Origin of the sequence: Pontibacter coccineus (assembly GCF_030546575.1) — a bacterium.
Lineage (GTDB): Bacteria > Bacteroidota > Bacteroidia > Cytophagales > Hymenobacteraceae > Pontibacter > Pontibacter coccineus.
Window position 1 is genome coordinate 227,954 of the sequence record NZ_JAUOTN010000002.1, and the last position, 56,405, is coordinate 284,358.

Annotated in this window: 57 protein-coding genes and 1 riboswitch (2 of these 58 running past the window's edge); of the genes, 22 read left to right on the forward strand and 35 right to left on the reverse strand. The window is 51.5% G+C overall.

Annotated features, from left to right (window positions below):
• From Q4E40_RS04930 to Q4E40_RS04940, 3 genes are all read left to right on the forward strand, one after another.
• A protein-coding gene (locus tag Q4E40_RS04930; protein WP_303410408.1) for a MutS-related protein crosses the window boundary here: on the forward strand, positions 1-148 show its final stretch. The gene continues 1,673 nt to the left of window position 1, outside the view; 148 of the gene's 1,821 nt are visible here — the last part of the coding sequence; the start codon falls outside the window, past its left edge; the stop codon is at positions 146-148.
• 64 nt (positions 149-212) lie between these two features.
• A complete protein-coding gene (locus Q4E40_RS04935) occupies positions 213-455 on the forward strand; it encodes a hypothetical protein (protein WP_188501587.1) in 243 nt (80 codons plus the stop codon).
• Positions 456-568: 113 nt separating this feature from the next.
• Entirely contained in the window at positions 569-886 is a 318-nt protein-coding gene (locus Q4E40_RS04940; RefSeq protein ID WP_303410410.1) for a hypothetical protein, read from the forward strand.
• A 94-nt stretch (positions 887-980) separates the two neighbouring features.
• On the opposite strand, the gene tsf is transcribed toward Q4E40_RS04940, so the two are convergent.
• The 6 genes from tsf to Q4E40_RS04970 all read right to left on the reverse strand — a co-directional run bounded on the left by tsf (position 981) and on the right by Q4E40_RS04970 (position 6,449).
• Positions 981-1,814, reverse strand: coding sequence for a translation elongation factor Ts (tsf, locus tag Q4E40_RS04945; protein WP_303410411.1), 834 nt, complete (start codon positions 1,812-1,814; stop codon positions 981-983).
• A gap of 222 nt (positions 1,815-2,036) precedes the next feature.
• Positions 2,037-2,804, reverse strand: a complete 768-nt coding sequence (gene rpsB, locus Q4E40_RS04950) for a 30S ribosomal protein S2 (protein WP_116541527.1) — start codon at positions 2,802-2,804, stop codon at positions 2,037-2,039.
• A gap of 21 nt (positions 2,805-2,825) precedes the next feature.
• Positions 2,826-3,212 carry a 30S ribosomal protein S9 gene (gene rpsI, locus Q4E40_RS04955; protein ID WP_116541526.1) on the reverse strand — a complete coding sequence of 129 codons (387 nt, stop codon included), beginning with the start codon at positions 3,210-3,212 and terminating at the stop codon, positions 2,826-2,828.
• 6 nt (positions 3,213-3,218) lie between these two features.
• Positions 3,219-3,668 (reverse strand): 50S ribosomal protein L13, encoded by a 450-nt coding sequence (gene rplM / locus Q4E40_RS04960; RefSeq protein WP_303410412.1) that lies wholly within the window; start codon positions 3,666-3,668, stop codon positions 3,219-3,221.
• A gap of 200 nt (positions 3,669-3,868) precedes the next feature.
• Entirely contained in the window at positions 3,869-6,082 is a 2,214-nt protein-coding gene (locus Q4E40_RS04965; protein ID WP_303410414.1) for a M56 family metallopeptidase, read from the reverse strand.
• A 1-nt stretch (position 6,083) separates the two neighbouring features.
• Positions 6,084-6,449, reverse strand: coding sequence for a BlaI/MecI/CopY family transcriptional regulator (locus tag Q4E40_RS04970; RefSeq protein ID WP_303410415.1), 366 nt, complete (start codon positions 6,447-6,449; stop codon positions 6,084-6,086).
• Between the two features lie 200 nt (positions 6,450-6,649).
• Between Q4E40_RS04970 and Q4E40_RS04975 the strand changes: the two genes are divergently transcribed.
• Complete coding sequence (locus Q4E40_RS04975; RefSeq protein ID WP_303410416.1) at positions 6,650-7,630, forward strand: NAD(P)H-quinone oxidoreductase; 981 nt, start codon at positions 6,650-6,652, stop codon at positions 7,628-7,630.
• Positions 7,631-7,830: 200 nt separating this feature from the next.
• Here Q4E40_RS04975 and Q4E40_RS04980 read toward each other — a convergent pair whose 3' ends face one another.
• The 5 genes from Q4E40_RS04980 to recA form a co-directional block, all read right to left on the reverse strand.
• Positions 7,831-8,544, reverse strand: a complete 714-nt coding sequence (locus tag Q4E40_RS04980; protein ID WP_303410417.1) for an RluA family pseudouridine synthase — start codon at positions 8,542-8,544, stop codon at positions 7,831-7,833.
• A 251-nt stretch (positions 8,545-8,795) separates the two neighbouring features.
• A complete protein-coding gene (locus Q4E40_RS04985; RefSeq protein WP_303410418.1) occupies positions 8,796-9,839 on the reverse strand; it encodes a sensor histidine kinase in 1,044 nt (347 codons plus the stop codon).
• A 3-nt stretch (positions 9,840-9,842) separates the two neighbouring features.
• Positions 9,843-10,538 carry a response regulator transcription factor gene (locus Q4E40_RS04990; RefSeq protein WP_303411067.1) on the reverse strand — a complete coding sequence of 232 codons (696 nt, stop codon included), beginning with the start codon at positions 10,536-10,538 and terminating at the stop codon, positions 9,843-9,845.
• 196 nt (positions 10,539-10,734) lie between these two features.
• Positions 10,735-11,547, reverse strand: a complete 813-nt coding sequence (locus tag Q4E40_RS04995; protein WP_303410419.1) for a DUF3108 domain-containing protein — start codon at positions 11,545-11,547, stop codon at positions 10,735-10,737.
• A 175-nt stretch (positions 11,548-11,722) separates the two neighbouring features.
• Complete coding sequence (gene recA / locus Q4E40_RS05000; RefSeq protein WP_116541516.1) at positions 11,723-12,766, reverse strand: recombinase RecA; 1,044 nt, start codon at positions 12,764-12,766, stop codon at positions 11,723-11,725.
• Between the two features lie 196 nt (positions 12,767-12,962).
• Here recA and Q4E40_RS05005 point away from each other — a divergent pair, with 196 nt between their 5' ends.
• Positions 12,963-14,075 (forward strand): hypothetical protein, encoded by a 1,113-nt coding sequence (locus Q4E40_RS05005; protein WP_303410421.1) that lies wholly within the window; start codon positions 12,963-12,965, stop codon positions 14,073-14,075.
• A 5-nt stretch (positions 14,076-14,080) separates the two neighbouring features.
• On the opposite strand, the gene Q4E40_RS05010 is transcribed toward Q4E40_RS05005, so the two are convergent.
• A complete protein-coding gene (locus Q4E40_RS05010; RefSeq protein ID WP_303410422.1) occupies positions 14,081-14,710 on the reverse strand; it encodes a GNAT family N-acetyltransferase in 630 nt (209 codons plus the stop codon).
• A gap of 181 nt (positions 14,711-14,891) precedes the next feature.
• On the opposite strand from Q4E40_RS05010, the gene Q4E40_RS05015 reads away from it, so the two are divergent.
• Complete coding sequence (locus tag Q4E40_RS05015) at positions 14,892-15,758, forward strand: SDR family NAD(P)-dependent oxidoreductase (protein ID WP_303410423.1); 867 nt, start codon at positions 14,892-14,894, stop codon at positions 15,756-15,758.
• 79 nt (positions 15,759-15,837) lie between these two features.
• Here Q4E40_RS05015 and Q4E40_RS05020 read toward each other — a convergent pair whose 3' ends face one another.
• The 9 genes from Q4E40_RS05020 to Q4E40_RS05060 form a co-directional block, all read right to left on the reverse strand.
• On the reverse strand, positions 15,838-16,269 hold the full coding sequence (locus tag Q4E40_RS05020; RefSeq protein ID WP_303410424.1) for a hypothetical protein: 432 nt from the start codon (positions 16,267-16,269) through the stop codon (positions 15,838-15,840).
• A gap of 327 nt (positions 16,270-16,596) precedes the next feature.
• Complete coding sequence (locus tag Q4E40_RS05025; RefSeq protein WP_303410425.1) at positions 16,597-17,562, reverse strand: AAA family ATPase; 966 nt, start codon at positions 17,560-17,562, stop codon at positions 16,597-16,599.
• An 8-nt stretch (positions 17,563-17,570) separates the two neighbouring features.
• On the reverse strand, positions 17,571-18,947 hold the full coding sequence (locus Q4E40_RS05030) for a peptidylprolyl isomerase (RefSeq protein WP_303410426.1): 1,377 nt from the start codon (positions 18,945-18,947) through the stop codon (positions 17,571-17,573).
• 36 nt (positions 18,948-18,983) lie between these two features.
• A complete protein-coding gene (locus tag Q4E40_RS05035; RefSeq protein ID WP_303410427.1) occupies positions 18,984-21,293 on the reverse strand; it encodes a peptidylprolyl isomerase in 2,310 nt (769 codons plus the stop codon).
• Between the two features lie 164 nt (positions 21,294-21,457).
• A complete protein-coding gene (locus Q4E40_RS05040) occupies positions 21,458-21,868 on the reverse strand; it encodes an ATP-binding protein (protein WP_303410428.1) in 411 nt (136 codons plus the stop codon).
• Positions 21,861-22,199 carry an STAS domain-containing protein gene (locus Q4E40_RS05045; protein WP_040574303.1) on the reverse strand — a complete coding sequence of 113 codons (339 nt, stop codon included), beginning with the start codon at positions 22,197-22,199 and terminating at the stop codon, positions 21,861-21,863. Before Q4E40_RS05045 ends, Q4E40_RS05040 begins: the two co-directional genes overlap by 8 nt.
• 19 nt (positions 22,200-22,218) lie before the next feature.
• Complete coding sequence (locus Q4E40_RS05050) at positions 22,219-24,294, reverse strand: SpoIIE family protein phosphatase (RefSeq protein WP_303410429.1); 2,076 nt, start codon at positions 24,292-24,294, stop codon at positions 22,219-22,221.
• A gap of 203 nt (positions 24,295-24,497) precedes the next feature.
• Positions 24,498-25,967, reverse strand: a complete 1,470-nt coding sequence (gene guaB / locus Q4E40_RS05055; protein WP_303410430.1) for an IMP dehydrogenase — start codon at positions 25,965-25,967, stop codon at positions 24,498-24,500.
• A gap of 215 nt (positions 25,968-26,182) precedes the next feature.
• Positions 26,183-26,500 (reverse strand): rhodanese-like domain-containing protein, encoded by a 318-nt coding sequence (locus Q4E40_RS05060; protein WP_303410431.1) that lies wholly within the window; start codon positions 26,498-26,500, stop codon positions 26,183-26,185.
• 106 nt (positions 26,501-26,606) lie between these two features.
• Between Q4E40_RS05060 and pnuC the strand changes: the two genes are divergently transcribed.
• The 4 genes from pnuC (at position 26,607) to Q4E40_RS05080 (ending at position 29,400) form a co-directional block, all read left to right on the forward strand.
• A complete protein-coding gene (pnuC, locus tag Q4E40_RS05065) occupies positions 26,607-27,230 on the forward strand; it encodes a nicotinamide riboside transporter PnuC (protein WP_303410432.1) in 624 nt (207 codons plus the stop codon).
• 146 nt (positions 27,231-27,376) lie between these two features.
• A complete protein-coding gene (locus Q4E40_RS05070; RefSeq protein ID WP_303410434.1) occupies positions 27,377-27,553 on the forward strand; it encodes a hypothetical protein in 177 nt (58 codons plus the stop codon).
• Positions 27,554-27,988: 435 nt separating this feature from the next.
• Positions 27,989-28,510, forward strand: a complete 522-nt coding sequence (locus Q4E40_RS05075; protein ID WP_303410436.1) for an AAA family ATPase — start codon at positions 27,989-27,991, stop codon at positions 28,508-28,510.
• Between the two features lie 14 nt (positions 28,511-28,524).
• Positions 28,525-29,400: an aldose 1-epimerase family protein gene (locus Q4E40_RS05080; protein WP_303410438.1), complete on the forward strand. Its 876-nt coding sequence runs from the start codon at positions 28,525-28,527 to the stop codon at positions 29,398-29,400.
• Between the two features lie 79 nt (positions 29,401-29,479).
• On the opposite strand, the gene Q4E40_RS05085 is transcribed toward Q4E40_RS05080, so the two are convergent.
• Positions 29,480-29,728: a hypothetical protein gene (locus tag Q4E40_RS05085; protein ID WP_076669363.1), complete on the reverse strand. Its 249-nt coding sequence runs from the start codon at positions 29,726-29,728 to the stop codon at positions 29,480-29,482.
• Positions 29,729-29,761: 33 nt separating this feature from the next.
• Entirely contained in the window at positions 29,762-29,929 is a 168-nt protein-coding gene (locus tag Q4E40_RS05090) for a hypothetical protein (protein ID WP_303410440.1), read from the reverse strand.
• Positions 29,930-29,965: 36 nt separating this feature from the next.
• A riboswitch (TPP riboswitch) is annotated at positions 29,966-30,063 on the forward strand.
• 65 nt (positions 30,064-30,128) lie between these two features.
• Here Q4E40_RS05090 and Q4E40_RS05095 point away from each other — a divergent pair.
• Both Q4E40_RS05095 and Q4E40_RS05100 read left to right on the forward strand, forming a co-directional pair.
• Positions 30,129-32,606, forward strand: a complete 2,478-nt coding sequence (locus tag Q4E40_RS05095; RefSeq protein WP_303410442.1) for a TonB-dependent receptor — start codon at positions 30,129-30,131, stop codon at positions 32,604-32,606.
• An 894-nt stretch (positions 32,607-33,500) separates the two neighbouring features.
• Positions 33,501-34,679, forward strand: a complete 1,179-nt coding sequence (locus Q4E40_RS05100) for an acyl-CoA dehydrogenase family protein (RefSeq protein WP_303410443.1) — start codon at positions 33,501-33,503, stop codon at positions 34,677-34,679.
• Positions 34,680-34,787: 108 nt separating this feature from the next.
• On the opposite strand, the gene Q4E40_RS05105 is transcribed toward Q4E40_RS05100, so the two are convergent.
• Together Q4E40_RS05105 and Q4E40_RS05110 are read right to left on the reverse strand one after the other, a co-directional pair.
• On the reverse strand, positions 34,788-35,159 hold the full coding sequence (locus Q4E40_RS05105; protein WP_303410445.1) for an endonuclease domain-containing protein: 372 nt from the start codon (positions 35,157-35,159) through the stop codon (positions 34,788-34,790).
• Between the two features lie 125 nt (positions 35,160-35,284).
• A complete protein-coding gene (locus tag Q4E40_RS05110; RefSeq protein ID WP_303410446.1) occupies positions 35,285-35,788 on the reverse strand; it encodes a phospholipase D-like domain-containing protein in 504 nt (167 codons plus the stop codon).
• Positions 35,789-35,998: 210 nt separating this feature from the next.
• On the opposite strand from Q4E40_RS05110, the gene ruvB reads away from it, so the two are divergent.
• Positions 35,999-37,042 carry a Holliday junction branch migration DNA helicase RuvB gene (gene ruvB / locus Q4E40_RS05115; RefSeq protein WP_303410448.1) on the forward strand — a complete coding sequence of 348 codons (1,044 nt, stop codon included), beginning with the start codon at positions 35,999-36,001 and terminating at the stop codon, positions 37,040-37,042.
• Between the two features lie 92 nt (positions 37,043-37,134).
• Here ruvB and Q4E40_RS05120 read toward each other — a convergent pair whose 3' ends face one another.
• Complete coding sequence (locus Q4E40_RS05120; RefSeq protein WP_303410450.1) at positions 37,135-38,055, reverse strand: BRCT domain-containing protein; 921 nt, start codon at positions 38,053-38,055, stop codon at positions 37,135-37,137.
• Positions 38,056-38,333: 278 nt separating this feature from the next.
• Here Q4E40_RS05120 and queG point away from each other — a divergent pair, with 278 nt between their 5' ends.
• Entirely contained in the window at positions 38,334-39,281 is a 948-nt protein-coding gene (gene queG, locus Q4E40_RS05125) for a tRNA epoxyqueuosine(34) reductase QueG (RefSeq protein ID WP_425475170.1), read from the forward strand.
• On the opposite strand, the gene Q4E40_RS05130 is transcribed toward queG, so the two are convergent.
• Positions 39,272-39,463 (reverse strand): hypothetical protein, encoded by a 192-nt coding sequence (locus Q4E40_RS05130; RefSeq protein WP_076669372.1) that lies wholly within the window; start codon positions 39,461-39,463, stop codon positions 39,272-39,274. The genes queG and Q4E40_RS05130 overlap by 10 nt on opposite strands.
• Before the next feature lie 291 nt (positions 39,464-39,754).
• On the opposite strand from Q4E40_RS05130, the gene Q4E40_RS05135 reads away from it, so the two are divergent.
• The 4 genes from Q4E40_RS05135 (at position 39,755) to Q4E40_RS05150 (ending at position 43,702) form a co-directional block, all read left to right on the forward strand.
• Positions 39,755-41,194, forward strand: coding sequence for a BatD family protein (locus Q4E40_RS05135; RefSeq protein WP_303410452.1), 1,440 nt, complete (start codon positions 39,755-39,757; stop codon positions 41,192-41,194).
• Positions 41,191-42,276: a chorismate synthase gene (aroC, locus tag Q4E40_RS05140; RefSeq protein ID WP_303410453.1), complete on the forward strand. Its 1,086-nt coding sequence runs from the start codon at positions 41,191-41,193 to the stop codon at positions 42,274-42,276. The genes Q4E40_RS05135 and aroC overlap by 4 nt, the downstream gene beginning before the upstream one ends.
• A 35-nt stretch (positions 42,277-42,311) precedes the next feature.
• Positions 42,312-42,701: a hypothetical protein gene (locus Q4E40_RS05145; RefSeq protein WP_303410454.1), complete on the forward strand. Its 390-nt coding sequence runs from the start codon at positions 42,312-42,314 to the stop codon at positions 42,699-42,701.
• A 263-nt stretch (positions 42,702-42,964) separates the two neighbouring features.
• Positions 42,965-43,702, forward strand: a complete 738-nt coding sequence (locus tag Q4E40_RS05150) for a hypothetical protein (RefSeq protein WP_303410455.1) — start codon at positions 42,965-42,967, stop codon at positions 43,700-43,702.
• Between the two features lie 26 nt (positions 43,703-43,728).
• Here Q4E40_RS05150 and Q4E40_RS05155 read toward each other — a convergent pair whose 3' ends face one another.
• Together Q4E40_RS05155 and Q4E40_RS05160 are read right to left on the reverse strand one after the other, a co-directional pair.
• Complete coding sequence (locus Q4E40_RS05155) at positions 43,729-45,231, reverse strand: potassium/proton antiporter (RefSeq protein ID WP_303410456.1); 1,503 nt, start codon at positions 45,229-45,231, stop codon at positions 43,729-43,731.
• Between the two features lie 244 nt (positions 45,232-45,475).
• On the reverse strand, positions 45,476-46,867 hold the full coding sequence (locus Q4E40_RS05160) for a sodium:proton antiporter (RefSeq protein WP_303410458.1): 1,392 nt from the start codon (positions 46,865-46,867) through the stop codon (positions 45,476-45,478).
• Positions 46,868-47,130: 263 nt separating this feature from the next.
• Here Q4E40_RS05160 and Q4E40_RS05165 point away from each other — a divergent pair, with 263 nt between their 5' ends.
• Positions 47,131-47,745 carry a NifU family protein gene (locus Q4E40_RS05165; RefSeq protein WP_303410459.1) on the forward strand — a complete coding sequence of 205 codons (615 nt, stop codon included), beginning with the start codon at positions 47,131-47,133 and terminating at the stop codon, positions 47,743-47,745.
• 121 nt (positions 47,746-47,866) lie between these two features.
• Here Q4E40_RS05165 and secDF read toward each other — a convergent pair whose 3' ends face one another.
• The 6 genes from secDF to Q4E40_RS05195 all read right to left on the reverse strand — a co-directional run bounded on the left by secDF (position 47,867) and on the right by Q4E40_RS05195 (position 53,998).
• Positions 47,867-50,911 carry a protein translocase subunit SecDF gene (gene secDF, locus Q4E40_RS05170; protein WP_303410461.1) on the reverse strand — a complete coding sequence of 1,015 codons (3,045 nt, stop codon included), beginning with the start codon at positions 50,909-50,911 and terminating at the stop codon, positions 47,867-47,869.
• A gap of 171 nt (positions 50,912-51,082) precedes the next feature.
• A complete protein-coding gene (locus Q4E40_RS05175; RefSeq protein ID WP_303410463.1) occupies positions 51,083-51,454 on the reverse strand; it encodes an RNA methyltransferase in 372 nt (123 codons plus the stop codon).
• 43 nt (positions 51,455-51,497) lie between these two features.
• Positions 51,498-52,190 carry a potassium channel family protein gene (locus tag Q4E40_RS05180; protein WP_188501631.1) on the reverse strand — a complete coding sequence of 231 codons (693 nt, stop codon included), beginning with the start codon at positions 52,188-52,190 and terminating at the stop codon, positions 51,498-51,500.
• 2 nt (positions 52,191-52,192) lie between these two features.
• The gene (udk, locus tag Q4E40_RS05185) at positions 52,193-52,807 is read right to left on the reverse strand and encodes a uridine kinase (protein ID WP_303410466.1); all 615 of its coding nucleotides are present in this window, start codon (positions 52,805-52,807) and stop codon (positions 52,193-52,195) included.
• Positions 52,808-52,892: 85 nt separating this feature from the next.
• Entirely contained in the window at positions 52,893-53,471 is a 579-nt protein-coding gene (locus tag Q4E40_RS05190) for a non-canonical purine NTP diphosphatase (protein ID WP_303410467.1), read from the reverse strand.
• 17 nt (positions 53,472-53,488) lie between these two features.
• Positions 53,489-53,998 carry a phosphoribosyltransferase family protein gene (locus tag Q4E40_RS05195; RefSeq protein WP_303410469.1) on the reverse strand — a complete coding sequence of 170 codons (510 nt, stop codon included), beginning with the start codon at positions 53,996-53,998 and terminating at the stop codon, positions 53,489-53,491.
• 176 nt (positions 53,999-54,174) lie between these two features.
• On the opposite strand from Q4E40_RS05195, the gene Q4E40_RS05200 reads away from it, so the two are divergent.
• The 3 genes from Q4E40_RS05200 to Q4E40_RS05210 form a co-directional block, all read left to right on the forward strand.
• The gene (locus tag Q4E40_RS05200; protein WP_076420761.1) at positions 54,175-54,420 is read left to right on the forward strand and encodes a type B 50S ribosomal protein L31; all 246 of its coding nucleotides are present in this window, start codon (positions 54,175-54,177) and stop codon (positions 54,418-54,420) included.
• A gap of 174 nt (positions 54,421-54,594) precedes the next feature.
• Positions 54,595-55,800 (forward strand): GlmU family protein, encoded by a 1,206-nt coding sequence (locus Q4E40_RS05205; RefSeq protein ID WP_303410472.1) that lies wholly within the window; start codon positions 54,595-54,597, stop codon positions 55,798-55,800.
• A gap of 108 nt (positions 55,801-55,908) precedes the next feature.
• On the forward strand, positions 55,909-56,405 hold the start of the coding sequence (locus Q4E40_RS05210) for a DNA polymerase III subunit (protein ID WP_303410474.1). It continues 631 nt past the right edge of the window; 497 of the gene's 1,128 nt are visible here — the first part of the coding sequence; the start codon lies at positions 55,909-55,911; its stop codon lies off the right edge, out of view.

The window sequence follows — 56,405 nt, forward strand, 5'->3', positions numbered from 1 at the left end:
GGAGAACTTCAGCTTCAACAGCACCATCGAGGGCGACAAGATCCTCTTCGACTATACCTTGCACCGGGGTATCTGCCGCAGTTTTAATGCCAGCAAGCTGATGCAGCTGATGGGTATAGAGATGGAGCGGACCGACGCGGCAGGGTAGCGGTGTGTACCTGCCGCCTGATTTTACGTTAGCATACCAACACATTTAACCAGCACATAAACCTATGAGAGTAGTAGCCGACATTCCCAACCCGCACGTGAAGATCACGCTGCATTCCTATAACAACAAGTACATCCTGAAACTGGAGAAAGCCAACCTGGAGCAGATTTATAAGATAGAAGAAACCGAAGTAGCGGGAGACGAAGGCGCTATGGCCTTACTGGACGAGGATTTTATCGAGGCCGTTGTCAATCGTTTTCAGGACATGCGTGACGCCTTTGTGAGCACGGTCAGGCGGAATAGCTAAGATTATGGAGGATGATCAGCCTTCTAAAGGTTTGGACTTGAATCATTTAGATGTATATTTACTTCTGTCTATTCTTTGGCGAGAGCATTCTAATCTGATAATCCAGACAAGCGATGAAGAAACTGATACTGCAAAACACCTTAGTAACCCAACTGCTGATCTATGGCGGTTTAGCCCTGATGATGTGGCCCAATATGCTACGCTCACTGGGCATAGTGAATTATGAAGCCACTTCTAATTCCATCTTTCTATATGCAGGCCTGACAGTTGCACTTGCGGGTGTTGTCTTGCGCCTGTACCAGCAGCAGCAAATGGGGCAGCCAGCGCTTAGGAGCTATCTGCTCCGCTTTGCTTTTGGGATAGCCATTGTCGTGATCATGATGTTGACAGGTTTGGTCCGAACACCAGCTTTCATGCAGCATCTGTTTTAAGGCTGAGTAGCATTTCTTTGGATTCTACAGGTATAGACAAATAAAAAAGGCTCTGATTTCTCAGAGCCTTTTTTAATATAGTTGCTAAAGCAGATTAACCGATCGCTACACGCTTGAACTCAGTTACAGTCAAACCTTTGCTTGTTTTCTCAAGCAACTGAGAGATAGTAAGTGAAGAGTCTTTTACGAACTCCTGGTTCAACAGAGTGCTCTCCTTGTAGAACTTGTTCAGTTTACCTTGAGCGATCTTCTCCAGCATCTGCTCTGGCTTGCCTTCCTGACGCGCCTGCTCTTTGCCGATCTCGATCTCACGCTCGATAGTAGCAGCGTCAACGCCGTCTTTGTCCAGCGCAATTGGCTTCATGGCAGCGATCTGCATCGCGATGTCCTTGCCAACTTCAGTCACGTCTGTACCGCTGGTGTTGTTCATACCTACCAATACACCCAACTTACCGTTAGAGTGGTTATAAGCTACCACTTTCTCAGCCTTCACAGTCTCGTAAGAAACCACGTCGATCTTCTCACCGATTTTACCCATCAGATCCGTGATGTGGTCCTGCAGCGAACGACCGTCAGCCTGAGGAGCAGCTAGCAATTCTTCTTTAGAAGTAGCGTTAGTAGAAACAGCAGCCTCCAGAACAGTGTTAGCCAGGTTCTTGAAGTCTTCAACCTTAGATACCGGCTCAGTTTCGCAAGCCAATGCCACTACGCGACCAGTAGAACCGTCTGCGCTTACGTTTGTCAACACGATACCTTCAGAAGTAGCATTGTCAGCACGCTTGCTGGCAATCTTCTGGCCTTGCTTGCGCAGAATATCTTTAGCAGCTTCGAAGTCACCGTTGGCTTCCGTAAGTGCTTTTTTGCAATCCATCATACCTGCACCAGTTTCCTGGCGAAGTCTGTTAACGTCTTGTGCTGTAATAGCCATCTTTTTATAATTAAGAATTAAGAATTATAAATGTTGTATTCAGTTTGGGAGGAGCCTTGTAGGAAGGTATAGAACGGCAACGTAGAGTTCCCGTCTTTGTCTTTTGTCAGAATTGCTTGTGTCAAAAAGCCTGTTTCCTTCCGATTTGCCCTAAAACAAACTGAACATTGAAGCTTTTGAGCCCAATGTTCAGTTTGTTGACTATGCTATATGCATGCGAGATTATTGCTCGTCAGCTTCCTGCTTGGCTTTGATGCCTTCTTCTTCAGAACGCTTACGCTCAGTCTCTTCTTTGTCTACTTTACGCTCAGACAGACCTTCTTCGATAGCCTTACCGATGATAGACACGATAAGAGCGATAGACTTGGAAGCATCGTCGTTTGCTGGAATTGGGAAGTCAACCGTCTCTGGGTTAGAGTTTGTATCGCAAACTGCGAATACAGGCAGGTTCAACTTCTGTGCTTCCTTCACGGCAATGTGCTCACGCTTCACGTCCACGATAAACAGAGCAGCTGGCAGGCGAGACAGGTCGGCAATACCACCCAGTACACGCTCCAGTTTCTCACGCTCACGAGAAAGCATCAGACGCTCACGCTTTGCAATTGCTGCATAAGCGGTGTTGTCTTTCACCATCTTGTCGATGGTAGACATTTTCTTAAGCGACTTGCGCACAGTGGCGAAGTTCGTCAGCATACCACCCAACCAACGGTCAGTTACATAAGGCATTTTCAGACGACGTGCTTCTTCCGCAACGATGTCCTGGGCCTGCTTTTTAGTAGCTACGAAAAGGATTTTGCGACCAGACTTGGCGATGTTCTTGATAGCTGAAGTAGCTTCGTCAAGGGCAACCAGCGTCTTGTTCAGGTCAATGATGTGGATTCCGTTCTTCTCCATGAAGATGTACGGAGCCATTTTCGGATCCCACTTGCGGGTAAGGTGACCGAAGTGAACACCTGCCTCAAGTAATTCTTTATAATTAGTACTTGCCATGTTGTTGATACACCTTTAATATTAACGTTTACTGAACTGGAACGAACGACGCGCTTTGCGCTTACCGAACTTCTTACGCTCCACCATGCGAGGATCTCTGGTTACGAATCCTTCTTTGCGGAGTGCAGATTTAGTCTCGGCGTTTTCTACTACCAGTGCTTTAGATATAGCAAGTCTAAGTGCTTCAGCCTGGCCGCTTACACCACCACCTTTTAAGTTGGCAGTAACATCGTACTTGCCAATTAGTTCTAAGGTTTGAAACGGCTGATTCACAATAGTTTGCAGTACTTCGTCAGGGAAGTACGCCTTGATATCTTTACCGTTAATAGTGATATTCCCTTGCCCGGCCGTCATGTAGATACGAGCCACCGAGGTTTTTCTTCTACCAGATGTATTGATAACTTCCATTAATTATTAGATGTTGAGGGTTAATTCTTTAGGCTGCTGAGCTCCGAAAGGATGCTCACTTCCTGCAAAAACATGAAGATTTCTGAATAGCTCGCTGCCTAGAGGGCCTTTAGGCAACATGCCACGAACTGCACGCTCTACTAGCAAAGTAGAGGATTTAGCTTTTAATTCACGTGGAGTAGTCTTGCGCTGACCACCTGGGTAACCAGTGTGCGACAGGTAATACTTCTGATCCCACTTGCGTCCTGTGAAACGCGTATCATCAGCATTGATGATGATTACGTTGTCACCGCAGTCAGCGTTTGGCGTGAATGAAGGCTTGTTCTTGCCTCTGAGGATCTTGGCAACTTCCGATGCCACGCGACCCAAGCTTCCTTGCCCTGCATCAATAATCACCCAGCCTTTGTTGGCTGTCTTCTTATTGACAGTAAGGGTCTTATAACTTAAATGATCCATTTTTGGTGGTTGTAAGCGATTTATTTAACAATTAATTTTCTCTCGAGGGTTCTTGAAAAATGGTCACAAAGATAGGAACTCTTTATTTGATATGCAATACTTGGTGTAGAAATATGCTGGAATACAGGGGGATACTAAAAAAGATGGCGGTGGCACAGAGCTGCGCCACCGCCTGTAAGCTAATCTATTATTTATAACCCTTATCTCGGTGCAAGTGTGGTTGCTATACGCACCTCCCCAGTTTTCTTGTTGCCTTGTACTATCACGATGTTGTCTGCATCCAGAATGCTTTTTAAGGCCTCCGCATTATAAGTGGCATTGGCGCGGGACTTCTTGTCTCCGGAAGCAAGCTCGATTTTCAGGCTGCTAACTTTTCCGCCTGCATATTTCTCATTGAAAGTTAAATCGAAGTTACTTTCGTTGAATGCCTTTTGTGCCGCTTCCAGCTCCCGTTTCGTGATTTCTGCTGGCCAAAGGAAATAAGTGACATACTCGTCTGTTTCCACCAGCCTGGCTCCACCTGCCTTAGGTATAGCAGGGCCTTCATACCTGGTTGGCGGTGGCGGAGGAGGCAACCGCTCTCCTGCTGGTGCCGGAGGTACGGGTGGGACTGCTTCTTTGCCGGGCGCAGGGGGCGGAGGTGGCGTTCCTGGTGCAGGTGGTGCCTTCGGCATAGCTAGCGGTGGCGAAGGCAGATTTTTCAGTTTCTTGTTGAATTCCTGTACCTGACGGGAGTCCTTGTTTTGCTTTGTGATAATGGAAACTACCCCTGTAGCAGTTTTATCATTTAAAAGTATTTGAGCAGATTCGCCCCTGAATGTACTCATGCTATGAACAGACTCCTTATCAAGCGCTATGGCTCGTGCTGCTTCTATGTTAGACTTTACCCCATCAATGAAGTAATGTTTCTCCACGGGCAGTATTACTTCTGCTATAACGTCTTCTTCCTTGTTAGGGGCCGGTGGAGCAGGTGGTGCATCTGGTGCATCTGGCGCAGCCGGTACAGGGGGTGGCGGAGGTGGCAGGAAAGGAAGTTGGCCCCACTTTGCCTCGGCAGCCGGAATGCGCTGGCTTTTGTTGTAATCGTAGGTTTCTGTCTTCCCGTTTTTGAGGTAGATGATGATTGATTCCAGATTCTTGTTCCTGCTGTTGTCAAACTTCCAGGCTACCTCCTTTACATTGGGATGACGCTTCAGAAAATCCTTGTAATCCTCAGGCCAGTTCGCTTTGTCATCGTAATAGCCGATGTTCTCTAGCTTCAAGATGTAGGGTTCATCCTGATCCGGATTGTCCCTTCTGGCAACGGGTGGTGCGCTGGGCATTTCGCCATACTTCAGCTCGGCCGAGGCCATGCTCTGCTTGTCACCGAAGGTATAGGTTTCCTCAGCACCGGACTTCAGTGCCACTACTATTTTCCTGTTCGATCTCCAGGAAATTCGGCTTACCTCGGGGTTTCGCGCATAGAAGGCGGCGTATTCATCTTTGGGGTCTGTAGGAGCCTGTGTAGCTTCTTCCAGGAATATGGTTTCCGTCATAGAGGAAATATCCTCCTGCGAGGCGCTCCGGAAGGCGACCAATAGCACAGTTATGAGCGGCAGCACAACCAGCAGTCTGAGCCGGTTTGCCTTGCTTGTGGGCATTTTGTTCATCATGGCAATTCTTCGTTTAAGTGATGGAAAATTAAACTGATTGGCAATCTGAGGTTGTGTGGCGCCCACAACTTTCAGTAAGAGGTACTGGTAAGCTACTCGGTCGACGCCAGCATTTACAACATGCTGGTCGGCTATAAATTCAAGGTTTTCTTTCATGGCCTGCTTCATGAGCCATACGCCCGGGTTGAACCAGTAAAACACGGTGCTCAGCTCGGCCAGCAGCACATCCAGGGTGTGCCAGCCGTTCACGTGTATCTGCTCGTGCCGCAGGATCGACTCCAGTTCGGGCGACTGATGCTGTGCCGGGTTCAGGTAGATGGTTTTCCAGAACGAGAAGGCTTCGCTGATGCCTGGCACTTTTCGGAATTCCACCCCATGATAAGAGGCGGGCACCGAGGCGCGGTGTATGCGGTAGAGCGAGACAAACTGCACGGCCAGCCGCAGCAGCATCAATCCGCAGCCGAGCCAGAACAGGGCAACAGGTATAAGCCAGTAGTCGAATGCGGCCTGCGCAGGTATAGCCGTTGGGGTCCAGGCAGGTATAACGACGGCATAGCTTTGCACCACGGCTAGCTCTTCGTGCCGGCTGAACAGCTCCGTGAGGTCTATCAGCGGATAGACCGCAGAGAACAGGATGCCGAACACCAGGAAAAGCCGGTTGAGGTGGTAGAACGTGAGCTTGCGCAGCACCAGGTGGTAGGCTAGGTAAAAGAGCACCAGGGCCACGTTCGCTTTCAGCAGGTATAGGAGCAGGGCAGGCATATTATTCTGATTTTTTATTCTCGATCATGTGGATGATTTCCTTCAGCTCCTCCGCGCTGATCTGCTTTTCCTGGGCAAAAAAGGCCACCAGCTCTTTGTAGGAGTTCTTGAAGTAGTCGCCCACAAAGCCCTTCATAAACCGCTTCTTGTAGTCTTCTTCTTTGATGGCCGGGGTATAGCGGTAGGTGTTGCCAAACTTCTCGCTCTGCAAAAAGCCTTTCTTCTCCAGATTCTTCACCGTAGAGGCCAGCGTGGTGTAAGGCGGCTTCGGCTCCTCAAGCTTCTCCAGAAATTCTTTGATAAAGCCCCCATCCAGCGACCAAATCGCCTGCATGGCTTCCTCTTCTTGTTGTGTCAGCTTTTCCATAGTTCTACGATGTTTTCGTATAGTTACGAAAGTTTCGTAATAAGGTCAAGTGTTTGAGCTTATATTTCTTGAAAATAATTACCGTCTAGGTATAGTAGTGCTTATACGGCGAGCAGAGGCTGTTTTGCGAGGAAGAAAGAAACATCTAATTTTGGCTGGCGTCTTAAGGTATAGCCACAACCAAAACCTAACTAACTGATATGAAAGCCATACTTGTAAAGCAGCCCGGCGGACCAGAGCAACTGGCGCTGGGGGAGTACGAACAGCCGTTGCCCAAACCGTACGAGTTGCTGGTGCGCGTGCATGCCACTGCGCTCAACCGTGCCGACACCATGCAGCGCCAGGGTAAATACCCGCCCCCGAAGGGAGAAAGTCCGCTGCTGGGCCTCGAAATAGCCGGGGAGGTGGTGGAGGCAGGTATAAGCTGCACCCGTTTCAGGAAAGGTGACAAAGTGATGGGCCTGCTGCCGGGCGGTGGCTATGCCGAGTACGCCGTGATACACGAAGAAATGGCCATGGCTATACCTGATAACCTGAGCATGGAGGCCGCAGCCGCTATACCCGAGGTCTTCCTCACGGCCTGGCAGGCAATCTCCTGGCTGGGAAAACTACAGCCAGGCGAGCGGCTGCTTATTCATGCTGGGGCCAGTGGCGTAGGTACGGCAGGTATACAGTTGGCCCGCGCCCTGGAGGCCGAGGTGCTGGTAACGGCTTCTGAAAGCAAAGTTAAAGCCTGCCTGGACCTGGGGGCGCACAAAGCCATCAATTACAAAGAGGTGCCGTTCGAAGACGAAGTGCTGGCCTATACCAATTCCGAAGGAGTGGACGTGATCGTGGACTTTATCGCGGGGCCCTACTTCAGGCAAAACATTGAGTGTTTGCGCCTGGATGGCCGGATGGTACTGCTGGCGAGTTTAGGCGGCGGCAAGGTAGAAGACTTCGACCTGCGCAAAATACTAACCAAACGCCTGCAACTGATCGGATCCACGTTGCGCTCCCGTACCCGCGACTACCAGATCAAACTCACGCAAGACATGGCCGCCTTTGCGATGCCTTTGTTTGAGAACGGTACGATTAAGCCGGTAGTGGACTCCGTATTCGACTGGGCCGATGTAGCCGAGGCGCACCGCTACATGGAGGCCAATAAGAACATCGGGAAGATTGTGCTGCGGGTGAGTTGATCTTTATTTTGACAAAAGAGCTTTTGCCAAAGGACTATTTGATAAAGAAGTATTTGGTACAGAGTAATAAAGGGTTAGTACCAGCAGATTATAGGTATAGGTATAGACGGGCGGCCTGGTGAGCTGAAAGCACAAAGGACAAAAGAAACCGGTTTCCCGGAGCTTCTTTTGTCCTTTGTCGATAAGTCCTTTGTCAAAGTCTAATTGTACTGTCTGAGTTGTTTGATCAGCACAGCCATGTCCTTCGGGTAAGGTGCCTCAATTTTGATCGGCTCCTCGTTCATCAGCCTAAAGCCGATGGCGTGCGAATGCAGCGCAAAGCGCTTGATCAGCGGCTGCTCTTCGGTTTGCTGCTTGAGGTTGAACTTGCGCTTCAGTGTGCTCAGGTATAGGTCCTCGCCACCGTACAGTTTGTCTCCTACAATCGGTGCTCCCAAAAAGGCCAGGTGCACGCGTATCTGGTGCAGGCGACCTGTTACGGGCATACACTCCAGCAAGGTATGGCGGCTGTAGTTCTCCAGCGTCGTGAAGTAGGTTTCGGCGGGTTTGCCCTGCGGTGTGAGCTTGGCGACACCTTTGGCGCCCGCTAGTATGGAGCGGTCCACCAGCTGGTCTTCGAACTTGTGCGTGCCCCAGGCCACGGCATGGTACACCTTGTATACCTCACGGTGCTCAAACTGCATCGATACGTGGCGGTAGGCCTCCGGATTTTTGGCAAATACCAGGCAGCCCGACGTGTCTTTGTCGAGGCGGTGGCAGGCTTGCAGTTCAGGGTTGTGCTGCTTGGCAAGCTTGAGCAGGTTGGTGGTATTCGGAGTGCGGTCTTCGAGCGTGGCCAGAAAAGGCGGCTTGTTCACCACCAGAAAGTCCTCATTCTCAAATATAATCAGGTCTTTAAAAACCGGGTATCTCATGCTGAACTGTATCGTTAATGCGCGCAGCTATACCTTAGCCACACAGCCCGCAAAGATACGCATTTTTGGCGGGGGTGTTGATTGTTGGGATTCCAAATGGTTGAATTGTTAATTGCTTATTGTTGATCGCCTAAAGGTGAATAAGGTATAGCCTTCGTTTTTCTATTCAATCAAGCACATCATCCAAAGTTATACCCGCCTAATCGTTTTGGGATCGCAACAATTCAACCATCAACAATTTAACAATTCAATTAATTAACCTTCGCCTTTAGCAATTTAAACCGAAGTGTAGTGCCCTTGTCGAGCTCGCTCTTGACGGCGATGAAGGAGCGGTGGGCTTCGATGATGTGCTTGGAAATGGCCAGGCCGAGGCCTGAGCCGCCTTTGTCGCGGGAGCGGCTCTTGTCGATGCGGTAGAAGCGCTCGAATATGCGGTTGATGTGCTCCTGGGCTATACCCGGGCCGTCGTCTTTCACGGTAATGGTAAAGCGCTTACGGCCTTCTGTGAACGAAACCCAGATATTGCCGCCTTCATGACCGTATTTGATGGCATTGTCCACCAGGTTGATGAACACCTGGCGGATACGATTAGGGTCGGCGTGAATCATCACTTTCTCGTCAGGATTCACATCCACCAGATGCAGTTTTGTTTGGCTTTTACTGGCTTTTTGCTCCAGCTGTTCAAAAACTTCCCGAACTAGCTGCACAGCGTCGAAGTCCTGCTTCTCCATTCTCACAACGCCCTTCTCGAACTGCGATATGCTGATCAGGTCCTGCACCAGGGTATCGAGGCCGTCGAGGCTGTTAGCCGCTTTCTGCAGAAACTTGTCGCGCACATCGGGATCGTCCATGGCACCGTCGAGCAAGGTATGGATAAAGCCCTGCGCGGCAAAGATCGGGGTCTTGAGCTCGTGCGACACATCAGCCAGAAACTCGCGACGCATTACCTGCAAGTGTTTCAGTTCGTCAATTTCCTGCTGCTTGCGCTCGGCTATGTTGAAGATGTCGTCCTTTATTTTTCGGAGGGGGTCGGCCGTGAACATGGAGCGGCCCTCTGCCTTGCGGTACTCCTGCTTCTTTATTTTCTCTAGGCTGGAGTACACGTTTTTGATCTCGCGGAACACAAGCGCCTCGTAAGAGAAATAGATCAGCAGGAAGCAGCAGATGAAAACCAGTACAAGTGCCGCCATCAAGCCCCGTGAGGAAAAGTAGCTGGCTAAAGCCAAAAAGGCAGTGAGCACAAGGGCCACTGCCAGGGATACCAAAAGGGCAAGCGTACGGGAGTTTAAATTCATGTTTTAGTCAGTGTTAAACTTATAGCCTACCCCCTTGATGGTCCTGATCTGATCGTCGCCAATCTTCTCGCGCACTTTCCGAATGTGTACGTCCACGGTGCGGGCGATCACATACACGTCGCTCCCCCACACGTTGTTGAGCAGCTCTTCGCGCGTGAACACCTTGTTAGGAGTAGCTGCCAGGAAGGCTAAAAGTTCAAATTCTTTTTTAGGGAGCGTGATTTTCTCTTCGCCCTTGTACACAGCAAAGCTGGTGCGGTCTATCCGCAAACCACCGATCTCGATCACCTGCTCCTGTTCTTCCTGCTGCGCATCGCGGCGGGCGTAGGCTGCCAGGCGGCTCAGGAGCGCACGCGGCTTTATCGGTTTGGTGATAAAGTCATCAGCGCCCGCATCGAAGGCGGCTACCTCAGAGAACTCCTCTGATCGGGCAGTCAGGAAAATAATGTGCGTTTGACGGAAATCCTGCTCTTCGCGTAGTTGGCGGCAGGCGGCTATACCGTCCAGCACCGGCATCATCACGTCCATCAGGATCACGTCAGGCTTAAATGCATGCGCTACCTCGATCGCTTTTTTGCCATTTTCGGCCTGGGCTACGTCGTAGCCTTCGCGGGCCAGGTTGTACTGCAGCAATTCTATGATATCCGGGTCATCGTCAACTACCAGTATCTTGTATTGGGCTTGGTTGGGTGTCTGCACGTCTTTAGGATTAGGTTCTCCTGCCTTTACCAACAGGCAGGTATAGCTAGCGTCGGAGACCATTCAGTGGCTTCCATTTCAATACAAAGATACCATTCCGGAAGGTATGGAAGTCGCTTGCTGACAAACATAATAGTTTCTTAACATTCGCTTTTCAGCAAATGAAAAAACCAGCTGTCTAAGCTGGTTTTTTCATTTACTTCTGGGCCACAAGGGCAGGTTTATGCTTTAGATTCCTGTGTTCATACAGATCCACTTTTACAGATCCCACAAACATATTAGCGGAGATGAGTACCGGTATCTTGTTTTTGTCATCTGACAGGTATACCGTAATGGCATCCTCGCCATTGAACAGCTTGTTTTTTGGCATGCGCGGCACCAGCTTGATCGCTCTAAAGGCCCCAGCTTTGGTGCTAATCGTCTCGCGGCCCTGGTAAGTGACTACCATGTCGAATGCCTCTTCATCGAAGAATCCCTTAACCGTAAACTTGTCGCCCGGCTTGTAGCGGTCGTAATCGAGGGTGCGCAGGTAGTAAAAACCACTCACAATATCCTGGGCACCGGAAGGAATCTTATGGCTGCTTTGCCTTTTGTCTCTGTTCTTTTTCTTCGATTCTACCTGAGCCGTATTTGTATAGTGGTTAAAATCGACGGTTTCGCGCTTGCGGTAGCTGCCCTCCTCAATATTACGGAAAGAGCGGTGCGGCAGAATGGCGGCTGTATCAATGTAAGACTGGTAGGTATTGCGAATCTTGATGAACAGATCGAACGAGCTGCTGGTCTTACCATATACGGTGGCTTTATAAGTCGGCCTGTCGTTGATGCGGTGCAGGTTAGGTGCGATATCGATTACAGCCTCAGCCGCTGTGATAGGGCCGTAATGCACTTTATACTTGAGCAGTTCGCCTGCACTAAAGCTTTCGTTGGGAATAGTGCGAAGTGACTCTTTGGCTGCGAAGCCAGAAAGCACCATGATGGCCAATATTATCGCTGGAAAAATCTTCTTCATATGCAGTTTCAGACTTACAGTGTTTTATAGTATCTCCAATATCAACTATTATACCAACTGCGGGCCCTTACTCTAAAGATAATAAGTTGTCTTCACACTACCAACAACTTAAAATGCAAAAAGGTGCTACACAGGGCAGCACCTTTTTTGATTATTTGTTAGTCGGGAACAATGTTCATTCCGCGCCGCTCAGATCTTCCAATGCTGCGGCCACCTTCTCAGGCTCGCCTTTTACAATGGCTCTGATCTTGGCTTCGATCTCCTCCTGCAGCTCCGGGTTGTCAAGCAGGATCTGCTTCACACCGTCGCGTCCCTGACCCAGCTTGTCGCCGTTGTAAGAGAACCACGAGCCAGACTTCTGCACCACACCCAGCTCAACGCCCAGGTCCAGAATCTCACCAACTTTAGAAATACCTTCGCCATACATGATGTCGAACTCTACCACTTTGAACGGAGGCGCCACTTTGTTTTTCACCACCTTCACGCGGGTACGGTTACCCGTAATGTTATCGGCAGACTCTTTGATCTGGCCAATACGACGGATATCCAGACGCACAGAGGCGTAGAACTTCAGGGCGTTACCACCGGTAGTAGTCTCCGGGTTACCGAACATCACACCGATCTTCTCACGAAGCTGGTTGATGAAGATACAGCAGCAACCGGTTTTGTTGATCGTGCCGGTCAGCTTACGCAATGCCTGCGACATCAAACGAGCCTGAAGACCCATTTTGCTGTCACCCATGTCGCCTTCCAGTTCGCCTTTCGGTACGAGGGCGGCCACAGAGTCAATTACAATAATATCGATCGCGCCGGAGCGAATCAGGTGATCGGCGATCTCCAGGGCCTGCTCACCGTTGTCAGGCTGCGAGATCAGTAGGTTTTCAGTGTCTATTCCAAGTTTTTCGGCGTATGCCTTGTCGAATGCGTGCTCTGCGTCGATAAAGGCGGCCAGACCACCGGCGCGCTGCGCCTCTGCAATGGCATGCATGGTAAGCGTGGTTTTACCAGACGATTCAGGACCGTAGATTTCGATGACACGGCCGCGCGGCAAACCGCCAATTCCTAAAGCAATGTCAAGTCCAAGCGAGCCGGTAGAGATAGCCGGAATATCTTCCACTTTGTTGTCGCTCAACTTCATAACGGTACCTTTACCGTAAGTCTTGTCAAGCTTGTCTATCGTCAGCTGCAGGGCTTTTAGTTTTTCGTTGCTTACGCTCATGTGTGTTTAATTAAATAGCTTTATATTGATGTGAAATTACGACGTTCAAAATCAATTTGCAAAAAAAGTAGCAGGTATTTTGCTAAATATTTTAGTTGATTATGGCCGTCTTGTTACAACATATACCGACCGGCTTTTGTGCCATCTTACATGCTTTTTTATGATATATTTCAGGCTTTTATTTTGCGCGTTTGCTGTGCTATACAGCTCTTTAGCCTACGGTCAACTAAACAACGACGCACTGAAGCTGGCTATACCTGTTAATCCTGAAAATGCTAACCAGATTAGAATTGGCCTGCACGCCTTTGGCTTTTCTAAAAACAACGAGTACTTTAATAGAATAGCCGACGGCTATACCTTGTTTGGCTACCATTTGATGCCCCGGGTGAGCTATTACCCATCTGCTTCCGTGCGAATTGATGCGGGCGCTTTTATCTGGAAGGACTTTGGCAGTTCAGGTTATCAGGACTTTCAACCGACCTTCACCGTAAAGTGGCAGCAGGAAAACTGGGCTTTTGTGTTCGGCACATTGGAGGGTAACATCAGCCATGGTTATGTGGAGCCGCTATACGATTTTGAGCGGGTGATCAATGACCGGCTGGAGAACGGCCTGCAGTTTTTACTGAACACCCACCGGGTAAAACTGGATGCCTGGATCGACTGGAGCAAAATGATCTACCCGGCTGACCCGGTGCGGGAGGAAGTGGCCGGCGGCATCAGCTCCGCCATACGCCTGCTCAACAAACCCGGCAGAGTAGAGGGCGACACCTTGCGCCTGGCTATACCTGTGCAGTTCACAGCGCAGCACAAGGGCGGCCAGATCGACAGCTCTCCCTTGCCGCTGTTGACCGTGTTCAATGCCGCCGTAGGCTTTGAGTTGGAGCGGCAACTGCCCCACCGCGTACTCCACCGGGTATACACGAAGAACTACCTGCTCGGTTTCAATGACTTCTCCAATACGTTTCAACTGCCTTTCACAAAAGGTGCTGCCGTATACCTGAACGCAGGTATAGACACCAAATACCAGGATGTGATGCTGAGCTATTGGCGTGGAGACGGGTATATTACGGAGCTGGGTGGCAAATTATTTCAGTCGGCTTCCACAACCTACAAGAACCCTGACTACATTCAGGAAGACCGGCACCTGCTGATCCTGCGCCTGATGAAAGACATCGAAATAATGGAGGACCTATCTCTGACGCTGCGCCTGGAGCCTGTGGTCGATCTTGATGATCCGAAACTGGAATTTTCGAACGCCATCTACCTGACGTTCGATACGGACTTTTTTGTCGCGAGGCCCCGTAAGTAAAAGGCTTATACCGCCGCCTGGGAATTGCGCTCTTTGAGCTGGGTGGATTGTTCGTAATCGTCGCGCGTCATGCCGTAATAGCTTATGTCGAGGAGCTCCTCGGAATCAGCCCCCCTGAAGTCGCTCCTCAGCACACCTTCTTTCACAAAGCCGCAGCTCTCGGCCAGCCGGGCACATCCATTATTATACTGTGTGCAGCGCATGTATACCTTGTTGAGCTTCACGTCTTCAAACGCAAAGTGAAGCACCGCCCTGAAAGCCTCCTGCGCCAGGTCCAGCATGTCGGACCAGCTGGTGAAGTACAAGGCGGCCTCCGCTTTCGGCACGGAACGGTCTATGTTCTTGAGCGTGATATCGCCAATGTACGTGTTACTTTCCCGAAGCCACACCCCAAAATCAAACTGCTTGCGGTTATCCCAGTCCGTGCGCAGCTGGGCCAGCTGCGTGCGTGCATCCTCCAGTACGCGCACACGCGCCACTCTTCCGATAAAGGCAGGTCTTAAGGCAGATGTATCTTCCTGAATGAGGCGCATAAACTCCTGCTCATCGCCTTCTGCATACGGCCTGATGACCAGGTGATCTGTCACTAGCTGTTCGTCAAAAGCATCTGGCAGGGTATTGTATAAAAAGCTCATAGGTGTCGTTTCGTTTTAATGGAACAGGTGGATTGTTGCCGCTCCAGCTTTGTCTGTCATACGCTATTCAGCCAAAAATGTAAGGATAATCTTCATTGCCTTGGCCGGTACCAACCGACCACGAGTTGCGGCCGTTATAGGATGATACAAGGTATGTGCTAAAAACTTTAACCATTGATCTATGAAAAACAGACTGGAAGGCAAAGTCGCCATCGTAACGGGCGGCGGAACAGGTATAGGAGAGGCCATTTGCAAGAAATTTGCGCAAGAAGGAGCCCGCGTCGTGGTGGCGGGCTTCCCCGAGGACCCCGTGGAGGATGTAGCGAAGGAAATCCAAAAGGAGGGAGGAGAAGCGATCGCCTATACCGGCGACATTTCTACGGCAGCCAATGCGAAGGCCTGTGTTGACTTGGCGGTGAAGCAATATGGACAGCTCAACATCCTGGTCAACAATGCCGGCGTTTTCCCGGAGGTAAATCTGCTGCAGGACTACACCGAAGAAGCCCTGGACTATATGATCAAGAACAACATCAAGTCGGCCTTTGCCATGAGCAAGGCCGCGCTGCCCGAACTGCACAAGACGAAAGGAAATATCGTGTCGGCCGGATCGGAGGCTGGCGTGATAGGTATAGCGCAGAACACACCCTACGGTGGCACCAAAGGTTTTATTCATGCCTTTATGAAAGGACTGGCCGTGGAGCAGGCGCAGTTCGGGGTAAGGGTCAACATCGTGGGCCCGGGACCGATTGACACCGCCTGGACGCATGAGAGTACCGGCCCGATGGATGGCAAAATGGTGAAGACCATGAAAGGTGCCACGCCCATGGGCCGCAGAGGCAGCCCGGAGGAAGTGGCGAACGTTTACTGCTTCCTGGCCTCAGACGAAGCCTCATATGTGACAGGTGCGCTCTATATGGTAGATGGGGGCATCACGGTGGCAAAAGGCCCGGTAGGAGAGGAAGCGGACTCGAGTATGAAGGAACAGCCCAAAGGTAAGCTGGACCTAGAGCACTCTAAAGAGGGCCATACCTCCATCCGGAATAAATAAGCACTCCCAGGTATAATAATCAAAGCGCCCGCAGGTATAGGACTGCGGGCGCTTTGCTTTTATCAGGTATAGCCGAGGGCTATTGATTCAGGAGGAATGGGTACTTGAAGTGTTTCGGGCTGTTGAGCTGCTGCTGGCGCATCATCACCTGCAGGGTATGGGCCGTTTCGTTGAAATACTCCAGCCTGCGGATCAGCATTTCTTTCTGCAGGATGACACCGCCTGCCGTTTTCATGTAAGCTTTTTTGTCTTCCATCACACGCTGCAGTGTATCCATCACCGTGTTCTCGTTTTGCTCAAACCAACGCGTGAAATCCTCCAGGCGGGCTGCCCCGGTCGTTTCAGATTTGAACTCAAGGCCGTGCAAACGCAGAATGTCGGCTAGCAGGTCTACCTCCAGCGGAATAGATACATTGTAAGGCATGGAGCGAACCTCCAGTTTGCTGTTCAGGGCTCCGATGATCGTGGCCAGGTTTTCTTTAAAGCGAACGTATAGTGCTGCCGCCTCCATAGGTTTCAGGGTATTGTGTCAAAAAATCAGTACAGGCGCAAAATTACACCAATAAGCTTAGATTGCTAAATTGTTGGTAGGTTAAATTGCTAAATGGCTGAATTGTTAAGTGGTTGAAAGCTTAGGCTACTGATTGTCAGTTGCTGGTAGTTGAATGGTTTAATTGTTCAATTGCTAAATTGCTAAATTGTTGAAACCCTGTATACCTGAAAAGTAGAATAGGGCACGTCTCTGGTTTAACTTTCAACTGCATTCAGCTAGCTGAAGGTATACCTGAGAAATTCTATACAATCAACAATTTAACCATCAACAATTTAACAATTTAATTTATAACAACTCCTGTATCAGCTGCTCCACTGTTATACCTTCTGCCTCGGCTCTGAAGTTGCGCACGATGCGGTGACGGAGAATGGGCAAGGCCACAGCCTGCACGTCTTCTATATCAGGTGAGTATTTGCCGTTGAGCAGGGCGTTGCACTTTGCCCCGATGATCAGATGCTGCGAGGCCCGTGGTCCGGCACCCCACTCGAGGTATTGGCTGGCTCGTTCAGATCCCATCGCTGTGTTAGGACGGGTTTTGTGCACCAGTTTCACGGCATACTCCACCACATTGTCCACCACCGGTACGCGGCGCACCAGTTGCTGGAAAGCCAGGATGTCATCAGCGTGCAGGATCTTGTCGAGGGCCACACGGGCAGCGCCGGTTGTGTTCTTCACAATCTGCAGTTCCGACTCGTAGCTCGGATAGCCCAACGTGATGTTGAACATGAAACGGTCGAGCTGTGCTTCGGGTAGGGGGTAGGTGCCTTCCTGCTCGATCGGGTTTTGAGTGGCCAGCACGAAGAAGGGGCGGGGCAGTTCGTAGCGCTTGCCGGCAACGGTTACGGCATACTCCTGCATGGCCTCCAGCAGGGCCGCCTGCGTTTTAGGAGGTGTGCGGTTTATCTCATCCGCCAGAATGATGTTGGCGAAGATGGGGCCCGTCACGAAGTTGAAATTACGGTCCTTGTCCATCGTTTCGGCCCCTACAATGTCGCTCGGCATCAGGTCCGGGGTAAACTGCACCCGGCTGAAAGACATGTCGAGCGAGGAGGCGATGGTCTGGATGAGGAGGGTTTTGGCAAGGCCCGGCACGCCAACCAAGAGGCAGTGCCCCTGACAAAAAACAGCTGTGAGCACCAGGCGCACGACTTCTTCCTGTCCTACGATCACTTTTGATATTTCGGAAGTGAGGTCGTGGTAGGACCGGTGCAGCGCGTCGGCTGCTTCTTTGTCAGAGGTATACTGCTTCATGTAGGTGTCTATTGCGTTAAGTCAAGCACTTTGCATTGGTCGTACTCCGGGTCGATCTCAATGAACACGGTGTCCATGTTCTTTCGGAACCACTCATCCACAGCCTTGTCTCGCTTCTGCGCCAGAGCGGCGGCGGCTATCTTCTGGTAGTCGTCGCTCATATTGGCCACGTGAGGAGTCGATTTGTAGCGAAGCATAATGATACGGGCTGCCTCTCTGCCGTCAGGCGTGGTAAAGGTCACCGGCTTCGACACGTCACCCACTTTCATGGTGTCGATCACGAAGAAAATACCTGGCTCCACTTCATTCATCGGGATGTACGAATTACCCGTCATACGACTGATGATGGTACCTCCGTTGTCCTTTGTGTTCTTATCGTCCGAAAATTCTTTGGCAGCCTTTGCAAAGCTGATGCTGTCGTTCACGATGAGGGTGCGCACGCTGTCCAGTGCGGCGATCGCGTCCTGCACATCCACGCGGGCAGTTTCAGGTTTGATGAGGATGTGACGTGTGTTGAACTCCTGACCCTTGCGCTCGATCAGCTGGATCAGGTGAAAACCGAACATCGACTCGATTACGTTCGACATCTGGCCTGGCTCGAGGCGCAGCGCAGCAGCTTCGTACTCCGGCACCAGTTCTTTTTTCTTGAAGAAACCAAGCTCTCCGCCTGCTTCTGCCGAGCCCGGGTCTTCTGAGTGTTCTTTTGCCAATGTGGCAAAATCTTCCCCGGCCACAATGCGGGCACGCAGTGCTTCCAGCTTCTGGCGGGCTGCCTGCTTCTGCTGGCGGCTCACCTCGGCATACTTCACAATGTGGCTCAGCTGCACTTCGCTCGAGAAGTAAGGCAAGCTGTCAGCGGGGATCTGGTTGAAATAGCGGCGTACCTCTTTCGGGGTTACGGTTACTTTGTCAGTGATCTCGCGCTGCATCTTTTCCGATACCATCTGGTTGCGAACAGAGCGGCGCAGTTCGTCGCGCAGTTGTTTCACGCTCTTGTTATAATATTGTTCCAGACGCTCTGTACCGCCTACCTGCGAGGCCAGGTAATCAATTCTGCGGTTCAGTTCGCCGGTTATGGCAGTTTCTTCCACTACAACAGAGTCGATCTCGGCACGGGCCAGCAACAGCTTCTCCTGCACCATCGATTTCAGAATCTCGCACTTCATGGGCTCGGTCTGCGCGCTCGGCTGCTGTTTGTTCTGGGCCAGGAACTGCAGGTAGCTGAACTCAAGCTCCGATCGCAGGATCACGTGGTTGTCTACCTTGGCTATGATGCCATCCAGTTTCTTCTGGGTAGGCGCCTGTGCCGTAGCTGTTGTAAAGGCTGTGATCAGGCTGAGCAGTAGCAGGGCCAGGGTTTTCGTTTTATGGGTTGTGTTATGCATGTTAGCTTCTATCGGTTCTCTTGTTGCGGACCCGCTTTATTTTCTGATGATTTTATCGACCTCTGTCTGGTTAACGCTAACCGGATTTTTTTCCTGCAGCTGCTTTACCCATTGCTCGTCCAGGTAGTTCTGGTAGTCGGCCGTTACCTGGCCTCTCACCTCGGAAAGCTGCTTCGGAGCAGGAGCCAGCACATCGTGCACGATCACCAGGTACTGGCGTCCGTTCAGTTCGGTGTTGTAAGTGCCCTTTTCCCACTTCACAGCGTCTACAGCTTTGTTCTCGCCTTTCTGGAATTTCTTCTCTGTGATCTGCACACCCAGCGGGTTGCCGGCATTCAGGTTTTCGGCCAGCACGCTTAGTTCAGGCGAGTAAAGCGTGAACGATACGCGTCTGTTGCGGCGGCGACCGGTTTCGGTATTGTCAGCGGCGGCCTGCTTTGTCTTGCCCAGAGCTTTGGCGCTGAGTTGGCTGGCTGGTACGCCACGCTTGGTCAGGTAGGCGACAATGGCTTTGGAGCGCTCAGCAGAGAGGTTGCGCTTGCCCGCTGCCTCACGTGCGTCGGCATGGCCGTTCACTTCCAGCGTCAGGTTCGGGTTATTGCTCAGGCGGTCAGCCAGTTCGTTCAGGCGCGCTATACTTGCCTGATCCGGCGTGGCGCTGTTTGTCTCAAACGAAATGTCGGCTGGTTTGCCGTTGCGTACCTCGTAGCGGCGATCGTTCAACTGCTGCTGGGCCTTGTTGAGCAGTTCCGCATTGGCAGCACTGATCACGGTGGCGTGCGCACGCTCTTTCCACTGGTACTTGTCGCGGTTCTGATCAAAAAATGCCTTCAGTCCAGTGGTGTCTTCCACCGCCTTAGACCATACCTTCTCGTCCATCAACTGGAAAAGCAGGATGCCGTCGTGGTACTCACGTACCAGCATGCGGTAGTCAGGGTATTTGTTCTCCAGGTTAGCACGCTCATACGCCAGCAGGCTCTTCTGCACAAAGTTGTCGTAGAGCGAGTTCATGTGGTGTTGCGGAGTGCCGGCCATGCGCGGGCGCTGCTCCGCTTTCACGTAGGTATAGAAGTCGGCTACGGTATAAGGCTTGCCCTGAATCGTGAACAAGTTGTTCTTCAGCGTTTTGTCGGCGGCATCAAAATCCCACTTGCCTTGCAGCAGGTCGTCTGTCGCCTTGCTTAAAGCCGCGGCTTTGACAGTAGCGTCTTCGGTAAAGTTGTTTTCTGATTTAATGCGCTTTAGGAAGGCCGCCTTGTTGAGCTCGGATCGGGAGTCCTTGGCGATCTTGTTGCGCAGGTTTTGCTCCATGTCCTCGAACGAAGGGATGGGTTGCTTGCCGAGCAGCTTGATGATGTGCCAGCCATAGGGTGTCAGGACAGGAGGGGCCACTTCGCCTTCTTTCTTGAGGGCAAATGCCACTTCCTCGAAAGACGGAATCATGCGGCCAGTACCGAACCAGGGCAGTTCACCGCCGTTGGCGGCAGAGTTGGCGTCTTCCGAAAACTCAGCCGCCAGGCGGTCCCAGTTCTCGTTGCGCTGCACACGCTTGTAAATGGCGTCCACGCGCTGCTTGGCAGCCAGCGAGTCTGCCTTTGGAATGCCCGGCGTGGCGCGCACCATGATGTGGGCCACTTTCACTTCGCCCTGCGCGGCACGTTTGTCGTTTACTTTGATCAGGTGATAGCCAAAACGGGAGCGAACCGGCTGCGAGATCTGGCCAACCGGTGTTTTGTAGGCGGCGTCTTCGAAGCGGTACACCATCTGCATGGCTGTGAAATAACCCAGGTTGCCACCGTTCTCGCTGGCGGATGGGTCGTGAGAAAACTCACGGGCCAGCTTGCCGAAATCCTCACCGGCCTCGAGCCGCTTGCGCAGCTCCAGGGCCTGGTTGTAGGCAGCCAGGGTGTCCTGCGGGCTCGGGTCGTTTGGCAGGCCCAGCAGTATGTGCGATGCGTTTACCTCCTGTTTCAGGCGCTCGTAAGCTTCCCGCACCAGTTGGTCGGTCACGCTCTTTTCAGTGAGGTAGGGTTGTGCAAGCTGCTCTTTGTAGCCCTCCAGTTCGCGCTTAAAAGCGGCAGTGGTGTCCAGGCCACGGCCCTCGCCTTCCATCACCTTCAGTTTAAACCGGGTATAGAGGTCGAGGTACTCGCTTACACTCTGGCGGGTATAGGCGTCTTCATTGCCCCCGTTGTTCTTCTCATACACATACTGAAACTCGGATGTGTAGATAGGTTGGGATCCAATGGTCGCAATGATAGGTTCCTGCTTGTCATTCTTCTTAGTTGCGGTACAGCCGGCCATAACAAGGGCCGCTGCCGCAACAAGTAGTTGATTGCTGCGCATAAATAGATGATAAACTAACGCTTGGTTTTGCCCTGACGAGGTCAGATCATGCAATTTTAGTTAATTTTTCTGACAGATTAGTCAAAAAGTACCACTATAATCCTATTGCATGCGATTTCGTTCCGGATAACGGACGCGGGGCGCTAAAAGTGTGCAGTTCAGCCCTATTTAATTTTTTTGTACAGGAAGCAGGTGTTCTGGCTGTCGCTAGTCTCAAATTCCACACGGTCCATGATGCGGTTGACGAGGGCGATGCCGACGCCCCCCTTTTTTCCGACCCGGATGTGCTCTTCGATGTTGGGCTCTTTATACTCAGAGCGGCGGAAGGCCACCCCGTTGTCGACGATCTCGAATTTGAGCATGCCCGCCTTCTCCGTGATGAAGAGGGAAATGCTTTTGGACGGGTCTTCGCTGTTGGCATGGATGATGAGGTTGGCGCATATCTCATCCACGGCCAATACGATCTGGTTCATCTGGATGTCTGTCAGGGTATACGCTGCCAGATACTCCGTCACGAAGTCCCGTATTTGCTTCAGATTTTTTTTAGTACAGCTAACTGTAATTTTATTATTCATCAGCAATGGTCATGGCTTCCTCGTAATCCGAAACGATGGTCATGAGCAGGTCGAGGCCCAGGATTTCGAATACGTTGCGCACTTTGTCCTGCATGTTGTAGAAAATGAGTTTGATCTGTGCATCCTCAAAGCGCTGCAGGTGCGAGATGAACACCCCAAGGCCGGCAGACGATATGTAGTTCAGGTCTTTGCAGTCTACCAGTATCTTGCTGTAGGTCATGATCTCGGGGTCGGAAAGCGCTTCATCGAGCATTACAGATGAGCTTGCGTCCAGTTCACCATCCAGGGTGATGATGATCGTCGTGTCTTTGATTTGGTTAGTAATTTTCATCGGCATCCTTTACGTATAACTATTCACTAGGTTGAGTCGGTTTAAATTTGATGACGAGCAGCGTCTGGTCATCGTACAGGTTTTCTGTCGGCCCGGTAAAGTCCAGCAGGTCGTTGATAATAGCGTATTTTATATCCTCGGCCTCCAGATGGTAGGTTTGGGTGAGCATGTAGCGCAGCCTGTCCTCTCCATACTCATCATTCTGAGGGTTGCGGGCCTCCACAATGCCATCCGTGTAAATCACCATCACGTCGGTTGGGTTGTAGTCGTAGTACATCTCCCGCACATGGTTGTTGTAGCTCTTATCACGAATGATGCCAAGCCCCAGTCCGTCCGTCTGAAAATAGAAGGTGTCGTCCATCATGGAGTTGTAGTAAAGGGTATGGCAGTGGCCCGCGCGGGCAAACATAAAGCCCTTCATGCGATAATCAATGATGTATAGCGCAGAAGTGATAAAAGAGGTTTTCTCGAGGCAGCGGCTCAGGGCGCTGTTCGCCTGTTTCATGAACTCGCTTGGCGGCATATCCTGCTGCATCAGGCCATGGAAAATCCCCTTCATCTGGGCCATGTGGAAGGCCGCCGAAATACCCTTGCCCGACACGTCGCCGATGATGATGGCGATGCGCGACTCGCTCAGTTGCAGGAAGTCGTAAAAGTCGCCGCCCACTTCCTTGGCAGCTTTAGCGTAGGTCGAGATCTCAAACCAGCTGTCGCTCGGGAATTTCTTCGGTATCAGGCTGTCCTGCACCACCGAGGCGATCTTAAGCTCCTCCTTATAACGTTCGTTCTGCAGCGACTCGTGTACCAGGCGCAGGTTCTCGATCGTGAGAATGGTCTGGTTGGTAAATGTGCGCAGTACGTTCACAGTCTCCCTGTCAAAGCCCTGCTCAATGTCCTTCAGCAGGTATAGCACCCCAAACAGGTGTTTCTTGGATTTGATGGGCAGAATGATGAGCGACTTCCAGGGCAGCGTGAGGTCACGGAAGCCGGGGTTGCGGTCGAGGTTGTTGTTGATGTAGTCGATGTGCTGGATATTGTAGGCCAGCAGCAGGTGGCGTATGCGCTTGATCTGCTCTTCTTCTATCGTGAGCTGATGGCACAGCTCTATTTCATCCTTTTTCTCGCCCTTGAAAATCTCAAGCCAGGCGGCGCTGGCATCCGATGCCTTCACGGTACTCTCAAAGAGCATGTCGTATACCTGTTTCTCGCTCTGTCCCTGCTGTATGGACTGGCTCAGGCGCTGGAAGTTGAGCAGGTCCTCGCTCTTCTGCTCAAACACGCTGGATGTAGGCAGACTGAAAAGCGCCACCAGAAAAGAGGCCAGGGTATACAGGGCCACAAAGAACATGGCCAGCAGCAGGAAGCCCACGTCAGAGTAATCGATCACCAGCAGCGGACTATCGGCAAAGCCGTTGAAAAAGTCAGCGAAGATGTAACAGGCAAGTAAAATAGCCACGAGCAAAATAAGCGACCTGCCTTTTTTGTTGAACGTCAGGTAGGCGACCCACTTCAGATTGGTGCACAAAAACAAGGTATAGAGCCCGATAAGGCCCAGCAATGGCAGGAAGATCAGGCTGCTGTAGTTGAAGTTGAGCAGCGTTAGGATCAGTGTAGCGAAGAGCAGAATCTCGTACCAGTCCCAGGCGATCTGGATAAACTTGTTTTTATGGTAGAGGATCAACTGGCGCCATACATAAAAGGCCTTTGCCAGGAATAGCACCAGCAAGCCAAAGTTCACCTGGTAGACCATGTGCAGCAGCAGCGGCGACTGCACGCTGGAGTAGTTGGTAACCATTCGGTATACCATCAGCAGGGCGATGCTCAGGTAGGCGGCTATACCTCCTTTGGCGAAGATGTTCCAAAGGTAGCCGATAAAATCTATGCCTTTGAGGTTCTCAGCGCTCAGGCGTTGAAAGCCGAACACCGATATGATGAAGACAACGATCAGGAAGTTGTTGACGAAAGGCAGATCCAGCGCAATGGAGCTCTCCCGGTGCATACTCTCAGCAGCCAACAGCACATTCGCCAGCAGGAGTGACCAGCTGATGAGGGCAGAGGTAATAAACAGAGATTTTGCGTTGGTTCTATAAAGCATAAAACGGAAAACCGTGCTTAGTTTTATTGGCGACAGAAAATGGCTTGCCCGAGACTTTATCAGTTTGTAAGGTAAGAAAATTTTTTGCTCTTTGGCCAAGTTGTCGGGGTGAGTTTTGAAAGAACAACTTGCATAACGTAAAAAAGAAGAAGTAGGTTAACAAAAGCCAACCTACTTCTTCTTTTATGCTATATATGAAATGACTAGCGGCTGTAGTTCGGCGCCTCGCGCATGATGTGCACATCGTGCGGATGACTCTCGCGCAGGCCAGCCCCTGTTATTTTCACCATCTTGGCTTCCTGAAGGGTAGGTATAGTCGGCGTGCCGCAGTAGCCCATACCGGCGCGGATGCCGCCTACCAACTGGTAGATCACCTCCGATACCAAACCTTTGTAGGCCACGCGACCCACGATGCCTTCCGGTACCAGTTTCTTGCTGTCTTTTTCGTTGCCCTGGAAGTAGCGGTCTTTCGAGCCTTCCTCCATCGCCTCGATAGAGCCCATGCCACGGTAGGTCTTGAACTTGCGTCCTTCGTAAATGATCATCTCGCCGGGAGCCTCTTCGGTACCAGCCAGCAGCGAGCCCACCATCACGGTGCTCGCGCCTCCGGCCAGCGCCTTCACGATGTCGCCCGAGAACTTGATGCCGCCGTCGGCAATAACCGGAACGCCGGTACCCTGCAAGCCTCTGGCGGCTTCCATTACGGCAGACAGCTGCGGCATGCCTATACCTGCAATCACGCGGGTGGTACATATACTGCCCGGGCCCACGCCCACTTTCACGGCGTCGGCGCCTGCATCTGCCAGCGCTTTGGCGCCGTCGGCGGTGGCCACGTTACCGGCAATTACCTCCAGTTTCGGGAAGTTCTCCTTGATCTTGCGCACTACGTCGAGCACGCCTTTGGAGTGACCGTGCGCTGTGTCTACGCTGATCACGTCCACGCCGGCCTCTACCAGCGCCTTGATGCGGTCCATCACGTCAGGGGTTACGCCCACGGCGGCACCTACGCGCAGACGGCCGTACTCATCTTTGCAGGCATTCGGACGGTCTTTCTTTTTGAGGATATCTTTGTAGGTAATCAGGCCCACCAGGTTGCCTTCACCATCCACCACGGGCAGTTTCTCGATCTTGTACTCCTGCAGAATGTCTTCGGCTTTGGCCAGGTCAGTTCCTTTTGCGGCTGTGATCAGGTTTTCGGTCGTCATCACAGCTCTTACTGGCAGAGACATGTCCTTCTCAAAGCGCAGGTCGCGGTTGGTGAGGATGCCGGTTAGCTTGCCGTGTCCGTTAATAATAGGTATACCACCGATCTTGTTCTCTGACATGATGCGAATGGCATCGCCGAGCGTGGCGTCTTCCTGCAGGGTGATCGGGTCGAGGATCATGCCGCTTTCGGAGCGTTTCACTTTGCGCACCTGCTCTGCCTGCTTCTTGATCGACATGTTTTTGTGGATGATGCCGATGCCTCCTTCCTGCGCCATCGAAATGGCCAGTTCAGTTTCGGTTACCGTGTCCATAGCCGCGGAAAGCAGCGGAATGTTAATGCGGATATTGCGTGTAAGCTGTGTGGAAGTATCAGTGTTGTGGGGGAGCACCTCGGAGTAGGCCGGGAGCAGAAGCACGTCGTCGTAGGTGAGTGCCTCAAATACAATTTTGGATTGATCTGCGATCATGGCAAATAAATTAGGGGTCCTTATTTGCCGCGTAAAATTACATAAATTAATCCGGATAATTTAGCAAGCGGTGTGAGAAAATTATTCGGGTAGTGCTACAGGGCTTCCGTCTTTGGTGCTTTTTAGGGTCAAATGCCCCCTAGGATTGCGCCAGGGGAAATATTACAAAAAGGGGATGAAAACAAGTAATTTAGAGAGGATCCGGTACTGCATGCCTAGTATACCCGCATAGTTGGATCAATCTGTGTTGCCCAGGCATGGATGCCGCCCTTCAGGTTGAGGAGGTTGTCGTAACCGAGGCGCTGGGTCAGGTAATGGATGGCCTGCGCGCTGCGGAAGCCGTGGTGGCAAACCATGACCACGGGCACATCGCGCCGGATGCGGTTTACCTGCTTCGGCAAATCGCCCAAAGGTATAAGCTCGCCACCCAGGTTACAGATCGCAAACTCCTCAGGCTCGCGCACATCCACAATCTGCAGTTCGGCACTGCGGCCTAGTCTCTCTTTCAGTTCCTGCGCTGTAATCTCGTCCATAGTCGTAGGGCTCCTGCCTTTGCTATACCTTAAGCTTTGGTGTTTTGGTTTCGATTTGCAAACTTACCAACAAATTAGTCCAAAACATGGGCTTGCACAGGTATAGATGACAGATTTTTACAACAGCATGACAGCGGCACTGCAGGCCATGAGCCTGGTCGAAGTAATAGGCGTGATCACAGGTATAGCCGGGGTATGGCTGGCGGCCCGCCAGCACATCTGGACCTGGCCCATCAGTGTGGTGAGTGTGACGGCCTACGTATTCGTGTTCTACGAAGCCCGCCTCTATGCCGACATGGGGCTCAATGTCTTTTACATCATCACAAGTTTTTATGGCTGGTACGAATGGCTCTACGGCGGCAGCGGGCATACCGAAAGGAAAGTGACCAGAGTAGGGCAGCGGGAGTTATGGGTGATGATTGCGCTAGTGGTGGCGTTCACGGCTAGCCTTGGCTATTTCCTGGATAACTACACCAATGCCGACCTGTCGTACACCGACTCAGCCACGACCGCGGTGAGCCTGATGGCCTACTGGATGATGGCCAAGAAGCGCCTGGAAAACTGGCTGGTATGGCTGGCTGTGGATGTCGTGTACATCGGGGTGTTCACTTATAAAGAGCTATACCTAACGGCGCTTCTGTATTTCATCTTCCTGATTTTGGCTACCATAGGCTACCTGGATTGGAAGCGCGACATGGAAAGGGAAGCTGCAGCTCCTGTTATAAAGTGATTGTTGGAAATATCCTGTTTTATGTGTTTATCTTATGCAGTCATGGCATGGTATGTGCCGTACATGAGTGTAACTGAGGCAATCGTTGAATTTTAGTGCGCCAAAGTATGCGAGTACCTATGTTCCACGCTACAATGACACTATGTATGATGAACCACAAGATTGAATTGCCAGATGAACTGAAGTACGAGAACCGTATGAAGTGGGGCTATGAGTCCCCGGACGAAAGCCCCAAGCGCCTGCTACTCTGTCAGCATGGTGACCGGCAGCCCAAAGAGGTAGAGGTATATAATTTTTATGATTATAGCTTCACCGAGAATTAAGAAATAACCCGTCTCATCCAACCTGACGGAGAGGAAAGTACAGCGGGGACGCATTCTAAGGGATGTGTCCCCGCTTTTTTTGTGATGCTCCGTACGTTTATACCTCCTGTTAGGCAGCGTTTGCCAAGTCATACTGTTCATCTGCTAGTTATCTGAAAATCCCTTAGTTATATAATAATAGGCAGGGTATACTTAATTAAAGCCGGCTCCTTTTAGAAGTGAAGTACATCCATGATGCCCAACTTAACTGATGGCTATACCCTCAGCGGAAATGGATTATTGACGGCCCATTCAGGTATTGAAATAATGCATGATATAAACAGTAGGAGGCTGTTAAACAAGGCTGCCGCCGGTGGGGAAACCTGCTGGTGGCAGCTTTATTTATGACAGGCCCTGTAGTGGCGACTTTCAGCATAATTGGCCTACCTTTGCGGTATGCTGAAAGTCGCCATCACAGGGCCTGAGTCTACGGGCAAATCCACGCTGTCGCAGCAGTTGGCTGCGCGCTACAACACCGTGTGGGTGCCGGAATATGCCCGCACCTACGTCGAGACGCTCGACAGGCCCTATACCTTGCAGGACCTGGAACGGATCGCCAAAGGGCAGCTGGCATTGGAAGCGCAGATGCAGACCCAGGCCAACCGGATTATTTTCGCAGACACCGACCTGCTGGTGATCAAAATATGGAGTGAGCATGCCTTCGGCGAGTGCCCCGACTGGGTGCTGCAAAAACTAAAGCAGCAGGACTACAACCTTTACCTGCTGATGGGCGTTGATTTGCCGTGGGAGCCTGATCCGCAGCGGGAGCATCCGCACCTGCGCCAGTATTTTTATGACTGGTACAAACGGGAGCTGGAAGCGCTGCAGGTACCCTACCTGGAGATCAGCGGACAGCACGAAGACCGGTTCGATAAGGCCACTGCGTACATCGACGCTCTGCTCCGGCAACATACCTAAAACTATACCTTGCCATGCTACACTATTTACAGAACTATAACTTTAAGGTGGGCGTCGAGAGCAAAGGCGCCGAGTTACAACACTTCATCAAGCTCGACGAGGAGCTGGAGTTTATCTGGCAGGCCGACCCGGAAATATGGGGCAGTCATGCACCGAACCTTTTCCCGATCGTGGGAGAGTTGCCCGAAGGAACCTATACCTACGAAGACGAGATTTTCGCCCTGAAACGTCATGGTTTTGCACGGCACAAAGAGTTCAAGCTAATCGAGGAGGAAGACGACAAGCTGGTATTCGAACTCGAAGACGATGAAGAAACCTACCAGGTATACCCGTTCAAGTTCAGGCTCCTGATCGCTTACAAGCTCGAGAATAACAAGCTGTCGGTGACTTACCAGGTGCTCAACCGCGACAAGAAAGGGATGTACTTTTCTATAGGTGGCCACCCCGGATTTAACGTGCCGTTTTATGGCGGAGAGCAGTACGAAGACTACTTTATCGAGTTTGATAAAGAGGAGACCCTGCACCGCTACCTGCTCACTGACGAGGGGCTGCAGAGCGGCGACACGGCGAAAGTGCTGGAGCACGATCGGGTGCTGCCCCTGAAGCGCAGTTATTTTGACAAGGATGCCCTCGTATTCAAGAACCTGAACTCAGACAAGCTGTCGTTGGGTAGCCGCACCAACCAGCGCCGCATCGAGATGACCTTTCCAGGTTTTCCGTTCCTGGGTATCTGGGCGAAGCCGGGGCCATCGCCTTACCTGTGCATCGAGCCTTGGTGCGGTATAGCAGGCCGCGACGGAGAGTCGGGCGAACTCGATAAAAAAGAGGGCATCAACCTGCTTGGGCCTATGCATGTGTTTGAGCGCACCTTTACCATGGAAGTGCTGTAGCAGAACTTTAGCTCTTTAACCCAAAAGCCCCCTGTCGAATCATCGCGCAGGGGGCTTTTTGGTTTCATTACGTTTCATTTCATTGCAGGGAAGGCTCCGGAAACTTGGGAACCTTGATGCGTCGCAGGTCATAGTGCGGTTCATAATCATTGATAGGCAATGATATGCCGGGTGGCAGGTCCAGATCTGGCAGATCGTCGCCTAGCGGCTCGCCTCCATCGTCATCGTTATCAGTAGAGGAAGACCCTCTGAATTTTTTGCGTGGAGCGAAAGCGTAGTATGCCAGTATCGTTAGCAGTGCTAAAGTATACAGTAAGCTGATCATCATCACATTTCTTCTTTAACTCTCTCTAAAATTGTTTCAGCCGGCCTGTTTTCCTGGCAAATCCTGCTTGGTTATGAGCGGACGCTCGAAAACGTGCCTTGTATTGTTTTCAACGTAGTTTGCAGGCAAGTGGTTATCGGCTTTTGTTAAAATAAAATTGTACTTAACTGACTGATACTGTGGATTGGCCATTCTTTGCGCCATAGGACTTTGTTTTGATCGAAAAACGGGTCTACCTTTGTATCAGTTTAGGGGTGCCTTATAACAACGGGCTGAGATCATACCCATTGAACCTGATCCGGGTAATGCCGGCGAAGGGAAAAACACGGGGAAACAATGTAAAGCAGGCTGCCGGCCCCAGGCAGGTCTGTATGTTTCATCTTATTCTTTTCTTACACACCAAATGAAAAAATTACTGATTGTGATGGCGGCCATCGTGCTGTTGCCATTGCAGTTGCTCGCTCAGTATACGCTGGGCGGCTACGTAACCGATGCTGCCAAAAACGAGGCACTGGCGGGAGCCACCGTCGTACTGAACAGCAGCGGCCATGTTACCATGTCCGGCCCCGATGGGCGATTCCAATTCCAAAACCTGCCAGCCGGCAACTATACCTTGCAGGTGTCTTACCTGGGCTACACCCAGCTGAGCAGACAAGTGCAACTCACCGCCGACACGGAACTTCGTCTGGCCTTGCAGCCAACCAGTGTGAACACGGGTGAAGTACTGGTATCGTCTACCCGTGCCAACGAGAAGACAGGGACCACTTTTACCGATGTAAGTCGTCAGGAAATTGACGAGCGTAACTTTGGGCAGGACCTGCCATACCTGTTGGAGCAAGTGCCATCGGTAGTAGTGAATTCTGATGCCGGCGGCGGCGTAGGCTATACCGGCATCCGCATACGGGGCTCCGACATCACGCGCATCAACGTGACCGTGAACGGTATACCTGTCAACGACTCCGAGAGCCACGGCACCTTCTTTGTGAACATGCCGGATTTTGCCTCGTCTGTGGAAAACATACAGGTACAGCGCGGCGTGGGCACTTCCACCAACGGTGCGGGCGCCTTCGGGGCCAGCATCAACATCCAAACGCAGCAGGTGCGCCGCGAGGCCTATGCCGAAACCGACAACAGCTACGGATCTTTCAACACCTGGAAAAACAACGTGCGCTTCGGCACGGGTCTGATCAACGGCAAGTTCGCCTTCGACGGCCGTTTGTCGCGCATCAAATCCGACGGCTACATCGACCGGGCCTTCTCTGACCTGAAATCCATGTACTTCTCGGGAGGCTACTATGGCGACAAAACCACGGTGAAGTTCGTGACCTTCTCGGGACAGGAGCAAACCTACCAGGCCTGGTACGGCACGCCGGAGGCGCTGGTTTATGGCAACGAAGCCGATCTGCAGGCCTACATCGACCGTAACGGGATAGAAGGCAGCGACCTGGAGAACCTGCGCACCGCCGGCCGCCGGTATAACTACTACACCTACGACAACGAAACCGACAACTACCAGCAGGACCACTACCAACTGCACCTGTCACACGATTTCTCACCGGAGCTTACTTTCTCCGGCGCGCTGCACTATACCTATGGCCGCGGCTACTACGAGCAGTTCCGAAACAACGACAAGCTCTCGAACTACGGTTTGCCGAATGTGGAGGTAGGAGAGGAGACGATCAGCCGGACCGACCTGATCCGCCGCCGCTGGCTCGACAACCACTTTTTCGGTGCCACCTATGCCTTGCAGTACAATCCAACGCCTCGCCTGAATGCGACCCTGGGCGGTGCCTGGAACAGGTACGACGGCGATCACTTCGGGGAGGTAATCTGGGCCAGGTTCGCCTCTACGTCCAACCTGGGCGATCGCTACTACGACAACAATGCCGTGAAGACCGACTTCAATATTTTCGGTAAAGTGACCTACAGCCTGACGGATCAGCTGAGTTTGTTTGGTGACATGCAGGTGCGGAACGTGAATTATACCTTCGAGGGCATCGACAAGAACTTCGTGAACCTGGAGCAGGAGGTGGACTTTACCTTTTATAACCCCAAGGCAGGTATAAGCTACGAGTTTATGCCGGGGCATCAGCTCTACGCTTCTTATGCCATTGGTAACCGTGAGCCGGTGCGCGACGACTTTACCGAGTCTACCGCTGCCAGCCGTCCGAAGCACGAGACGCTGCGCAACGCAGAGGCCGGCTACCGTGGTCAGCTGGCGCTGGGTGAGCTGGCAGGCCGAGAACTGGGCGCGAGCCTGGAGGCGAATTACTTCTTCATGGACTACAAAAACCAGCTGGTGCTCACGGGCGAGATCAACGATGTGGGTGCTTATACCCGCACGAACATTGACCGCAGCTACCGCCAAGGTATAGAGTTGGCCGGCGCAGTTCGCCTGGGTAGTTTGGCCAGTTTGAGCAGCAACCTGAGCTACAGCCAGAACAAAGTGCGCAACTTTGAAGAGTTCATCGACGACTACGACAATGGCGGTCAGGCCCTGAACCGTTACAGCGAGTCGGCCATTGCCTATTCCCCTGATTTTGTGTCGGCTACGCAGCTAGAGGTGGAGGTGTTGAAAGGGCTGAAGGCGGCTTTTATTTACAAAACGGTGAGCAAGCAGTATCTGGATAACACCGAGAATGAGAACCGCATTATACCTGCTTACCAGGTGGGCGACCTGCGCCTGCGCTATACCACCGGTTTCACAGGTGTGTTGAAAGGCCTGGAGCTTGGCCTGTTGGTCAACAATATCTTCAACGAGCGCTATGCTGCCAATGGCTATACCTACAGCTACATAGCGGGAGGAGGTGTAACAACCGAGAACTTCTACTACCCGCAGGCCACACGCAATTTTTTGGCCTCGGTAGGGTTAAGATTTTAAGATTGATTGCGTTTTTTTGGAAAGGCCCCGCCAATTGGTGGGGCCTTTTTTTGATGGGAGTTTGCAGGATGGTTAATTTGTTAAATGGTTGAATTGATCAGTGCACGATTGGTACAGGGTGCGACCCAATGCTGCTAACCTAAGAATTTAATAGAAGTTGGCTAAGGCTGATCCAGTTATGTTCATTTGAGTCTGAAAGAGGGCCCTGCCGCAACTTTTGTAAGTCTCCAGAGAAACGGGAATTGAAAAATCCCAAGCAGTCACTGAGCGCTCTTTCGAGTGCTCTTTCGGACATCCATGTCCGAAAGCCATCTGCTGGGGATGTCCACATCCCCGTATGCTGATCTAGTTTTTCAGGTATAGGGGACAAGGATGTCCCCGGCAGAACTACTTTCGGACACGGATGTCCGAAAGGGCGCTAAAACCGACACACGGGGATTAGGAAATCCCCGGCAGTTTGCTTCGGGATTGATAAATCCCGAAGAGCCTTGTAGAAAAGCCTTTTAAGAAAATGTGATCGTCTGTAGGGACAGTGACCTGTCCGAATTGTGCACCGGCAATCCTGCACCGTTATACCTGCCTGAATCATGCTACGGTATACCTGTCTGCATCATTTAACAGCAAGCATGCACCTGTATACCTGCCCGAATCTTGCTCCTCTATACCTGTCCAAGTACAGCACCAGCGCACCTGCCAGAATCTTACAGGAAAATTCCCCAATCGGAGTGACAGGGATGGGTTAATGATGCCCTGAACGTTTCAACTATTCAATAATTTAACCAATCAACCGGCTAACAATTCAACCATTTAGCAATTTAACCCTTCAACAAACCCTGATTCAGAAATCTTGTTATATTTGCGTATTACCCTTTCCTTAAAACAACGAAATAAGCTATGGCCTACGAATCATCAGGAGCCCCAGACTACTATAACATTGACGACTTGCTGACCGAGGAGCATATCCTCATACGCCAGTCCCTGCGCGAATTTGTGAAGCGCGAGATTTCTCCGAACATCGAAAAATGGGCGCAGGACGCGCACTTCCCTTCCGAAATCGTGAAGAAGTTCGGTGATGTGGGCGCTTTCGGCCCGACTATACCTGCCGAGTACGGCGGTGGCGGTCTGGACTACATCAGCTACGGCATCATCATGCAGGAGATCGAGCGTGGTGACTCCGGTATGCGCTCTACCGCGTCGGTGCAGGGCTCGCTGGTGATGTACCCGATCTATGCGTATGGCTCCGAGGAGCAGCGCAATAAGTACCTGCCCAAGCTGGCAAGCGGCGAGTGGCTGGGCTGCTTCGGCCTGACAGAGCCAGACCACGGTTCTAACCCAGGTGGTATGACGACCAATATCAAGGACATGGGCGACCATTACCTGCTCAACGGCGCTAAGATGTGGATCTCTAACTCACCGGAGTGTCAGGTGGCTGTGGTGTGGGCCAAGAACGAAGAAGGCCGCATCAAAGGCTTGATCGTGGAGCGTGGTATGGAAGGCTTCTCTACGCCGGAAATTCACAACAAATGGAGCCTGCGCGCCAGCTGCACCGGCGAGCTGGTGTTCGACAACGTGAAAGTGCCGAAAGAAAACCTGCTGCCGAACATAGAAGGTCTTCGCGGTCCGCTCGGCTGCCTCGACTCTGCGCGCTACGGCATCGCCTGGGGCGCCATCGGCGTGGCCATCGACTGCTACGAGTCGGCACGCAAGTATGCCATGGAGCGCATCCAGTTCGACAAGCCGATCGGAGCTTTCCAGCTCACGCAGAAGAAACTGGCTGAGATGCTCACTGAAATTACCAAAGCGCAACTACTGGCCTGGAGACTGGGCACCTTGAAAAACGAAGGCAAAGCCACTACGCAGCAAATCTCGATGGCCAAGCGCAACAACGTGGACATGGCCCTGCACATCGCCCGCGAGGCGCGGCAGATCCACGGCGGTATGGGCATTACGGGCGAGTACCCGATCATGCGCCACATGATGAACCTCGAGTCGGTGATCACCTACGAAGGCACCCACGATATTCACCTGCTCATCACAGGGGCTGATATCACAGGTATACCGGCGTTTAAATAGACCCCACCAAGTCCTCTAAAAAACGGGAGGACATGTAAATATAAAAAAGGCAGCTACGGAAGTGGCTGCCTTTTTTATTCCCCTCCTCGGAGGGGTTAGGGGTGGGTTTTACTTTTTCTGGTTCGCTATTATCCATGCTTCAATTGTTCGAAGCACATTGCTTAACTCTTGTTTTACTTCTCTATCATTGAATCGCAGGAATTTAATTCCTAATTTTTCTAAGGTTGCCTGCCGTTTAGCATCTTCTTCAAAACTATAATCATGGCAATCACCATCTACTTCAATGGCTAACTGTAGCTCTTTGCAATAAAAATCGACTATAAAGCTATCCAGCGGTTTTTGTCTGTCAAAGTCGTAACCTAGAAGTTGGCGGTTCTTCAGTTCATTCCAAAGTAGGACTTCAGATAGTGTACTGTTTTGTCGCAGTTGTTTTGCCAGCGATCTTAGGTAAGGCTTATAAGGTATGATTTGCCGTTTCATATATGCACGATTAACCCACCCCTAACCCCTCCGAGGAGGGGAATTGTTCCTAAACCATTATTCTAAGCTAATATTCGTCAATGCCCTGATCCTGTAGAGTGGGAAAATTTTGCGGCTTAATCACTTTAAAGCCCGTCCCAAAACGCATCCCTGCTTCGGCCGCCGGGGTTGTACTTCATCATCTCCTGCCAAAGCCGGTCAAACTCTTCGCTGAAATCCTGCACGATGCTGGGGTTGTCGGTGATCAGGATGTTCTCGTGGTTGTACAAAGCGGCACTGCGGGTCCAGTTATAACTGCCGGTCAGCACTTGCACCTCATCAAAAATGGCGAACTTGTGGTGCATGTGGTTGCGCGTTTTGTCAATCCGCACCTCCAGCCCTCTGGCGGCTAGTTCCTGTATGTCTGACCCTGCATCGTGCAGCTTGTGGTTGTCCGTCATGATTTTGATGGCAATGCCTCGTTTATACGCCCGCACAATGGCGTCAGAAATACGGTTGTCGCTGATCGTGAACACGCATATTTTCACGCTTTCTTCTGCCGCGTCCATGCAGGCGATGATGGCGTTGAGACAGTCGTCGCCGGGGCTGAAGAAGGCATGGCTGGTGATTTTTTGCTGATGAGTATGCATACGGAGGTTGTTTTGGCGCTCGTAAGGTACTACAGGCCCATCAGATTTCTAAAATAATCCTTTGGTTTGCTAACCTAATTAGATTTTTGGTGAACAACTATAAAATAGTTAGCAAAATTTAGTAAATTCGTAGGCAGAAATGGAGCGAAAGCAACGCTTAAACTGTTACCTTTAGGTATAGCAGAAAGCGCTAAATCACATAGCATTTTTATGAGAGAAGATTACCTGACTGGCAGTAACGACTACATGTCGCCGGTCGAAAAAGACATAGACAAGGCGCTTCGTCCGCTGAGCTTTGCCGACTTTACGGGGCAGGCCAAAGTGGTGGAGAACCTCAAGATATTTGTGCTGGCGGCCAAGAACCGTGGCGAGGCGTTGGACCACGTGCTGCTGCACGGACCTCCCGGCCTGGGCAAAACTACGCTGTCGCACATCATTGCCTCGGAGCTGGACGCAGGTATAAAAATGACCTCCGGACCAGTGCTGGACAAGCCCAGCGATCTGGCAGGTCTGCTCACCAACCTCGACCCGAACGACGTGCTCTTCATCGATGAGATACACCGCCTCAACCCGATTGTGGAGGAGTACCTGTACTCGGCGATGGAGGACTACAAGATCGACATCATGCTCGATTCGGGTCCGAACGCCCGCTCTGTGCAGATCAGCCTGAATCCGTTTACGCTGATCGGTGCCACGACCCGCTCTGGCTTGCTGACAGCGCCGCTGCGCGCGCGTTTCAGTATCAACAGCCGCTTGGAGTACTATGATGCCGAGTTGCTGACTTCGATTGTGAAGCGCTCTTCAGCTTTACTGGGAGCTCCTATACATGCCGATGCTGCTTTCGAGATTGCCCGCCGTAGCCGAGGAACGCCGCGTATCGCCAACAACCTGCTGCGCCGTACCCGCGACTTTGCGCAGGTAAAGGGCGATGGTACCATCGATGTGGAGATAGCCAAGTTTGCCTTGCATGCCCTGGACGTAGACCACAACGGTCTCGACGATATGGACAAGCGTATCCTGTCCTGCATCATAGACAAATACAAAGGCGGGCCGGTAGGTATATCTACCATCGCGACGGCTTGCGGCGAAGAGGCAGAGACGATTGAGGAGGTATACGAGCCTTTCCTGATCCAGGAAGGCTACATCAAGCGCACCGCCCGCGGACGTGAAGCAACAGAAGCTGCCTACCGCCATTTAGGCAAAATTCCACCGCAGCAGGTTGTAGCTGGTGGTTTGTTTGATCAGGCTGAGTAATAATTTGTTTGTGATATATGAAAAAAGCAGGCTGTAGGCCTGCTTTTTTTGTTTAGTATATGATGAAATGATCGTCTGCTATAACAAGAATGTTAATTATACTTTGAATCTTCTATAGTGTCCCAAAAGTCAAATTCATGAATCAAGGAAATTTTGAGTCCTTGTTTACGCAAGCCGATAGCTTTCTCTACCTTCCTGCCATAGCAAGCGAAAGCGTAGCAGGGGTTCCCACTGTCACCAACAATAAGGAAATTAGTCTTTTTAGTGACATCGCTGTTAATTATGCCTCCTAAATTTCGAATCTCAAGTTCCAGTTCTTTTCTAGTTCCTCTGCTGAATAGTCCGGTCAGGCAAAATTGACTTCCATCGAATATTACTTGAGGATTTGCGGTGCAGATGCCATCGATCTTGATATCCGAAATCTCTGTTGTTATTTTCTGCGTAAGGGCCTCATCAGTTAACTTCACAAATTCTGCAAAATAAGCCATTAGGCGCTTGCGTTCCACATCATCTATCTTGCCATCTGCAAGTACACTTGTAATGAGTGTATATATCTCATCATAAGGGTAATAGGTGTTTAGATGCTCGTGTTGCTCTAACCATTGATCAAGTTTCTTTATCTCAGTGTCTTTGATTTGGCCATCAGATAATATGCCATGGCAAAGTCCCTGTAATGTTTGAAGATCAGCTGTAGCCAGGTCATAAAAGGCTATGTTTTGATCAGTAGCATATCTCTCGCATAACCAGTAGATATCCTCCATCAGTTCTAGCCGGTTTTCTCTGGTGCTTACAGCCTCATATATGGTTTGTATTAGATTCTTGAAAGGGTTTCGTTTTATCAGATCTTTATGTTTGTCACACCAGAGGAGTAGCTCATTCAATTCCGCATCATTCACCTCGTTATCCATTGATATACCCAATAGAATTCCTTTTAGTGAATTGATGGCCTTATCCATTTCACTTAGGCTGGTATATTGTCTATAACCCAGGCTCTCATAATTATCTGTTTTCATAAAATTTTGTATTTAGGTGGGGATTATGTGACTAATATATTAAATATTAATATTATTTAATAGTTTTCTGCATGAGTCAACAAGCTTTTAGAAATAACTTAAAGTGTAACTCTATCTATCTAAGACGTAGTTGCGATTTAGATTGCTCCAACATGCAAATGCCCTAACTCTTCTACCCCATTGTAGTGCCTTATTAAACATTGTAATTCGAATCGGACTTATTTCTCACTAAATTTGTTCTCCTCAAGGTATAGCTATACCTGAGCGGCACGCATATTTTGAACAAAGCACACAACACATACCTTATCAAGCAGAAAGCGCAGGAGCTGGGCTTTATGTTCTGTGGCATTTCCAAGGCCGATTTTCTGGAAGAGGAGGCGCCGCGGTTGGAGAACTGGCTGAAGCAGAACATGCACGGGCAGATGCGCTACATGGAAAACCACTTCGACAAGCGGCTGGACCCACGGCTGCTGGTGGAGGGGGCCAAATCGGTGGTGTCGCTGCTGCTCAACTACTACCCCGAGAAGGAGAACCAGCAGTCTGGAGAGGATACCTACAACGTGTCGAAGTACGCCTACGGTACCGACTACCATTTCGTGATCAAAGACAAGCTAAAGACGCTGCTGAACTACATCAATGAGGAAATAGGCGAAGTCGGCGGCCGCTGCTTCGTGGACTCGGCCCCGGTGCTCGACAAGGCCTGGGCCTCGAAAAGCGGATTGGGCTGGGTTGGTAAACATACCCTCCTGATCACGCCGCAGGCAGGGAGTTTTCATTTTGTTGCTGAGCTGATCATCGATCTGGACCTGGAGTACGACGGGCCGATCAAAGACTACTGTGGCTCCTGTACCCGCTGTCTGGATGCCTGCCCGACAGATGCGATCGTGGCGCCCTATGTGGTAGACGGCAGCAAGTGTATCTCCTACTTCACCATCGAGCTGAAAGACCAGCTGCCGCAGGAAATGAACGGGAAGTTTGGCAACTGGATTTTCGGTTGCGACATCTGCCAGGATGTGTGCCCCTGGAACCGCTTTAGCAAAACGCACCAGGAGCCTGCCTTTGAGCCGCACCCTCAGCTGAAGGAAATGAAGAAGTCGGACTGGGAGGAAATCACACAGGAGGTCTTTGCGCAGCTGTTCAAGAAATCAGCTGTGAAACGAACAGGTTACAATGGCCTAGTGCGCAATATCCGTTTCGTGGAGCAAAGCCCCGACGCTCAGACCTGAGCTCTGGAGAATACCTTGTTCAGCACGTAAAGGTACATCTCCGAAAATTTTTCATAGCACCACTGTTTCAACTGCTTGAGTTCTTCGGGAATCAGCACTTTAAAGGCCTTTCTCAGTTCTTTCTCAAACAGCATTTTGTCAAAGCTCACCTTCAACAAGATCGTTTTAACGTACTCCAGCATTATTGTTTATTGGTATTTCGGTATCTTAATCTGATATACGAAATTAGTCTAAAAAGTTCATTCAGAGTTGATTAATTTGTAAAATTCTATGTTAATCAACTGATTCTGAATGACTACAACAAGCCGATCTCTGAGGCTCGGCTAGTACCAGAACGCTCAAAACAGGCCTGTATTTTACAGAAACAGCCTATTAGACCATGGCATAGAGAAAGGGCAAACTTTTGAAAATTGGACTATAATATTCCGGTGTATAGCGGCAAGAATTTGTAAATTTGCTATTATACCTGAATTATGCGCCTGACTTTTCTACTCATGCTGTTATACCTGTCGGTATTGGTGCCCGCTTTTGGGCAGCAGGCCCGCATTGAGTTAGGCAAAAGTCCGCTGCCCATCAACACCTACTTCACGGTCTCTATCCGGCTGCAGGATCAGCAACTCAAGGATTATTCTCCTTTTCCGGAGATAGAGGGCTTCAAAAAAAGCAACCGTTTTTCGTCTACCAAAACGGTTATAGCAGGAGGTAAGACCACCACCGTACTCACCATCACACAGAACTACGCTGCCCTGGCCGAAGGAGACTATGAACTCAAGCCATTCAGCATGACCGTGAATGGACAGCCCCTGAAGTCGGCCGGTATGAAGATCAAGGTGGGGCCGATGGCTGCCGTCAGTCCAAAGGAACCGGAGCTGGTTATACCTGAGCAGCCCGAGCAGGGCGAGGCGAAGCCCCAGGAGTATGTGGATCAGGAGGATAATGCTTTCCTGACGCTCTACACCGATAAGAAGGAGGTATACGTAGGTGAGGGCCTGAACATTGTGCTGTACTTTTACCTGGCCGAAGCAGACCAGCGGCTGCTGGATTTTCATGACTTTGGCAACCAGATAACAGGTATACTGCGTCAGCTGAAACAACCCAACGCCTGGGAGGAAGTATTCGAGATAGACGAAGTAACGCCTGAGCAGGTGCTGGTGCAGGGTGAGCCATACCTGCGATTCAGGCTCTATGAAGCCGTGCTATACCCGCTCACAACCGAACCGCTGCACTTCCCGAAGCTGTCGCTGCGCATGCTCAAATACAAAGTGGCCGTAGACCCGACACTGCTCGAAGATAGGATGGAAGGCTATAAGACCTTCTTTGCCCGGGAGCACCTTATACCTGTCAAAGAGCTGCCGCCGCACCCACTGCGCGATATGGTACCGGTCGGTGAGTATACCTTGCGGGAGGGGCTGTCGAGCCAGTCGGTGCCGCTGAACAAAAGTTTCAGGTACATGTTTGAGCTGGAAGGAGAGGGGAACCTGGCCGCCATCATGCCTCCCAGCCCAACGACCACAGGCACACTAGACTTTTACCCGCCCGATCTGCAGCAGGACATTACACTGCGCGCCGGCCGTGTGCAGGGCGTAAAGCGCTTTACCTACTCGGTGCTTGGCCGCGTGCCGGGCACCTACAACCTGGCCAACGACTTTCAGTGGATCTACTTCAATCCGGTTACCGCCACCTATGACACGCTTCGGTCTGAGCTGAGCGTTACGGTGACAGGTATAGCCGAAGCGGGTACCATGGTGCTGGCCCGCGATCTGGGGCCTTTTTACAAGATCATCGAAAACGAAGACCATACGCTGGTCAGCCTCTACGAAGAAAAAGTCATTAAACGCTATACAAACATCATCCTGTTGGTGCTCCTGGCGCTGTCAGGATTCATCTTCATAAAGTATCGGAACATCAAATGAGCAACTCATACGGTAAGATTTTCAAAATAACCACCTTTGGCGAGTCACACGGCGTGGCTGTGGGCGTGATAGTAGACGGCTGCCCTGCGGGCCTAGAGATAACAGCAGAGGAGATCCAACTGGCCCTGGACCGTCGCCGGCCGGGTCAGTCCGACATCACGACTCCCCGCAAGGAAGAAGACAAGGTGACCATACTTTCCGGGTTGTTCGATGACAAGACCACCGGCACCCCGATTGCGCTGGTGGTGGGCAACAAAGACCAGGCGAGCCACGACTACTCGCACGTGGCGCAGGCTTTCCGCCCTTCGCACGCCGACTATACCTATACCGTTAAATACGGTTTGCGCGACCACCGTGGCGGTGGCCGCAGCTCTGCCCGCGAAACAGTGGCGCGTGTGGCAGCAGGTGCTTTGGCCGCCAAGCTGTTGCAGCACTATGGCATTACGGTGCGCTCCTATGTGTCGCAGGTGGGAGGTATAAAAGTGCGCAAGCATTACTCCAAACTCGACCTGACGCAGATCGACAGCAACAAGGTGCGCTGCCCCGACGGCAAAACAGCCGCCCGCATGATCAGCCTGATAGAAGATGCCCGTGACAGTCTGGATACCATTGGCGGCGTGGTCAGCTGCGTGGTACAAGGTGTTCCGGCTGGCCTGGGAGAGCCTGTTTTCGACAAGCTGCACGCAGAGTTGGGCAAAGCCATGCTGAGCATCAACGCCGTGAAGGGCTTTGAGTATGGCAGTGGTTTTGAGGGGGTGAAGCTGCGTGGCTCCGAGCACAACGATCAGTTCTATACCGATGAGGAAGGCAACGTGCGCACCCGCACGAACCACTCAGGCGGCATACAGGGCGGCATCAGCAACGGCCAGGACATTTACTTTAATGTTGCCTTCAAGCCGGTAGCCACTATCCTGCAGCCGCAGCAAACCATCAACGATGCCGGCGAGGCGATTACGCTGCAAGGCAAAGGCCGCCACGACCCTTGTGTGCTGCCACGCGCCGTTCCGATCGTGGATGCCATGGCTGCGCTCGTGCTAGCTGACTTTCTGCTACGGCAGCGCGGTAACAAGCTGGTCAACTGAAAGGATGTTGCCGCTTTAGCTTAAAATGACTATATTTGTTAGTAGTGATGATAAGCGGCATTAACATATCCACCTATGTCAGGCCTTTGATGATGGCCTTCGTGTTGCTCGTGCTCTTTACGAGCAACGGGCATGCGGCATCTGGCTGTGGCGCTGTATCTTCCTTCTCCGCCCCACCCGAATCCGTTACGCTCACACTGGACGAAACGGGCTCTATCCTTTCGCAGGGGATGCAGCGCCCTTCTCAGGATGCTACGTTATCTTCGGGGCTTCTCTACGGTCTGCAAAAGGCCGGAGCACCACTCAAAAGCGTTGTCTTTATCGTTCCTACTGATGAGGTTACTCCTCATGATGCTCCCAGAATTTACCGTAGGGGCTGCTTTATCAAGTACTTCTACCGGTCCATCCAGCCCCAGGCTCCATAGCCAGCTTTTCCTGCAATCCGCAGCCATTCTCCTATCGAAGCACGTGTACCTGATCAACAGGTATAGTGCCTCGCTTTAAATTGCGTCCTCTGCAGGACCGCAATCACGTCTCCACTGCGCGCTGTGTAAGTGGCTTCCTGAGATTATCCAATTTCGAGGAGTGTTCGTCTACAGCCACAACCTGACCTGTTCAGCTGTTGTCATACAGCTACATTATCTCCACAAACCCAAATTCTCTTGATGAAATGCGTAATCATTCAACTTTGATCCTATTAGAAGATATAACTACCTGGCCACAGGAAATCCTTGACTATATAAGCCCGAACATTATCCGTATCAGCCAGGAGCGTGAACTGGAGCTAGCCAATAACCTGCAGGGGAAAAGCTGGCTTTCGAATATACCCGACTCCATGTATGTAAAGGCCCAAAAGGAGCTCGCAGGCATGCTGCGTAGTTACGCTATCAAGGCCTATCACTGTACCAGGCTGCTTTCTCCTGCAAAAGCGCTTCAGACAGGCTTATTGCCGCTCAATCTAAAGATACTCAAGACAGGGCTGAAAAATATGTCCGCTCTCCTTGCATCGCCGGATGATCGTGTTGAAGCAGAATTGGAGTTGATACATTTTGTAAAAAGCGATGCCTTCAAAAACCAGCAGGGACTTGTGTGGCTATACCTGACGGAAGCGCAGGCGGAGCAATACGATTGCCAGGACCTGATGGAATTTTACGGAGGGCGCGCATTGCGTGCTGCTCTGTATGAAAAGCGCTTTAAATATTATCCGCTTCTCAAGCGCCTGGGAACTCCGGCCCTAATTGCCTGCCGCGTACAGATAGCAGACGCCACTGACAGTCAGGTAGAGGCACTGGCCAAACTGATGCTGGACTACCTGCTGGACGATGCCAACGGATATGATGTCCGCCCGGCTACGGGGGAACTGTCCGTTAACACGGCGGTGCCTGCAGCAAATATTCTTGAACTGAAAGAGCTGCAGTATACCTGATCGTGCGCGTTCCGCATTTCGGTGTTTTACGACTTGCTTGGACTTCCCATGCTTTGCATGTTCTGCATCAGGGCTTCCAGGTCGTCTGTGATGATGAGCAACTTGTCATCTTCCTGCAGTGCCGTTTTGCCTTTTGGCACAAAGTATTTGCCGTCTCGTTTCACCATTACGGCGAGCGTCTTGTCCGGGAGCGGCAGGTCCATCAGGTAGCTGCCGTTTGCCAGCATCTGTTCCGTAATGTTGATTTCAGTTGTAATGGACTTGATCTCATCGGAAAACTCGATATCGAAATCCTTCAGTTTGTGCTGCTCGCGTGGCTTCTCGGCCAGTCCCAGCCAGACTGCCACCTGTGAAAGGGTCGTTCCCTGCACAATGAGGGAAATAAGCGTACAGAAGAAAACAATGTTGAATATCAGGCGGGCATGCGGGACATCAGCGGCCAGGGGCAAAATGGCAAAGATGATAGGCACAGCACCCCGCAACCCCACCCACGAGACGTAGGTTTTGTCTTTGGTACTCATGTGACGGAAAGGCAGCAGGCACAGGAACACGCTCAGCGGACGGGTGATGAAGATCATCAGGAAGCTGATGATCAGGCCGGGTACGATGAGAGGCACCAGTTCATGCGGATTAACAAGCAGCCCCAAGGTAAGGAACAAAAGCAGCTGGCTCATCCAGGCCATGCCATCGAAGAAGTTGAGCGAAGAGCGCTTGTGTACGAATTTAGAATTGCCGATCACAAGACCACCGATGTATACTGCCAGGAAACCGTTGCCCTTGATAAAGTAGGTGGCCGAGAAAATGAAGATACAGACAGTGAAAACCAGGATCGGGTAGAGCGAGCTGTTGTCTATGTCAACATAGTTGATCAGCCGCACAGCCAGCCTGCCAAAAACGTAGCCGGCCACTGCCCCAATAATCAGCTGCATCAGCAGCATGCCGCCCGCCGCCCAGTAATTCACACCACTTTCCATGAGTATAATCTCAATGAGCGTGATGGTCAGGATGTAGGCCATCGGGTCGTTACTGCCGCTTTCCAACTCAAGCATGGGGCGGAGGTTGTTTTTGAGGTGTAGGCTCTTGGAGCGGAGAATCGAGAAAACAGAGGCAGAGTCGGTAGAGGACATAGTAGCCGCCAGCAGCAGCGAGGTGGTCAGGCCTATACCTGCAGACTCCATCGTCATGCCCAGGATCCACCAAATGGCAAAGCCCGTCAATAGAGCAGTAAGAAATACGCCGATAGTGGCCAGTACGACACCCTGCGCTATGACCGGACGTATGTCGGCAATTTTGGTGTCCATACCACCCGAGAACAAAATGATACACAGCGCCACTGTGCCAATAATCTGAGCAATCTGGATGTTTTGGAACTGTATGCCCAGGCCATCGCTACCGGAGATCATACCAATGGACAGGAACAGCAATAAAGCGGGGACGCCGAATTTGTGGCCTGCCTTACCGGCCATGATGCTTACGAAAAAGAGGATAGCAATAGCAAATAGAATCAGTTCAACATTTATGTTCTCCATGCGGTAGGGTTATCGGTTAATGAGTTTCAGCCTTCTGCGAGGCCATACAAATATAACGATAAAAACCTAATGAAGCGGCTCTGAAAGTGCCCAGGCGCAAAGTTAGATGCATTTTTTACCATTGGTGTTCGGCTATATTTCACTCCGTGAGGGGCAGAGAAGGATTGTTTGTAAAGAAAAAGAGCCGCTCCCTGGTCCAGGGAGCGGCTCTCGTATGTTCGTGGCTATACCTTGTTTGTCGGGCTTAGAAGACTCTCAGGTGCACGACAAAGAACCAGATCAGTATAAGGATTGGCAGCAGGAACGGGATAGAGTAGCGCAGTACGTAGCCGAAGAAAGAAGGCATTTTCACGCCGGCGCTCTCAGCGATCGCTTTCACCATAAAGTTCGGCCCGTTGCCGATGTAGGTAAAGGCGCCGAACAGGACGGATGCCAAAGAGATGGCTTCGAGTTGAATAAGCGTTTCCATACCTGCGGCAGAGGTACCGGCGGCAAATTGTCTGACGTCTTCCACGCTGCTCTGAGACAGATCAAACTTGGCCATGGCCAGCGACAGGAAGTTGGCATAGGTAGGGGCATTGTCCAGGAAGCCCGAGAGAGAGCCCGTGGCCCAGTACAGGAAGTTCGACGTGATGTAGCTGGAGTAGGCTGGCGAAGAAGCAATTTCGGCAGACAGCTGCAGGGCCGGCATCATGGTAAAGAAGATACCGAAGAACAGGAAAACCACTTCCAGAATAGGGTGGAAGTTGAATTGGTTACCCGCCAGGGCCTCCTTGTTAGAGTTGCGATAGCACATGAAGGCGGCACTCAGCTGAATGATCTCGCGCACGAAAGAGAACTTACTGCCGTCGTAGTAAATGTGCGGCAGCGCATCGATCACGTTCGGGTCGAGGAACACGGCACCAATGATGACAGCCAGCCAAAGCAGGTTGCGGCGGCCCTTGAAGCTGAATTCCGTTTTGCCAGAGTCTGGCTCCGCCAAATCGAGGTCAGCGATAATTTGGTCACCTTTGTTGCGTCTGTCTACAAAGTAGAACATGATGCAAAGCAGTACGATCGCCATGAACCACGGCATGAACAGGTGCTGTAGTGTCCAGAAGAACGGCACACCCTTGATGAAGCCGATAAAGAGCGGCGGGTCACCAAGCGGCGTTAACAGACCGCCTGCGTTACTCACGATAAAGATAAAGAATATGATCTGGTAAGGCTGCAGGCGATGTGCGTTGAGGCGCATGAACGGGCGAATCAAAAGCAGGGAAGCACCTGTTGTCCCGATAAAGTTGGCCAGAACGGCACCTATGGCTACCATCGCGACATTTATCAGTGGGGTTGCCTTGGCATTCACGTTGATGTATATACCGCCAGCCGCAATGTAGAGGGAACTCAGCAGCACGGCAAAGGTGAAGTACTCTGCCAGCGTGTGTATCGGCATGTGCACATCGCCTAACACAAACAGGTAGTAGGCCAGTACGGCAAGTCCGAGGGTAACAGCTATTTTTTTATAATTGTGTTCCCAGAAGTGTCCGAAGAAAATGGGGCCACTGGCGATTAGACTGATTAGGAGCAGGAAGGGGATAATCATGAAACCGGGAACGGCTTGCTGCGCTTGCGCCAGCAGAATGTAGTTGTAAAGCATGTTAAACGTGCGGAGTGTTTTTCAGGTCAAAAATTTCACTGCGTCACAAATATACATTTTCTACACTAATTAGCTTACCAAATTGCTGTATACACACTGCTCAGGTGGCACTTTCCCAACCCGGGTTGAATAAAGATAAACCTGGTGCAGATGCTTTACTAAAGTAAGACAGCAGGCAGGGTGCTACTACTTGTCAGAATAATTGAGTAATTTTGGAAACTTTAAGGCGAAGGCCTAGGTTTTAATTTAAAACGCTGATATCCATGTTAGAAAATAGAGAAAAGACGGTTTCGGTATATGCCGAGGCCAACCCAAACCCCGAGTCAATGAAGTTTGTGATGAACGTAGGCCTTCTGCCAGATGGCCAGAGCGTGGACTACCCGAACTTAGAGAGCGCTGCCGACTCACCGTTGGCGCAGGAGCTCTTCAATTTCGACTACGTGACGCGCGTGTTCATTGCCAGCAACTTTGTTACTGTAACGAAAGCCGCCAACATCGAGTGGGTGAAGCTTATACCTGAACTGCGTACTTTCCTGAAGTCGTATGTAGAGGCAGGCGGCCCTATCTTTGTGGAAGGTTTCCAGGCAAACAAGCCTGCAGCAGGCAGCGAGACACATGTAGATGCGACAGAAGAAGATGCCGCTATCTCTAAAAAAGTAACCGACCTGCTGGAAAATTACGTGCGCCCAGCCGTAGAGCAGGATGGCGGTAACATCTCTTTTAAGTCTTACAAAGACGGTGTGGTAACAGTGCACCTGCAAGGTTCCTGCAGTGGCTGCCCATCAGCTACTGTAACGCTCAAGGCGGGTATCGAAAACCTGTTGAAGCGCATGGTGCCTGAAGTGACAGAAGTAGTAGCAGACGGTGTGACCATCTAAGGTATACCTAAAAGGAAACGATATAAAAAAGGCCAGCCCTAAACAGGGCTGGCCTTTTTTGTTGCTATAAAGAAAGAGAGAAACACCCGGAGCAGGCTAATCCGCCCCGGGTGTTTCTGCTTTAGGCTTTCTGTGCCTGCGTTGCAGGTTTGGCTGGAGTAGGTGTAGGCTCCGGCTTTTTCTTCATGGTGTCCACCACGATCGGTGATGCGATGAACAGCGTAGAGTATACACCGAACAGGACACCGATCATCATGGCAAGGGAGAAGCCACGCAGGATCTCACCGCCGAAGATGAAGAGTATCAGCACCACCATAAACACTGTGAACGAAGTGATAATGGTACGGCTGAACGTGTGTACGAGCGCCGGGTTGATGATCTCACTCACATGCAGGCGTGGGTTATCGTTCAGGTACTCCCGCACGCGGTCAAAGATTACCACGGTATCGTTGATGGAGAAACCAACGATGGTCAGTACCGCCGCGATGAAGATCTGGTCCATCTCGTAGGAGATGCCAAACAGGTCAAGGATGGCAAAGATGGCGATGATCATGATGGCGTCATGGAGCAAGGCGATCACACCTCCCAAGCTGAACTGCCAGTTGCTGAAACGGAACATCACATAGATGAAGATACCCGCCAGTGCCAATATCAGGGATAGTACAGCCGTCTTCTGGATGTCATCCGCCATGGTGGCACCTACCTTGGATGAGCTCAGAATCTCAGGATTAAGGTTCTTGTACTCGTCCAGGCCCTGCAGCAAGGCTGCTTTCACCTGCTCATCCGCTGTCGTGCTCTCGTCATCTGCCAGGTAACTGGTGATCACTTTCAGGCGGTTAGAGGCGCCGAAGGTTTTCACTTCCGTACCTTCCTCCTCGAAGTTGTCGAGCAAAGCGCCGCGTACGTCAGAGGCCGGAACGGCGTCATCAAACTGCACAACGTAAGAACGGCCACCTTTGAAGTCCACGCCCAGGTTCGGGCCTTTAATGGCCATGGCTACGAAACCGAAGGCGATAATGGTCAACGAGAAAGCATAGGCAGGCTTCTTCCACTTCATCACATCAAATTTCACGTCTGCGAAAAGTCTGTCAGTGAAAGAGCTAGAGAAGGACAGCTTGCCTGCTTTTCTGAAGCTACGCTCGATCAACAGCCTGGAAATGAATACCGAGGTGAAGAAAGAGGTCACGATACCGAGCATCATGGTGATGGCAAAGCCTTTCACCGGACCAGAGCCGAAGAAATACAGGATAAAGCCGGCCAGGAACGTGGTGGCGTTCGCATCCAGAATCGTCAGGAATGCCTTGTCGTAGCCTTTGTTGATGACTTCGCGCAGGCTCAGGCCTTTGGCGGCCTCTTCACGCATACGCTCAAATATCAGTACGTTCGCATCCACGGCCATACCCAGGGTAAGCACGATACCGGCGATACCAGGGAGTGTAAGGGCTGCGTTGAACTGGGCCAGAATGCCCAGGATAAAGAACACGTTGAAAACCAGGGCCAGGTTGGCGATAAAACCACCTGTTCTATAGTAAGCGATCATGAATACCACTACTACCAGCAAACCGGCCAGTGTTGACAATAAACCTTGGTTGATAGCCTCCTGGCCCAGCGAAGGACCTACGATGGCTTCTTCCACGATACGGGTAGGAGCTGGCATTTTACCGGCTTTCAGGATGTTGGCAAGGTCTTTTGCCTCTTCAATCGAAAAGTTACCTGTGATAGAAGAGTTACCACCCGTGATCTCGCCCTGCACCACTGGCGCAGAGTATACATAGTTGTCAAGCACGATGGCTACCTGACGGCCCACGTTGTCGCCTGTCAGTTTGGCCCAACGCTTAGCACCGGCTGGCGTCATGGTCATGTTGATCTCAGGGCGTCCGTTCTGGTCAAAGTCCTGGCGGGCATCGTTCACAGCCTCACCGGTCATCGGCGCTTTGCCGTCACGACCTTTCTTGATAGCGTAGAACTCCACAAACTCCTGGCGGTTGTCACCTTTTATCGGCTTCACACCCCACAGGAACTTCATGTTTGGAGGGAAGATGGCGCGTACGTCCGATCTCTGGAAAATGTCGTTGATTCTGGCTGTGTCGCGCACGTTGGCACCGATACCGCCCGGCATCATGGTAAACAGGCGGCTCATGACGCCCGTCTGCTCTTCCTGCAGCGACTGAAGCGCATCAGCAGTGTCCGTCTTTGCCTGGTCGGCAGCAGCTAGTGCTGTTGTATCGTTTGAAGCGGCAGCTGTATCGTTAGAAGTAGCGGCAGCCTTTGCCAGCACATCGTCAGCGGCGGCATCTTGCACGGCAGATGGTGTAGAGTCACCTGCTGTTGGAGCAGCTTGTGCAGAGGTACGGCCAATGTTCAGACGACCAGCTTTTTCTTCTTTGTCAAGGTGCTCGCTCAGTTGCGAGAAATAAGGAGAGAATTCTTCCGGCGTCCATACTTCCCAGAACTCCAGGTTCGCCATACCTTGCAGCAACTTGCGCACACGGTCCGGGTTGTCTATACCTGGAAGCTCAATCTGGATACGGCCACTGCCCTTAAGGCGCTGGATGTTTGGCTGGTTCACGCCAAACTTGTCGATACGCGTGCGTAGGATGTTGAAAGAGCGCTCGATGGCGTCCTCTACCTCCTGATCAATCACGTTGATCACTTCTGCGTTGCTGGACTCGAAGCTAATCTTGCCACGGTTGGCTGTGTTGGAGAAGATGCGGCTCAGGCGTCCGTCCGGCTCCACCTCGCGGTAAGCCTCTGCAAACAGGGTGGTGAACTTCTCCTGGCTGTTCTTCTGCATCTCCTGGGCGCGGGCGAGCGCCTTCAGGAAGTTAGGGTCTTTGCTGTTGCCAGACAGGGACCGGATGATTTCAACCGGAGAAACCTCCAGCACCACGTGCATACCGCCACGAAGGTCAAGGCCAAGGCCCAGTTCGTTTTCTTTTACCTCCTGGTAGGTATACTCAGCGCCCAGAAAGTTGTAAACAGGCTCCTTCCAGATAGAGTCGAGGTAGGTTTGCTGTTTGTCGTGGTTTACGTTGCCTTGTGCATCTGTGGCGTAGGCCTCAGCATCTTTCTGCACACTGCGGGCAACAAACGAGAATGACAGATAGTAGAGGCAGAGTGCCGATACTATCACGGTCATAATGATGATGAAATTCTTATTCCGCATGGGTTGGTTGATAAAAAAGGTATAGTTGATAGAATGTTAATGCTTTGGAAATCACAGCGGCGCTATCTTACATAAACCAAGAAATGCTGTGAAGCCGTTCCGCTATACCTTAAATTTCGGGTATGCGCAACGGGGCAGGACCGTAGAGGGGGCCTGCGGGAAAGGGTTCGCTTAGGGAGCGTTGGGTTGAATGGAAATAGGAAAGAAGCGGGCCACGAAGCCAGCTCCGGGCGCCCTGGCCGCATAGGCAGGCAAGGCCTCATCAGTAGGTATAGCAAAAGCAGGTATAGGAGTCGGCTCCAGTGCATTCTGCTCCAGGTTGAGCACCACAAAGGAGGTCGTCGCCTCCAGCGTCACCTTTTGCTTGACAACTGTTTTTTCCTGCGGGGCCGACGCCAGCTGGGAGGCTGACTTAACAGGAGTGCCCTGCGCCGGGTAAGTATACGCCACTACTTCCTGCCCATTGAGCATAAGCGCCCAGAGCAGGGTTACGGTCATCAGAAGATGACGGAAGTGTGGCAATATGTTGGCAGCGTGTGGCATACAGAAAGCAAATGTAAGGCTTTCTTTGAAAAATTAAAACCTGTTAGCGGTTTATATCAATAAATCGCTTAATGTCGTGTTTTTTTCCGATAAGAATCAGAATGTCAGAAGGATAGATAATGGTGTCGGCCTTGGGAACACCGATGATGTGCTCCACCTGCGTGGGTTTGCCGTCCTGTATCTCTTCAAAAAAGCGCTTGATCGTAATCAGGTTGAGGTTGTACTTCTCGCGCAGCGATATCTTGGCGAGGCTTTTATTGGAAATACCACGCGGGGTGTTGATCTCCACGATCTCGTAGTTGTCGGGCAGCGACAGGAAGGTGCGGATACTCGGCTGCAGCAGGCGCTCGGCCACTGTTTTGCCAACTTCCCCCTCCGGCGACAGGATTTCCTGCACCCCCATCTTCTCCAGGATGCGGCGCTGCTGCTTGTTGGCGGCACGCGTGATGATTCGCTTGATGTTGAGCTCCTGCAGGTTGGCCGTTGTGATGAGCAGGGCCTCGAAGTCCTCGCCGATGGACACGATGGCCGCGTCCATGTCCTGCACGTTCTGCGCCTCCAGTGCCCGGATATCCGTCGCATCCAGGGCCACGGCGTAGGCCACGTCGTCCTTTATGTCCTCCACGTGGTCCTCATTGTTGTCGATGGCGAGCACCTCTGCGCCTCGCTCGGCGAGCGTGCGGGCGATGGAGTTGCCGAATCTACCCAGTCCTATTACTGCAAACTTGTGTCGCATCCTTATATTTTGGAATTAAGAAATGTGGTCAGAACCTCCAGGCCGCGGTCGAACTTCTCGTTGTTCGGGATGATGATGTCGGCGTCGTTTTTGTATGGCTTGATGTACTTCTCGTAGGTTGGCGCCACATGGTGGGTGTAGCGGTACAGCACATCGTCCAGGTCGTAGCCGCGCTCCACTTTATCGCGTACAATGCGGCGCTGCAGCTTAATGTATTCCTTGGCGTCGATGTATACCTTCAGGTCCAGCAGTTTGGCGATTTCCTCGAAGTAAAAAACGAAGATACCTTCTACCACCACTATAGGCGCCGGCTTGAACTCCAGCTGCTTTGGCACCACGTTGGGGTTGTTGTAGGTATACTCTTTGCGGAAAACGCTCTCGCCCCGGCTCAGTTTCAGGATGTCCTGTGCATAAGCTTCGTCGTCGATGCAGGAAGGAAGGTCGAAGTTGACGACCCCGTTGAGGTCGCGGGTCTGGTGCTCGCGGTCTTTGTAATAGTTGTCCTGAGAGATGAGACAGATGTTCTCAGGGGAGAAGGATGCAAGCAGTCTGTTCAAAAAAGTGGTTTTCCCTGAAGCGCTACCTCCTGTAATTCCGACGATAAATGGCTTTTGCATTGGAGATTATAGTTTCAGGCTACAAAATTAGTCTTTTAAGGCCAATGTGGCTACAGCCTGCCCTAAATTATTTACCTCCGAAACGCTACTGTGCCTTCAAAAATTCCACGAGCCTGCGGATGGCCTCCCCGCGGTGACTGATGGCGTTTTTCTCCTCCGGCGTCATCTCGGCAAAAGTGCGGTCGTAGCCCTCCGGTACGAACACGGGGTCGTAGCCGAAGCCTTTGTCGCCCTTCCATTCGGTGGTGATGTGGCCGTTCACAATCCCCTCGAACTGGTGCTCCTGCCCAGCCAGGTATAGCGTGATGGACGTGCGAAAGCGGGCGCGGCGAACGGCATGGCCTTCGAGGTTTTTGAGCAGGTGGCGTATGTTGTCGGCGTCGTTGCGCTGCGGGCCGGCATAGCGGGCAGAGTACACGCCCGGCTCACCGCAAATGGCGTCCACTTCCAGCCCGGTGTCGTCAGCAAAGCAGTCGACCTTATACTTCTCCCACACGTACTGCGCCTTCTGCCGGGAGTTGCCCTCCAGCGTATCCTGGTCCTCGGCCAGCTCTTCATGGCAGCCAATGTCCTCGAGGGTGAGCAGCTTATACTTGCCTTCGAGCATGCGGCTCACCTCGGCTACTTTGTTTTTATTGTTGGTGGCGAAGCAGAGTTCTTTCATAGTGTATAGTATTAATCTTAATGTAGGTAAGCCGCTACTTCATCATCTTGCAGCACCACATCTACCCGCTCGCGCAAAGTGGTGGCCAGCGAGTAGCCGGTATAGGTGGAGGAAACCGGGAACAAGGTATGGTGGCGGTTCACCAGCGTCGCAATCTCGACTTTCTTGGGGTTCTGCGGCAGCAGGGCGTTCAAGGTATAGGCCAGCGTTTTGCCGGTGTTCAGCACGTCGTCCACAATAATCACCACGGTTTTCTCAATAGATGCAGTCTCAGGCGTGATAGCGACAGGCGACTGCAATGGGGCGGTTTTGTCTATCGTTACCTTCAGCAGCGTAACTTTGATGGGGGAAATTTTCTCCAGTTCCTGTGCCAGCATGCCTGCCAGGGTATAGCCGTTGCGGTGTATGCCTGCCAGCACAAGTGCCTGTTCCTCAAAGTTCTGTTCGTATACCTCGTAGGCCATGCGGGTGATCTTCTGCTGGATCTGCCCCTGGTCGAGTATCAGGTTTTGCTGTGGGTGTGTCATGTGGGTATCAGTATAAGGTATGGCGCTGTGCCAGAGACAAATTTAAATAAATATCGCTACCAACAGTGCCCTGTGGCGAATGTTAAAATAATTTGGTTAGTAACATTTTAAATTCGAAAATACTTCTTAAATTTGCAGTCCGATTCAGAAATTAAGGTTAATTAACGTTTATAATAATGAAAAAAGGCATTCACCCAGAATACAGAGAGGTGGTTTTCCAGGATATGACGAGTGATTTCAAATTCATCACACGTTCTACGATGAACTCTGACGAGAAAATCACAATGGAAGACGGCAAAGAATACCCAGTAATCAAAGTGGAAGTTTCTTCTGCGTCACACCCTTTCTACACTGGTAAAAACATCTTCGTGGATACTGCGGGTCGTGTGGAGCGCTTCAACACACGTTACAAGAAAAAATAGTCAAGTTTAAAGCTTGGTTAAAACGTTTGAATAAAAAGTCTTTCTGTTACCATACGGAAAGACTTTTTTGCTTTTAACAACTATCTGAAGGCCTGGGTCGGCGAAGGTGCGGCCTCCGTTTTTTTGATTCGGGGACTGCCTCAAATTTCGGCAAGACTTTTTATTTTTACAGCTATGAACATCATTCTCTTCGATGACCCCGTTATCCGGCAGGCGCTGTTGCCGCTGACTTTCACCAGGCCAGTGGCCGATATCCGCATTGGCATCATGACCATTGCCGAAAAGTGGCAGCTACAGGCAGGTGCGACCGTGTCGTATCTGACGCAGCCATACCTGCAGCGCAAGTTTCCGGCGCACTACGACACGCACAATGTGTTCGTGAACGGGGCAGTGTGCCCGGATGAGGCCTTGGTAGAGCAGGTCAGATCCCTGAAAGAAGGGGAAGGGTTGTACTGTGAAGGTACGCTGGTGGCGTTCCATGCCGATAGCCTCGACCTGCGCGATGCCACTGAGCTGGCCAGGTATTCCCCCACCAGGGAGATCGAATGCCAGCCTGAAAACATCGTTCGGGAGGTATGGGAGATTTTCGTGCAGAACGGCAGCCAGATCCGAAGCGACTTTAAAGTGATGACGGCAGGTCGCCAGAGCCAGCCCATCGACGATAAGTATACCATGGTGTACGCTGAGGAGAATATCTTCATCGAAGAGGGAGTCAAAATACGTGCGGCCATCCTCAATGCCGAAAACGGGCCGATCTACATCGGTAAGAACGCCCAGATACACGAAGGCGCTATCATCAAAGGCCCGTTTGCGATCTGCGAGGGCAGTAACGTGAATGTCGGCGGCAAAATGCGCGGCGATGTGACCATCGGGCCATTCTGCAAAGTAGGTGGCGAGGTGGCGGCTTCGGTAATCTTTGGCCACACCAACAAAGGCCACGAAGGCTACCTGGGCAATTCGGTGCTGGGCGAGTGGTGCAACCTGGGCGCCGACACCAATACCTCGAACCTGAAGAACAATTACGCCGAAGTGAAGATCTGGAGTTACGCCAAAGGCGGCTTCAGGAGCACGGGCCAGCAGTTCTGCGGCCTGATCATGGGCGACCACAGCAAAAGTGGCATCAACACCATGTTCAACACGGGCACGGTGGTGGGCGTGAGCGCCAACATTTTTGGGGCCGGCTACCCGCGCAACTTCATCCCTTCTTTTGCCTGGGGAGGCGCCTCGGGCTTCGAAACCTTCCAACTGCGCAAAGCGGCTGAAGTGGCCGAAAAGGTTATGGGACGACGCAACCTGCCTTACGACGAAACCGAGCACGCTATTATGTCCGAGATCTTCGACCAGACCCAGCAGTATCGGGTATGGGACAGGAAAGGGTAATGGCTAGCGGGTTTAATGGTTAAATTGTTAACTTCGTGGAATGTTAATCCTGCGTGTGTTATCCAGCAGTTTAACAATTTAACAATCCAAAAATTTAGCAATTAAAACGTGCATTTCTCTCAAATAATAGGGCATCAGGAAACGAAAACCTTACTGGTTAACTCGGTGCGACAGAACCATGTGGCGCATGCGCAGCTGTTTCTGGGGCAGGAGGGAAGTGCCAATCTGGCCCTGGCGCTGGCCTATGCCACCTACATCAACTGCGAAGACAGGCAGGCCAATGATTCATGTGGAACGTGCAATAGCTGCGTGAAAATGAACAAGCTGGTGCACCCCGACTTCAACTTCGTGATGCCGGTGACGAGCACCAAGTCCATCACCAAAGATGTGCTGAGCCAGAAGTTCCTGACCGAGTGGCGTGAGTTTGTGCTGAGTAACCCCTATCAGGGCCTTAACGAGTGGATGCAGCACATCGGCGCCGAGAACAAACAAGGCAACATCTCCAAAGAAGAAAGCCGCCAGCTAGTGAAGCTGGTGTCGCTCAAGGCCTTTGAGGGCGACTACAAGATCGTGCTCATCTGGCTACCGGAGCTGATGCACCCTTT

Bases quoted from the DNA above. Each gene is read 5' to 3' on its own strand.
- Q4E40_RS04935 (WP_188501587.1), top strand. From the start codon at position 213: ATGAGAGTAGTAGCCGACATTCCCAACCCGCACGTGAAGATCACGCTG.
- Q4E40_RS04940 (WP_303410410.1), top strand. From the start codon at position 569: ATGAAGAAACTGATACTGCAAAACACCTTAGTAACCCAACTGCTGATC.
- tsf (WP_303410411.1), bottom strand. From the start codon at position 1,814: ATGGCTATTACAGCACAAGACGTTAACAGACTTCGCCAGGAAACTGGT.
- rpsB (WP_116541527.1), bottom strand. From the start codon at position 2,804: ATGGCAAGTACTAATTATAAAGAATTACTTGAGGCAGGTGTTCACTTC.
- rpsI (WP_116541526.1), bottom strand. From the start codon at position 3,212: ATGGAAGTTATCAATACATCTGGTAGAAGAAAAACCTCGGTGGCTCGT.
- rplM (WP_303410412.1), bottom strand. From the start codon at position 3,668: ATGGATCATTTAAGTTATAAGACCCTTACTGTCAATAAGAAGACAGCC.
- Q4E40_RS04965 (WP_303410414.1), bottom strand. From the start codon at position 6,082: ATGCCTGCCCTGCTCCTATACCTGCTGAAAGCGAACGTGGCCCTGGTG.
- Q4E40_RS04970 (WP_303410415.1), bottom strand. From the start codon at position 6,449: ATGGAAAAGCTGACACAACAAGAAGAGGAAGCCATGCAGGCGATTTGG.
- Q4E40_RS04975 (WP_303410416.1), top strand. From the start codon at position 6,650: ATGAAAGCCATACTTGTAAAGCAGCCCGGCGGACCAGAGCAACTGGCG.
- Q4E40_RS04980 (WP_303410417.1), bottom strand. From the start codon at position 8,544: ATGAGATACCCGGTTTTTAAAGACCTGATTATATTTGAGAATGAGGAC.
- Q4E40_RS04985 (WP_303410418.1), bottom strand. From the start codon at position 9,839: ATGAATTTAAACTCCCGTACGCTTGCCCTTTTGGTATCCCTGGCAGTG.
- Q4E40_RS04995 (WP_303410419.1), bottom strand. From the start codon at position 11,547: ATGAAGAAGATTTTTCCAGCGATAATATTGGCCATCATGGTGCTTTCT.
- recA (WP_116541516.1), bottom strand. From the start codon at position 12,766: ATGAGCGTAAGCAACGAAAAACTAAAAGCCCTGCAGCTGACGATAGAC.
- Q4E40_RS05010 (WP_303410422.1), bottom strand. From the start codon at position 14,710: ATGAGCTTTTTATACAATACCCTGCCAGATGCTTTTGACGAACAGCTA.
- Q4E40_RS05015 (WP_303410423.1), top strand. From the start codon at position 14,892: ATGAAAAACAGACTGGAAGGCAAAGTCGCCATCGTAACGGGCGGCGGA.
- Q4E40_RS05020 (WP_303410424.1), bottom strand. From the start codon at position 16,269: ATGGAGGCGGCAGCACTATACGTTCGCTTTAAAGAAAACCTGGCCACG.
- Q4E40_RS05025 (WP_303410425.1), bottom strand. From the start codon at position 17,562: ATGAAGCAGTATACCTCTGACAAAGAAGCAGCCGACGCGCTGCACCGG.
- Q4E40_RS05030 (WP_303410426.1), bottom strand. From the start codon at position 18,947: ATGCATAACACAACCCATAAAACGAAAACCCTGGCCCTGCTACTGCTC.
- Q4E40_RS05035 (WP_303410427.1), bottom strand. From the start codon at position 21,293: ATGCGCAGCAATCAACTACTTGTTGCGGCAGCGGCCCTTGTTATGGCC.
- Q4E40_RS05040 (WP_303410428.1), bottom strand. From the start codon at position 21,868: ATGAATAATAAAATTACAGTTAGCTGTACTAAAAAAAATCTGAAGCAA.
- Q4E40_RS05045 (WP_040574303.1), bottom strand. From the start codon at position 22,199: ATGAAAATTACTAACCAAATCAAAGACACGACGATCATCATCACCCTG.
- Q4E40_RS05050 (WP_303410429.1), bottom strand. From the start codon at position 24,294: ATGCTTTATAGAACCAACGCAAAATCTCTGTTTATTACCTCTGCCCTC.
- guaB (WP_303410430.1), bottom strand. From the start codon at position 25,967: ATGATCGCAGATCAATCCAAAATTGTATTTGAGGCACTCACCTACGAC.
- Q4E40_RS05060 (WP_303410431.1), bottom strand. From the start codon at position 26,500: ATGGACGAGATTACAGCGCAGGAACTGAAAGAGAGACTAGGCCGCAGT.
- pnuC (WP_303410432.1), top strand. From the start codon at position 26,607: ATGACAGATTTTTACAACAGCATGACAGCGGCACTGCAGGCCATGAGC.
- Q4E40_RS05070 (WP_303410434.1), top strand. From the start codon at position 27,377: ATGATGAACCACAAGATTGAATTGCCAGATGAACTGAAGTACGAGAAC.
- Q4E40_RS05075 (WP_303410436.1), top strand. From the start codon at position 27,989: ATGCTGAAAGTCGCCATCACAGGGCCTGAGTCTACGGGCAAATCCACG.
- Q4E40_RS05080 (WP_303410438.1), top strand. From the start codon at position 28,525: ATGCTACACTATTTACAGAACTATAACTTTAAGGTGGGCGTCGAGAGC.
- Q4E40_RS05085 (WP_076669363.1), bottom strand. From the start codon at position 29,728: ATGATGATCAGCTTACTGTATACTTTAGCACTGCTAACGATACTGGCA.
- Q4E40_RS05090 (WP_303410440.1), bottom strand. From the start codon at position 29,929: ATGGCGCAAAGAATGGCCAATCCACAGTATCAGTCAGTTAAGTACAAT.
- Q4E40_RS05095 (WP_303410442.1), top strand. From the start codon at position 30,129: ATGAAAAAATTACTGATTGTGATGGCGGCCATCGTGCTGTTGCCATTG.
- Q4E40_RS05100 (WP_303410443.1), top strand. From the start codon at position 33,501: ATGGCCTACGAATCATCAGGAGCCCCAGACTACTATAACATTGACGAC.
- Q4E40_RS05105 (WP_303410445.1), bottom strand. From the start codon at position 35,159: ATGAAACGGCAAATCATACCTTATAAGCCTTACCTAAGATCGCTGGCA.
- Q4E40_RS05110 (WP_303410446.1), bottom strand. From the start codon at position 35,788: ATGCATACTCATCAGCAAAAAATCACCAGCCATGCCTTCTTCAGCCCC.
- ruvB (WP_303410448.1), top strand. From the start codon at position 35,999: ATGAGAGAAGATTACCTGACTGGCAGTAACGACTACATGTCGCCGGTC.
- Q4E40_RS05120 (WP_303410450.1), bottom strand. From the start codon at position 38,055: ATGAAAACAGATAATTATGAGAGCCTGGGTTATAGACAATATACCAGC.
- Q4E40_RS05130 (WP_076669372.1), bottom strand. From the start codon at position 39,463: ATGCTGGAGTACGTTAAAACGATCTTGTTGAAGGTGAGCTTTGACAAA.
- Q4E40_RS05135 (WP_303410452.1), top strand. From the start codon at position 39,755: ATGCGCCTGACTTTTCTACTCATGCTGTTATACCTGTCGGTATTGGTG.
- aroC (WP_303410453.1), top strand. From the start codon at position 41,191: ATGAGCAACTCATACGGTAAGATTTTCAAAATAACCACCTTTGGCGAG.
- Q4E40_RS05155 (WP_303410456.1), bottom strand. From the start codon at position 45,231: ATGGAGAACATAAATGTTGAACTGATTCTATTTGCTATTGCTATCCTC.
- Q4E40_RS05160 (WP_303410458.1), bottom strand. From the start codon at position 46,867: ATGCTTTACAACTACATTCTGCTGGCGCAAGCGCAGCAAGCCGTTCCC.
- Q4E40_RS05165 (WP_303410459.1), top strand. From the start codon at position 47,131: ATGTTAGAAAATAGAGAAAAGACGGTTTCGGTATATGCCGAGGCCAAC.
- secDF (WP_303410461.1), bottom strand. From the start codon at position 50,911: ATGCGGAATAAGAATTTCATCATCATTATGACCGTGATAGTATCGGCA.
- Q4E40_RS05175 (WP_303410463.1), bottom strand. From the start codon at position 51,454: ATGCCACACGCTGCCAACATATTGCCACACTTCCGTCATCTTCTGATG.
- Q4E40_RS05180 (WP_188501631.1), bottom strand. From the start codon at position 52,190: ATGCGACACAAGTTTGCAGTAATAGGACTGGGTAGATTCGGCAACTCC.
- udk (WP_303410466.1), bottom strand. From the start codon at position 52,807: ATGCAAAAGCCATTTATCGTCGGAATTACAGGAGGTAGCGCTTCAGGG.
- Q4E40_RS05190 (WP_303410467.1), bottom strand. From the start codon at position 53,471: ATGAAAGAACTCTGCTTCGCCACCAACAATAAAAACAAAGTAGCCGAG.
- Q4E40_RS05195 (WP_303410469.1), bottom strand. From the start codon at position 53,998: ATGACACACCCACAGCAAAACCTGATACTCGACCAGGGGCAGATCCAG.
- Q4E40_RS05200 (WP_076420761.1), top strand. From the start codon at position 54,175: ATGAAAAAAGGCATTCACCCAGAATACAGAGAGGTGGTTTTCCAGGAT.
- Q4E40_RS05205 (WP_303410472.1), top strand. From the start codon at position 54,595: ATGAACATCATTCTCTTCGATGACCCCGTTATCCGGCAGGCGCTGTTG.